Origin of the sequence: Thermus thermamylovorans (genome assembly GCF_004307015.1) — a bacterium.
Lineage (GTDB): Bacteria > Deinococcota > Deinococci > Deinococcales > Thermaceae > Thermus > Thermus thermamylovorans.
This window is the reverse complement of the sequence record NZ_SIJL01000012.1, coordinates 1-52099: the sequence shown is the minus strand read 5'-3', so window position 1 is coordinate 52099 and position 52099 is coordinate 1. Positions and strand designations below refer to the sequence as shown.

At 69.2% G+C, this 52099-nt stretch carries 47 protein-coding genes and 1 pseudogene; 14 read left to right on the top strand and 34 right to left on the bottom strand.

Translation table 11 applies throughout. The annotated features are described in order from the left end of the window. Nucleotides 1-662: pseudogene (locus ETP66_RS09495) on the top strand (transcription antiterminator BglG); the annotation flags it as partial. 45 nt (nt 663-707) lie between these two features. Here ETP66_RS09495 and ETP66_RS09490 read toward each other — a convergent pair. The 9 genes from ETP66_RS09490 to sppA all read right to left on the bottom strand — a co-directional run bounded on the left by ETP66_RS09490 (nt 708) and on the right by sppA (nt 14491). Further along, nucleotides 708-3974, bottom strand: a complete 3267-nt coding sequence (locus tag ETP66_RS09490; RefSeq protein ID WP_130842394.1) for a DUF499 family protein — start codon at nt 3972-3974, stop codon at nt 708-710. Nucleotides 3975-4029: 55 nt separating this feature from the next. Then, nucleotides 4030-4581 carry a helix-turn-helix domain-containing protein gene (locus tag ETP66_RS09485; RefSeq protein ID WP_130842393.1) on the bottom strand — a complete coding sequence of 184 codons (552 nt, stop codon included), beginning with the start codon at nt 4579-4581 and terminating at the stop codon, nt 4030-4032. Between the two features lie 4 nt (nt 4582-4585). After that, nucleotides 4586-5011 (bottom strand): helix-turn-helix domain-containing protein, encoded by a 426-nt coding sequence (locus ETP66_RS09480; protein ID WP_130842392.1) that lies wholly within the window; start codon nt 5009-5011, stop codon nt 4586-4588. A 2-nt stretch (nt 5012-5013) separates the two neighbouring features. Beyond that, nucleotides 5014-5376: a type II toxin-antitoxin system RelE/ParE family toxin gene (locus tag ETP66_RS09475; RefSeq protein WP_130842391.1), complete on the bottom strand. Its 363-nt coding sequence runs from the start codon at nt 5374-5376 to the stop codon at nt 5014-5016. Nucleotides 5377-5418: 42 nt separating this feature from the next. Continuing rightward, the gene (locus tag ETP66_RS09470) at nt 5419-8253 is read right to left on the bottom strand and encodes a DUF1156 domain-containing protein (RefSeq protein WP_130842390.1); all 2835 of its coding nucleotides are present in this window, start codon (nt 8251-8253) and stop codon (nt 5419-5421) included. A 3-nt stretch (nt 8254-8256) separates the two neighbouring features. Then, on the bottom strand, nt 8257-9408 hold the full coding sequence (locus ETP66_RS09465) for a Fic family protein (protein ID WP_130842389.1): 1152 nt from the start codon (nt 9406-9408) through the stop codon (nt 8257-8259). A 62-nt stretch (nt 9409-9470) separates the two neighbouring features. Next, nucleotides 9471-12863 carry a helicase-related protein gene (locus ETP66_RS09460; RefSeq protein WP_130842388.1) on the bottom strand — a complete coding sequence of 1131 codons (3393 nt, stop codon included), beginning with the start codon at nt 12861-12863 and terminating at the stop codon, nt 9471-9473. A gap of 264 nt (nt 12864-13127) precedes the next feature. Continuing rightward, a complete protein-coding gene (locus ETP66_RS09455) occupies nt 13128-13559 on the bottom strand; it encodes an RDD family protein (protein ID WP_130842387.1) in 432 nt (143 codons plus the stop codon). After that, entirely contained in the window at nt 13553-14491 is a 939-nt protein-coding gene (sppA, locus tag ETP66_RS09450) for a signal peptide peptidase SppA (RefSeq protein WP_130842386.1), read from the bottom strand. The genes ETP66_RS09455 and sppA overlap by 7 nt, the downstream gene beginning before the upstream one ends. Before the next feature lie 208 nt (nt 14492-14699). Here sppA and ETP66_RS09445 point away from each other — a divergent pair, with 208 nt between their 5' ends. Both ETP66_RS09445 and ETP66_RS09440 read left to right on the top strand, forming a co-directional pair. Next, on the top strand, nt 14700-15761 hold the full coding sequence (locus ETP66_RS09445) for a class I SAM-dependent rRNA methyltransferase (protein ID WP_236630207.1): 1062 nt from the start codon (nt 14700-14702) through the stop codon (nt 15759-15761). 40 nt (nt 15762-15801) lie between these two features. Beyond that, on the top strand, nt 15802-16935 hold the full coding sequence (locus ETP66_RS09440) for a citrate synthase/methylcitrate synthase (RefSeq protein ID WP_130842385.1): 1134 nt from the start codon (nt 15802-15804) through the stop codon (nt 16933-16935). 130 nt (nt 16936-17065) lie between these two features. On the opposite strand, the gene ETP66_RS09435 is transcribed toward ETP66_RS09440, so the two are convergent. From ETP66_RS09435 to era, 3 genes are read right to left on the bottom strand one after another with little or no spacing between them, the layout of a single operon-like run. Next, on the bottom strand, nt 17066-17875 hold the full coding sequence (locus tag ETP66_RS09435; RefSeq protein ID WP_130842384.1) for a HesA/MoeB/ThiF family protein: 810 nt from the start codon (nt 17873-17875) through the stop codon (nt 17066-17068). A 2-nt stretch (nt 17876-17877) separates the two neighbouring features. Next, the gene (locus tag ETP66_RS09430; protein ID WP_130842383.1) at nt 17878-18759 is read right to left on the bottom strand and encodes an acyltransferase; all 882 of its coding nucleotides are present in this window, start codon (nt 18757-18759) and stop codon (nt 17878-17880) included. 48 nt (nt 18760-18807) lie between these two features. After that, the gene (era, locus tag ETP66_RS09425) at nt 18808-19701 is read right to left on the bottom strand and encodes a GTPase Era (RefSeq protein WP_130842382.1); all 894 of its coding nucleotides are present in this window, start codon (nt 19699-19701) and stop codon (nt 18808-18810) included. An 83-nt stretch (nt 19702-19784) separates the two neighbouring features. Between era and dprA the strand changes: the two genes are divergently transcribed. Further along, nucleotides 19785-20786 carry a DNA-processing protein DprA gene (gene dprA / locus ETP66_RS09420; RefSeq protein WP_130842381.1) on the top strand — a complete coding sequence of 334 codons (1002 nt, stop codon included), beginning with the start codon at nt 19785-19787 and terminating at the stop codon, nt 20784-20786. 46 nt (nt 20787-20832) lie between these two features. On the opposite strand, the gene ETP66_RS09415 is transcribed toward dprA, so the two are convergent. Continuing rightward, on the bottom strand, nt 20833-21741 hold the full coding sequence (locus tag ETP66_RS09415) for a manganese catalase family protein (RefSeq protein WP_130842380.1): 909 nt from the start codon (nt 21739-21741) through the stop codon (nt 20833-20835). A gap of 103 nt (nt 21742-21844) precedes the next feature. On the opposite strand from ETP66_RS09415, the gene ETP66_RS09410 reads away from it, so the two are divergent. Genes ETP66_RS09410 through ETP66_RS09395 form a run of 4 tightly spaced genes read left to right on the top strand, consistent with a single transcriptional unit; the run spans nt 21845 to nt 24160 of the window. After that, nucleotides 21845-22789, top strand: coding sequence for a hydrogen peroxide-inducible genes activator (locus ETP66_RS09410; protein ID WP_130842379.1), 945 nt, complete (start codon nt 21845-21847; stop codon nt 22787-22789). Continuing rightward, on the top strand, nt 22776-23723 hold the full coding sequence (locus ETP66_RS09405) for a branched-chain amino acid transaminase (RefSeq protein ID WP_130842378.1): 948 nt from the start codon (nt 22776-22778) through the stop codon (nt 23721-23723). The genes ETP66_RS09410 and ETP66_RS09405 overlap by 14 nt, the downstream gene beginning before the upstream one ends. 33 nt (nt 23724-23756) lie before the next feature. After that, nucleotides 23757-23918 (top strand): hypothetical protein, encoded by a 162-nt coding sequence (locus ETP66_RS09400; RefSeq protein WP_236630205.1) that lies wholly within the window; start codon nt 23757-23759, stop codon nt 23916-23918. A gap of 2 nt (nt 23919-23920) precedes the next feature. Then, nucleotides 23921-24160, top strand: coding sequence for a hypothetical protein (locus tag ETP66_RS09395; protein WP_130842376.1), 240 nt, complete (start codon nt 23921-23923; stop codon nt 24158-24160). Here the strand turns inward: ETP66_RS09395 and trmH are convergent. The 5 genes from trmH to dcd are packed head-to-tail and all read right to left on the bottom strand — an operon-like array spanning nt 24150 to nt 27559. Beyond that, nucleotides 24150-24725, bottom strand: coding sequence for a tRNA (guanosine(18)-2'-O)-methyltransferase TrmH (trmH, locus tag ETP66_RS09390; RefSeq protein WP_130842375.1), 576 nt, complete (start codon nt 24723-24725; stop codon nt 24150-24152). The two genes, ETP66_RS09395 and trmH, sit on opposite strands and share 11 nt — an antisense overlap. Beyond that, complete coding sequence (hisG, locus tag ETP66_RS09385) at nt 24709-25332, bottom strand: ATP phosphoribosyltransferase (protein ID WP_130842374.1); 624 nt, start codon at nt 25330-25332, stop codon at nt 24709-24711. Before hisG ends, trmH begins: the two co-directional genes overlap by 17 nt. Continuing rightward, the gene (locus ETP66_RS09380) at nt 25329-26408 is read right to left on the bottom strand and encodes an ATP phosphoribosyltransferase regulatory subunit (RefSeq protein WP_130842373.1); all 1080 of its coding nucleotides are present in this window, start codon (nt 26406-26408) and stop codon (nt 25329-25331) included. Before ETP66_RS09380 ends, hisG begins: the two co-directional genes overlap by 4 nt. Then, entirely contained in the window at nt 26405-27010 is a 606-nt protein-coding gene (locus tag ETP66_RS09375) for a peptidylprolyl isomerase (protein WP_130842372.1), read from the bottom strand. Before ETP66_RS09375 ends, ETP66_RS09380 begins: the two co-directional genes overlap by 4 nt. Nucleotides 27011-27013: 3 nt before the next feature. Next, on the bottom strand, nt 27014-27559 hold the full coding sequence (gene dcd, locus ETP66_RS09370; protein ID WP_130842371.1) for a dCTP deaminase: 546 nt from the start codon (nt 27557-27559) through the stop codon (nt 27014-27016). Nucleotides 27560-27589: 30 nt separating this feature from the next. On the opposite strand from dcd, the gene ETP66_RS09365 reads away from it, so the two are divergent. After that, nucleotides 27590-28462, top strand: coding sequence for a putative Ig domain-containing protein (locus ETP66_RS09365; RefSeq protein ID WP_130842370.1), 873 nt, complete (start codon nt 27590-27592; stop codon nt 28460-28462). Between the two features lie 20 nt (nt 28463-28482). Here ETP66_RS09365 and der read toward each other — a convergent pair whose 3' ends face one another. Continuing rightward, nucleotides 28483-29781: a ribosome biogenesis GTPase Der gene (der, locus tag ETP66_RS09360; protein WP_130842369.1), complete on the bottom strand. Its 1299-nt coding sequence runs from the start codon at nt 29779-29781 to the stop codon at nt 28483-28485. Nucleotides 29782-29860: 79 nt separating this feature from the next. Here der and ETP66_RS09355 point away from each other — a divergent pair, with 79 nt between their 5' ends. Then, nucleotides 29861-30436 carry a lysophospholipid acyltransferase family protein gene (locus tag ETP66_RS09355; RefSeq protein WP_130842368.1) on the top strand — a complete coding sequence of 192 codons (576 nt, stop codon included), beginning with the start codon at nt 29861-29863 and terminating at the stop codon, nt 30434-30436. Here ETP66_RS09355 and ETP66_RS09350 read toward each other — a convergent pair. After that, nucleotides 30426-30791, bottom strand: a complete 366-nt coding sequence (locus tag ETP66_RS09350; protein ID WP_130842367.1) for a 4'-phosphopantetheinyl transferase superfamily protein — start codon at nt 30789-30791, stop codon at nt 30426-30428. The genes ETP66_RS09355 and ETP66_RS09350 overlap by 11 nt on opposite strands. A gap of 109 nt (nt 30792-30900) precedes the next feature. On the opposite strand from ETP66_RS09350, the gene rsmF reads away from it, so the two are divergent. Then, entirely contained in the window at nt 30901-32268 is a 1368-nt protein-coding gene (gene rsmF, locus ETP66_RS09345) for a 16S rRNA (cytosine(1407)-C(5))-methyltransferase RsmF (protein WP_130842366.1), read from the top strand. Here rsmF and ETP66_RS09340 read toward each other — a convergent pair. The 12 genes from ETP66_RS09340 to ETP66_RS09285 all read right to left on the bottom strand — a co-directional run bounded on the left by ETP66_RS09340 (nt 32265) and on the right by ETP66_RS09285 (nt 44465). Beyond that, nucleotides 32265-33314, bottom strand: coding sequence for a 3-dehydroquinate synthase (locus tag ETP66_RS09340; protein WP_130842365.1), 1050 nt, complete (start codon nt 33312-33314; stop codon nt 32265-32267). The genes rsmF and ETP66_RS09340 overlap by 4 nt on opposite strands. Then, complete coding sequence (locus ETP66_RS09335; RefSeq protein WP_130842364.1) at nt 33292-33846, bottom strand: shikimate kinase; 555 nt, start codon at nt 33844-33846, stop codon at nt 33292-33294. Before ETP66_RS09335 ends, ETP66_RS09340 begins: the two co-directional genes overlap by 23 nt. A 15-nt stretch (nt 33847-33861) precedes the next feature. Continuing rightward, complete coding sequence (gene aroC / locus ETP66_RS09330) at nt 33862-35013, bottom strand: chorismate synthase (protein WP_130842363.1); 1152 nt, start codon at nt 35011-35013, stop codon at nt 33862-33864. Nucleotides 35014-35042: 29 nt separating this feature from the next. After that, on the bottom strand, nt 35043-35699 hold the full coding sequence (locus tag ETP66_RS09325) for a DUF1640 domain-containing protein (protein ID WP_130842362.1): 657 nt from the start codon (nt 35697-35699) through the stop codon (nt 35043-35045). 62 nt (nt 35700-35761) lie between these two features. Beyond that, nucleotides 35762-38017, bottom strand: coding sequence for a secretin N-terminal domain-containing protein (locus ETP66_RS09320; RefSeq protein WP_130842361.1), 2256 nt, complete (start codon nt 38015-38017; stop codon nt 35762-35764). A 23-nt stretch (nt 38018-38040) separates the two neighbouring features. Next, a complete protein-coding gene (locus ETP66_RS09315; protein WP_130842360.1) occupies nt 38041-38928 on the bottom strand; it encodes a competence protein in 888 nt (295 codons plus the stop codon). Then, a complete protein-coding gene (locus tag ETP66_RS09310; RefSeq protein ID WP_130842397.1) occupies nt 38925-39494 on the bottom strand; it encodes a type IV pilus inner membrane component PilO in 570 nt (189 codons plus the stop codon). The genes ETP66_RS09315 and ETP66_RS09310 overlap by 4 nt, the downstream gene beginning before the upstream one ends. Beyond that, nucleotides 39484-40107, bottom strand: a complete 624-nt coding sequence (locus ETP66_RS09305) for a flagellar protein FliT (protein WP_130842359.1) — start codon at nt 40105-40107, stop codon at nt 39484-39486. The genes ETP66_RS09310 and ETP66_RS09305 overlap by 11 nt, the downstream gene beginning before the upstream one ends. Continuing rightward, nucleotides 40100-41233: a type IV pilus assembly protein PilM gene (gene pilM, locus ETP66_RS09300; protein ID WP_130842358.1), complete on the bottom strand. Its 1134-nt coding sequence runs from the start codon at nt 41231-41233 to the stop codon at nt 40100-40102. Before pilM ends, ETP66_RS09305 begins: the two co-directional genes overlap by 8 nt. A 180-nt stretch (nt 41234-41413) precedes the next feature. Continuing rightward, nucleotides 41414-42418, bottom strand: a complete 1005-nt coding sequence (locus tag ETP66_RS09295) for a homoisocitrate dehydrogenase (protein WP_130842357.1) — start codon at nt 42416-42418, stop codon at nt 41414-41416. Nucleotides 42419-42504: 86 nt separating this feature from the next. Further along, the gene (locus ETP66_RS09290) at nt 42505-42999 is read right to left on the bottom strand and encodes a DUF5317 domain-containing protein (RefSeq protein WP_236630211.1); all 495 of its coding nucleotides are present in this window, start codon (nt 42997-42999) and stop codon (nt 42505-42507) included. A gap of 50 nt (nt 43000-43049) precedes the next feature. After that, nucleotides 43050-44465, bottom strand: coding sequence for an HD-GYP domain-containing protein (locus ETP66_RS09285; protein WP_130842356.1), 1416 nt, complete (start codon nt 44463-44465; stop codon nt 43050-43052). Between the two features lie 674 nt (nt 44466-45139). Between ETP66_RS09285 and guaB the strand changes: the two genes are divergently transcribed. Next, nucleotides 45140-46624: an IMP dehydrogenase gene (gene guaB, locus ETP66_RS09280; protein ID WP_130842355.1), complete on the top strand. Its 1485-nt coding sequence runs from the start codon at nt 45140-45142 to the stop codon at nt 46622-46624. 8 nt (nt 46625-46632) lie between these two features. Here the strand turns inward: guaB and ETP66_RS09275 are convergent, their stop codons facing one another. Next, nucleotides 46633-46863 (bottom strand): hypothetical protein, encoded by a 231-nt coding sequence (locus ETP66_RS09275; protein ID WP_130842354.1) that lies wholly within the window; start codon nt 46861-46863, stop codon nt 46633-46635. A gap of 39 nt (nt 46864-46902) precedes the next feature. Between ETP66_RS09275 and ETP66_RS09270 the strand changes: the two genes are divergently transcribed. Together ETP66_RS09270 and ETP66_RS09265 are read left to right on the top strand one after the other, a co-directional pair. Beyond that, complete coding sequence (locus tag ETP66_RS09270) at nt 46903-47361, top strand: hypothetical protein (protein WP_130842353.1); 459 nt, start codon at nt 46903-46905, stop codon at nt 47359-47361. A 112-nt stretch (nt 47362-47473) separates the two neighbouring features. Further along, nucleotides 47474-51952 (top strand): glutamate synthase-related protein, encoded by a 4479-nt coding sequence (locus ETP66_RS09265; protein WP_130842352.1) that lies wholly within the window; start codon nt 47474-47476, stop codon nt 51950-51952. A gap of 39 nt (nt 51953-51991) precedes the next feature. On the opposite strand, the gene ETP66_RS09260 is transcribed toward ETP66_RS09265, so the two are convergent. After that, complete coding sequence (locus ETP66_RS09260; protein WP_269089310.1) at nt 51992-52099, bottom strand: LuxR C-terminal-related transcriptional regulator; 108 nt, start codon at nt 52097-52099, stop codon at nt 51992-51994.

Below are 52099 nucleotides of genomic sequence, written 5' to 3'. Positions count from 1 at the left end.
CACATAAATCCTTACACGACCCCATCGAAGGTACCCCTATCCCAGAAGATATAGAGGTTGCTTTTGAGGAGGGCGAATCAGTACGCTTTCGGTTAGAGCACAAGGCTTTCGCAGTGAGATTTTCGCACTCTATTTGGAGGGTGGGAGAGGACCTTGAGGTCCGCTATATTGGCTTTGATCCAGCTCAGTACCCCTTGCGCTTCCTGCTGTCAGAAAGCGGCGAGGTTGGGCAAACCCTCCAGGAGTTGACCGAGAGGGTAAACGAGGTGGGGGTTTCTCCCACGGATGCCCTCGTTGTTGAGGTGAGGATCGACGGGCGTAGAGGAGAGTGGCGGAGGATTGGGCTTCTGCCCCTGAAAGTGGACGTGCTCTTGGAGGGCTGGGTAGCACCTGAGGGCGCTTTCATACGCATCCGCCCCCCAGGTTTGCGGGTGGGCGTTAGGGTTTTCGCGGGAGGGCGCCTGGTGCAGGAAAAAGAGGTTGAGACTGAACCTCAGGGCACCTTGGTGGCCCTTCCTGGACTGGTTCCCCTGCGCATCGAAGCCTGCTACGGGGACAAGGTGTTTTATTTGAACCTGCCTCCTCGAGGATGGGCCGGGGAGTGGTGGAGGCTTGGCCTGGGGTGGGGTGCTTTCTTAAGGGGGTGCACCTCCGCTGAATAGCGGATGGCTCTTGGATATTGCCAGGGCAAGAGCTCCTGAAGGCGCTCAAGCTTCCTCGAGCCCGTACTCCGCCTTGAGGGCGTTGCTGTTTTCCCGAAGGGCGCGGACGAGGTCCTCCGGGAAGCCCTCTTCCGCTTCCGCTTGCACCTCGAGGACCACCCGTACCCGCACGCCGGGCTCTTTGGCCAGCTGAAGCACGATCTCTTTAGCCAGAAGGTCGGCCTCCCGGAGGAGGTCGGTGGGGGGAAGCTCCTTTTTCAGGTAGAACCGCCGAGGCTTGGGCTGGGGCGGGGGAGGGGGTGGGGGAAGGGGTCCTGTGTGAGAGGGAGTCGGCTCCAACGTTGAGGGCCTAGGGGGCTGGCGCTCCTCCTCCTCCGCTTTGGCCTTTTCCGCCAATTCCTTTGCCAGGAGGAACCCCGCCAGGCTAGGGGTAAACCCCCCTTCGCGCCAAAGCACCCCCTTGGGCCGTCCCTCCTCGAGGCGCTCCGCATACCCGAAAAGCCCTTCCTCCACCCCTTTGCGAACGGAGGCCAGGAGAACCTCCTCGCCCTTCAACCGGGGCAGGTAGGGGTAGGTGCAGAAGGCTTCCCAGAGCCAGCCCAAGGGTAAGACCCCCTGGGGCTCTAAGGCGGTAAAGAAGCTGTACCCCTCCAGGGTGTCCTTCAGGAAGCGGGGATGCCACTCCGTGTAGGCTAGGCTTTCGTTTTTGGCCTTGCTGGCGGCCCGCTCCAGAGGCTTACCGCTTCCCAGGAGGCGGAGGGTCTGGAGCTCCAGCTCGGGGGCCCGGGGGTCGGGCTGGTGGAAGCTGAGGAGGTAGCGGTAGCCTTCCTCCAGGCGGGTGTTCAGGATGGCCTCCGCCTCAGCCAGGCGGGATGCCACCTGCCTCCTGTCCATCTCCCCCAGGTTCAAGCTGGGGGCGTCCTCCAGGATGGACTTCCAGGCCAGAAAGCTCCTTGCGGCCTCCTCCAAGTCCGGCCAGGAGGTGGCGTCCGCCGCCAGGAAGAGGAGGGTGTTGCGGTAGCGCCTTGGGGCCTGTCCCCGCCTTTCCAGGATCTCCCTTGCCAGGCGCTCGGCCTCCGACCCCTCCCTGGTGTGAGAAACCCAAGGGGGCAGGATTACCAGGCGCAAGGCGGGCTCGTCGGGCACGTCCCCGCTCCCCTCGGGAACGGCGTGAACGGCGGCGAAAAGGCTTGGGCGCTCCTTGGCCCAGGCGCGGAGGCGCCCCACCAGCTCCTGGCGCACCCTGCCCTCGTCCAAGGCCGCGGCCCGGTCCTGGGCCATGCGGTTGAGGCTGGGCCGGGTCTCGAACCAGTAGCGGTCCCCCTCGGCGTGGAAGTAGGTGAGCTGGTCGCTGAGGGCTTTGAGGGCGTCGGCCACGAAGGAGGGGTTTTCCCCTGGCTGGACCACCCCCAGGCGCACCCGGATGCCCTCCACGCCCCTGGGCCTTCCGATGGGGGCGGCGGCGGCAGGGGCGGTGGCCATGAAGACAGCCCGGGCGGTGCGCCGGGCCATCTGGTAGCGCCCCAGGTTGGGCCGCGCCTGGTCCAGGAGGAAGGCCTTGGCGTTGGGTCCGTCCACGTCCGTGTCCAGCACCTGGGCGAAGCCCTCGTGGAAGCGGGAAAGGTGGCGGGTAAGCTCGTACCGAGGCCCTCCGGCATCCAGGGGCAGGCTCCCAGGAAGGATCATGAGGGAAGCGTCCCCCCGGCTCCACAGGGTGTGGACCACGGCGGCCATGAGGCGGAGTACCCCCCGGGTGCGCTGGAACCCCTCGAGGGCGGCCCAGTCCCCGTAGAGGCGGTCGAAGAGCTCCGGGTGGATGGGGTAGGCCAGCTTGAGGCGGCGCTCGTAGTCGGCCTCGGCGGTTTCTGCGGGGAACTCCCCTCTGTGCTCCCGGTAAAGGCGCATGAAGGCCTGCACCACGGCGTCCCGGTCCCGGAAGCTTTCCGCAGAGAGGGGCAGGAAGAGCCTGCGGCGCACAATCTCGTAGGACTCGTCCTGGGTGGCGGGCTGCCAGACGCTTTCCAGGCGGCCAAAGACGTTCTGAAGGCGGAGGAGGGCTTCCCGCCCACCCCCTCCTCCTACCTCGGCGTCGGAGGCGGGGAGGGAAGCCACCACCAGGGCTCGAGGGCTACGCTTGGCCGCCTCGGTGAGGGCCTGGGCGAAGGTGAGGTTTTGGTCGAAGGTGCCGGAGGGGAGGTCTTCCTCCCCGTGGAGGTTGCGCAGGTAGGCCACCCACTCATCGATGAGGACCAGGGCGGGGGCGAAGCGGTCGAAAAGCTCCTTGAGGGTGTCGGAGCCTGGGGCCACGCCCCGGAGATCCCCCTCCTCCACCAGGCGGTACCCCTCCACCCCGCCCAGCTGGTAGGCCATCTCCCCCCAGAGGGTGTGGACCACCACCCCTTCCGGCTTGGGGCGGCGCTTGGCGGGGTCCAGGGCGGTGCCCACCAGCACTGCCCGCCGGGCCTTGGGGGCCTGGGTGAGGCCCGCTTCCTTCAGCACCTCCTCCAGGCCCGGCACCTCGTGGGGGTCCAGCCCCCCGCCGAAGAGGTGGTAGAGGGCCAGCATGGAGTGGGTCTTGCCCCCACCGAAGGCCGTCTGGAGCTCCACCACGGGGTCGCCCCCGGCTCCGGAAAGCCGCCTCAAGGCGTTCAGCAGGAGGCGCCTCAGCCCCCCAGTGAGGTGGGTGCGGCGGTAGAACTCCAGGGGGTCGCCGTACTCGGGGCCCGCCTCTCCTCGAAGGACCTGGGCCAGATCGGCGGCGAACTCGGCCTCGCTGAAGCGGCCCGAGGCCACGTCCGGGTGGGGGGTGGCCACCTCCCGCCAGGGCTTGAGGCCGGAGGGGGTGGGGATCTGGGGAAGCTTGGCCGCTCGCTCCACCTCCCGCTTGGCCTCTTCCTCAAAGCGGCGGCGCAGAAGCTCCCGGGCCAGGCGCCCGGTCTCCTGGGCCTCTTCCGCGGCCACCATCTCCAGGAGGCGGGTCATGGTGTCCAGGGCCCGGTGGGCGTCCTCGAGGGTGAAGGCGTTCTGGTGGGCGTGGCGGTTGCGCACCTCCAAAAGCTCCTTCACCAGGGTGCGCCCCCACTGGCCCAGCTTCTCGTCAAAGACCTCGTGCCAGCGGTAGTCCATGAGCTTGAGGAGGGCCTGGGCGTCGGGGTCTTGCAGCTTGCCCCGGTCCCCCCTCACCGCCTCGAGGGCCTGCTCCAGCCACGCTTCCCCGTATACCCGGCGGTACTCCCGCTCTACAAAGGGGCGGAGGCCGACCTTCAAGAGGTCTAGGCCCCGCCCCACCATCTCCCGGTTGCTGAGCGCCATATTCCTAAGGATACGCGGCTGGGGTCCCAGGACCCGGCCAAATGGCCATGAGTGCCTATAGCTTTAGGGCGGGGAGCACCAGCCGGGGCAGGCCCATCTGGGCGGTGAGGAGGTCCACGTAGACCCTGAGGTAGGGCCAGAGGTTGAGGTGCAGGTTCCGCTCCCGGAAGACCCGGAAGAGGGCCTCGTCGGGGAAGGTGGAACTCCGGTAGCGGGCGGCTAGGCGCAGGTGGACGAAGCCGAAGCTCCCCTCTTCGTCCTGGAACTCCAGCCTGAACTCCAGGCCAGCCTGGAAGCCCTCCTCGGTCCTCGTGGGGCCGAAAGCGGAAAGCCCACCCGGGGCAGGGCCAAAGCGCTTTTTGCCCTGCGGAGGACGCTCCAGCTTGGCGTGGACCTCGAGGAGCTCCACCCCCAGGATCTCCAGGCCGGCGATGAAGTTGGCGTAGGCCTCCGGGGAGGGTTCCCCGTCCCCCTTGGTGGAGAGGAGCCCAGCCCGGCGCAGGGTGTTGTAGACCCGTTGGTAGGTGAGGCCAAGCTCCTTGGCGATGGCGGAGACGCTTTTGCCTTCCTGGTAAAGCCTGCGGATGGTAGCGGATTTGCTCTCCATTGCCCTAGGCGACTTCCTCGAGGAGGTGCTTCTCCCTTCGCGTTAGGGTGGCCCAGGTTTCCGCTACGGGCTCCCAGCCCTTGGCCGCGGGCTCAGCTATGGGCTCGTCCGCGCCCACGTGGTAGCGGGCCAGGACCTCGCCCTCCTCGTCGGTGAACTCCAGGCGCAGGGAAAGCCCCAGGGCCTGGGCGTAGCGGGCCAGCCCCTCGAGGGTCATGGAAAGCCCGGCGGAGGTTTCCATCTGGCTGATGCGGCTCCGGGACACCCCCAGGCGCGCGGCCACCTCCTTCTGGGAAAGCTTCCTGAGCTCCCGCAGGTAGTGCAGAAGCCAGGAAAGCTCCTCGTCCAGAACCTCACGGTATAGACGAGCGCTCTCGGGGTCCTTCAGGGACTCCTGGAAGTAGTCGCGGAAGTCCATGTGCCGGCCCATAATCAGTTCACCTTTCCCTTCTTCATGGCCTTGTAGGCTTGGACGGCCAGATTGAGGAGCTTAGGGTCCGGGCGGTTTTGGTCCTTGACCTCTCCTGCCGCCACGATAAAGAGAAGCTCTCCCTGGCGCCAGTAGTAGAGGCGGATACCCGTGCGGTGGCGGAGCTCCCAGATGGGCGCCTCCAGGTAGGCAAGCGGCTGGGCCAGAGGGGGGCGGAGGTCTGGGCCTTGCTCCTCCAGCGTGCGCAGGAGGCGCAGGGCGAAGGCGTGGAGCTTGGGGTTGTGGCGTTTGAGGTTTTCCAGCCAGTCCTGCACCTGCGAGCGCCCTTTGGCATCCACGTAGAACTCCACCCGGTAGCGCCCCACCTCACACCCCCATGGTATACCTGCTCGCAAGGTTAGTCAACGCTAACCTCCAAAAAGCTCCCCCTGCACCGCCCGCCGGGCTTTGCGGGCCTCCACGCTGAGGTGGCCGTAGCTTCCCGCCAAGAGGTTAAAGTCCTGGGCGTCCGCCAAGCGGCCCTTGCGCTCGGCCAGCCCGTAGAGGCGGTAGGCCAGGGCTCTGGCCCCTTCCGCCAGGGCCTCGGGGGTGCGGGCCAGGAGGCTGGTGGCGGCGGCTTCCCCCTGCTCCTTGAGGGCTTTGATGAGGTGGTGGGCTACCTCCCAGGCGGAGAGGCGGCGGTCCTGGGCAGGGTCCCAGCCCGCGGGGTACTCCTCGGGGCGGAGAAGGCGGACCTTTCCCCCTTTGGCCCGCAGGATGCCCCCCTCCTCGACGGCGGCCACGGAGATGTTCTTGGCCTTGGCCAGGGTTTCTGCGTCCCCGTAGGGGCCTTCGCCGTAGCCGTACTGGTCGTACCAGGCGATGGCGAAGCGGGTGGGAGCGTCCAGCTCCGCCTCCTCCTCGGCCAGGAACTCGTCCAGAACCTGGTTGATGAGGGCCAGGGCCTCCCGCACGGGGATGGCGCGGCCATCCGGCTCCAGCACCGCCCCGAAGCGGCTGTAGACGGCCATGCCGGGGCCGATGGCGCTTTGGGCCAGGTCCACGGGGGGAATGCTCCCCTGGGTGAGCTGGCGCAAGGCCAGGGGAAGCTCCCGCCTGAGGGCCCGGAGGAAGTCCTGGCGGGTGGCGGTGGGGGCGTCCTCTGGCCGGGGGCGGCAGACCAGGACGATGGAGGAGGCCAGGGCGTTGGAGTCCAACCCACGAGGGCGGTTAGTACGCTCCGTGCGCATGGGCCAGGTGGCGGTGATCTGGAAGCCCGCGTCCACCAGGCCCTGGAGGAAGGTTTCCCAGCCGGTGGAGGCCACCTTGGGGGCTTCGTCCTCCCCCTCCTCCCCGTCCTCTGCTTCCTGTTGCTTGAAGGCGTAGTAGAGGGAAAGGGGGTAATCCGGGTGAGCCTTGGCCCGGAGGTTGTGGAACACCTGGCGCATACCCTCCTCAAAGCGGCGCTTGGCCGCTTCCCTGCCCCCTTGGCGGTAGGGGTCGGCCACCAGCTCCTCGGCCTTGGGGGTGAGGAGGGTGCGGAAGAGGGCGGGGTAGGTGTCCCCCAGGACCTTGCGGAGCCAGACGTAGAAGAAGTCGGAGAGATCGGCATAGGGAACGTTGTCGTAGTAGGGCGGGTCGGTGGAGAGGAGGGGTGGGGTGGGGACCCCGTTCACCGAGTCCAGGGCGTTGGCCTGACGGGCCTGGCCCTCGGGGTAGGCAGGGAGGGCTTCCAGAGCTTCGGCTACCCACTCCACAGCGTCCATAAAGTTGCGTGTGGAGCCTGAGAAGGGATTTATCTCAGAAAAATCCCAAACCATTGGAAGAGCCTGACGCCCGAAAGCGCCGGCGACTTTGTCGCCGGCGCTTTGCCATCTTGATAGAGTGTTGTTGCTCTCAGCGAGTCGGTCTAGGGCAAAGGATAAGTACACCCCCGCCGCCTCCGCGTAGGCCCTGGCCCCCCTTCCCCCTTCCGCCAGGGGGAGGCTGTCGTCGGGGAGGCCCGCCTCGAGGGCGTCCCGGTAGACCTGCTCTCGCGCCTCCGCCACCAGGTCGGTGAAGGTGGTGAGGGCCACCAGCTGGCGGGGGGTGAAGAGGTCGGAAAAGCTTTCCAAGCCGTAGACCCAGGGGGTCATGTGCCGGCTATTCTTCGTGAACTCGATGTCTGGCTTCCACCATGGCACTGCCCCCTTGGCCACCTCCTCATGTTCCAGGGTGGGGGCGTGGTAGTTCCTCCCCCCCGGCCCCTCGGTCACCACGGCCATGAGCCTGGCCCCCAGGCGGCCCGCCTTCCCCTCCCTGCGCACGTGGTCCAGGGAGATGGGGGCCCCGCACACCAGGCACCGCCCGCCCCGCCGGTTCACGGTGCCCTCCACGGGGGGCTCCTTTCCCCGCTCCACCCGGAAGTGGACCCGCCCTTCCTGCACCTCGGGCACCACGAAGACTTCTTTGCCCTTCTTTTTGGAAAGCCAGAAGGAACGCACCAGGGGGGCTTCGGCCCGGCAGGCGGGGTTGGGGCAGGCCACGGTGCGGGCCCAAAGCCAGGCGATGATCCGCTCCCCCTTGAGGTCGGGGTAGAGGTGGCCGATGCGCCTCAGGGCCTCCTCCCGCATCCAGGCCCCGTAGTGGCGCACGTCCTGGGCCAGGCCCTTGGCCCGGGGAAAGCGGTCCGTGGCCTGGGCCTTGGCCCGGTAGCCCGGGTTCACCGGTGGCTGTCCGGCGAAGCGGGCGGGGATCTCCACCAGCGCCTTGTTGATGAGGACGGCTACCGGGTTCAGGTCAGAGGCGTAGGCCTTCAGGCCCAGGCGCTGGGCCTCGAGGGGGATGGTGCCCCCTCCGGCGAAGGGGTCCAGGACGGGCGGGGCCTTCTCCAGAAGGGCTTCGATGCGCTCCTCGTCCTTAGGGGAAGCGGGGGGTGCTTCCCCCAGGGCGCGGGCCAGGCTTCTGGCGATCTCGTAGCGGGCCTCCCGGATGACCCCGTTTTCCCCCTCGGCCCCCTCGGGGTCTTTGACCAGGTCCCAGTCCACCAAGCGCTCCATGAGGTCGAAGAGCCTTTGGCGCTCCCGCCTGGCCTCCTCCTCGGGCAGGTACTCCCCAGGGTCGTCCACTAGGCTAGCGAAGAGGACCGCCCGGGCCGAGGCCAGGGGCCGCCTGGCCCACCACAGGTGCAGGGTGGAGGGGTGGCCGTGGCGGATGGACTTCTCCCTGGATGCCTCCCGGTTGATGGCCTCGAGGGGTAGGGCGACTTCGATGAGCTTCCTCATGGGCTAGACCTCCAGGATCTCCAAAATCGCCGTGGCGGCAAAGGGGCGGTTGCGCCGGCTTTGGCCCATGGGCTCCAGGATCCCGTCCTGGACCAGGCGGTTCACCAGGCGGTTGGCCCAGGCGTGGGTGACCCCCAGGCGCTCCCGCACCCAGGGGACGGTGAGGAGGGGTTGCTGGAAGAGGAGGTCCACCAGGGCCAGAAGGTGGGCGCTACCCCCTTCCCGTTGGTACCGCTCCCGCCAGGTCTGCCGTAGCTCGACCAGGTTCTGGGCTTTGCGCACCGCATCCTCGGCCTCGGTCTGCACCCCCTGGAGGAAGAAGGCCAGCCAGGCCTCCCAGGCCCCTTTCTGGCTCACCTCGAGGAGGAGGTCATAGTAGGTGTTCCGGTGCCGCTCAAAGTAGGCGGAAAGGTAGAGGGCCGGTTCGGGAAGAAGCTTCCTTTCCAGGAGCATGAGGGTGATGAGCAGACGGCCTATGCGTCCGTTGCCGTCCAGGAAGGGGTGGATGGCCTCGAACTGGTAGTGGGTGAGGGCGATTTCCACCAGGGGAGGTAGGCCGTGGTCCTGGTGCCAGAAGCGCTCCAGAGCGTCCAGGGCTTCCCTCATGGCCTGAGGGGGCGGGGGCACGTAGCGGGCTTCCGCCAGGGAGCTTCCCGGTGGGCCAATCCAGTTCTGCCCCCGCCGGAACTCCCCCGGGGCGCGGCTTTGCCCCCGTACCCCCTGGAGGAGCACCGCGTGCATCTCCCTTAGGACCCGCAAGGAAAGGGGAAGCTCCCGCAAGAGCTCCCGCCCCTGCTCCAGGGCGCGGATGTAGTTGAGCACCTCCTTGGCGTCCTCCCGGGTTTCCCCTAGGGGGAAGAGGGGGGCTTGGGCCTCGAGGGCGTACACCTCCACCAGGCCCGCCTGGGTGCCCTCGATGCGGGAGGAGAGGACCGCCTCCTTGTGCACAAAGGGTTGGATGAAGAGGTAAGGGTTGGGCAGGGTGCGCAGGAGGCCGGCCAGCTCCCCCAGGCTTCCCCGAGCCCTGTCCAGGAGGCCCACGAGCCTGAGGGTCCAGGGGAGGGAAGGGGGCAGGGGCTCGGGGACAAAGGCATAGGCGCCGCCTATGTCCACAAGCCTTCCGGGAGCCTGGGGGGAGAAGTCCTCTGGACGCATGGGGTTTATGATACAGGGGCCCCCCTTTGGTATCACAAGCCCGTGGGTGTGGTACGGCTGTATCACAAGGCCACCACCTGCACCGCTTTGGCCAGGAGCTTTTTCAGGCTATAGTTCACGCTGGTGGCTCCGAAATCCGGCTCCTGCTCGAAGGGGGTGGGGATGTAATGGACCCTGAGGGCCCGCTTCCCGTCCGTTTCCACCACCGCCAGGAACCAGGAGGTGGGCTTGTTGAGGGCGGTGAGGATCTGGGTGCGGGAAAGGGTTACCACCTCCGAGCCCGGACCCTTGCCCTTGACCTCAATGAAGCGGAGGGTGCCCTGGGGGGTGCGGGACTCCACGTCGTAGCCGGGCCAGCCAGGGGGCATCTCCTGGGGCTCGTGCCCTAGGCGGCGCTCCGTCAGGAGGACCGCCTCCACCGCCAGCCGCTCCAGGCGCTCTTGGGCTTCCGCCTCGGGGGGCGTTGCCTTTGGGTCCAGGGGGGGCACCACCAGGACGGCTTGGGAGAGGCGGGGCGGGAGGGACTGGAGGTGCCGGGCCGCCTCCAGCTCCTGCTCCCGCCGCTTTAGACGCTCCTTGAGCTCGTCCGCCCTCCGGCGGGCGGCCTCTGCCCGGCCCGAGGCCCCCACCTTCCCCGCCTTGGCCCGCTCCGCCTCCTTAGCGGCCAGGCTGTCCCAGTGGTAAATCTCCGAAAGAAGCCGCTCCCGCACCGCCCGAAGGGTGCGGTCCACCTCTGCCTCGCGGAAGCGGCGCACCTCCTCGAGGTGCTCCCTGGCCAGCCTGGTGGCGGCGTAAGCCTCCGCCCGGGCCAGAAGCCCCGCCGCATCCCAGCCAGCCCAAAGCCGCAGGGCCTCGGCCCGCTCCTCCTCCGTGGCTGGGCGCAGGTCCAGGTAGGGGGCGGGCCCCTCCGCCCGCACCTCCCCCTCGGGGCTTAGGCTCACGTAGAGGAAGCGGCGGGAAACGGGGCCAAGGGCGTCCTGCACCTCGTGCTCCAGGGCCAGGAGGAGGCGGGGGGCCGTGGCCTCCTCGTCCACCAGGACCGTGCCCCGTTCCAGGTAGCCCCCCCACTCCCGGAGGACCGCCTCCAGGACCCCCTCCAAAAGGGGGTGCCCCGGCACCAGGAAGTCGGCCACGGGCTTCCCGGGGAGGCTTACCCGGTCCTTGTGGAAGGTGACCCGGGTGTAGCTCCGCAGGACGCCTGGCCTGGCCTCGCGCACCTTGGCGGGCACGAAGCTCACCTCCATCCGCCCCGCCTCCCGGGGGTGGACGGTGCCCCCCAGGGCCTCCAGGGCCTTTTGGAAGAAGCTTCCCAGGTAGTGGGGCTGGAGCCTCCGGGCCTCGGCCCGCTCCATGTCCAGGCGCAGCTCTTCCAGGCGTTTGGGGTCCAGGACCTCGGGGGCCAGGGCGTTTTGCAAAAGCCCTTCCAGCCTCTTCCGGTCCACCGCCCCCTCCACCTGGCGGAAGAGGCGGGCCCGCACCTCGGGGTCCTCCCCGTAGCGGATGGCCTCGAGGAGGAGTTCTCTAAGGGGCCTTTCCTGGAAAAGCCTGCCCAGCACGTCAAACACCCGCCCTCCCAGAGCTTGGCTGGCCTCCTCCAGCTTCTGGAGGAGGCGCAGGTAGACCTCCCCCTCCCGGGTGTTCTCCGCCACCAGGTTCCACATGTGGCAGACCTCCGTCTGGCCGATGCGGTGGATGCGGCCGAAGCGCTGCTCCAGCCTAGCGGGGTTCCAGGGGAGGTCGTAGTTGATGAGGAGGTGGGCCTGTTGCAGGTTCACCCCCTCCCCGGCGGCGTCCGTGGCCACCAGGATGAGGGCTTCCCGGTCCTGGGTGAAGCGGGCCTGGCGCAGGCGGCGCTCCTCCCGGGAAAGCCCCCCGTGGAGGCTCACCACCTGCTCGGGCCGCCCCAGGTAGGCCTGGAGGCGGCCTTCCAGGTAGTCCAGGGTGTCCTTGTGCTCGGTGAAGATGATGAGCTTCCGTCCGCGGATGCGCTCGTCCTCCAGAAGGGCCTGAAGCTCCTGCCACTTCCGGTCCTGCTGGCCCCGGAGGAGGGTCTTGGCCTGGGCCTCGAGGTGCCTTAGGGTGGCGATCTCCGCCTCCAGCTCCTTCAGGGTGCGGGCGGCGGTAGCCTGGTCCAGGACCTCCGGGGCGGCCTCCAGCTCCTCGTCGGGGAACTCCTCCCTCTCCTCGATGTCCTCCTCCTCCAGGGTGGGGAAGGCCAGGGTCAGGCCCCGGCGCACCTCCTCCCGGCGGGCCTCGAGGCGCTTCCGCCGCCTTTCCAGGGAGCGGTGGATGGCCAAGGGGCTGCTGGCCAGCCGCCTCTGCAGGAGGGTGAGGGCGAAGCCCACGGTGCGCCTCTGCCCCTCCTCTAGGGCCTCGGCCCGGTTCATTTCCTCCCGCACATAGGCGGTCACCGCCTCGTAAAGGGCCATCTCCTTGGGGGAGAGGCGGTAGGCCACGGTGTAGGCCCGGCGCTCGGGGAAGAGGGGGGTGCCGTCAAAGCGCACCAGGTCCTCCTTCTGCCGTCGGAGCCACAGGCCTTGGGCGTCGGGCGGGGGGCTTCCCGGCCGGGGCTTGCCCAGGAAGCGGTCGGGGTCCAGGAGGGCCAGGAAGAGGCGGAAGTCCTCCTCCTTCCCCCGGTGGGGGGTGGCGGTGAGGAGGAGAAGGTGCTTGGTCCGCTGGGAAAGCTCCTGCCCCAGGCGGTAGCGGCGGGTGGCCCTCACCTCCTGGCCGTAGTAGGTGGCGGCCATCTTGTGGGCCTCGTCCACCACCACCAGGTCCCAGTCCACCTCGAGGGCTTTGGCCGCTACCTCGGGGAAGCGGGCCAGGCCGTCCAGGCGGGCGATCCAGAGAGGGTGTTCCCGGAAGGGGCTGCCCTGGGCGGTTTCCAAGGTGAAGCGGGAGAAGACCCGGAAGTCCAGGCGGAACTTCTCCCGAAGCTCCTCCTGCCACTGGAGGACCAGGGCCCCAGGAGCCACCACCAGGCACCGCTCCAGGGCCCCCCGGAGGGCCATCTCCCGGATGTAGAGCCCGGCCATGATGGTCTTGCCCGCCCCAGGGTCGTCGGCCAGGAGGAAGCGCAGGGGGTTTTTAGGGATGAGGTGGCCGTAGACAGCCTCGATCTGGTGGGGCAAGGGCTCCACCAGGGAGGCGTGCACCGCCATCATGGGATCGAAGAGGTAGGCTAAGCGGATGCGCTTGGCCTCGGCGGCTAGGCGGAAGAGGTCCCCTGGGGCATCGAGGGGGAAGCGGGAAGCTTCTTCCACCCTTAGCCCCGCCAGGTCCTCGGGGTATAGGAGCGCCTCGCCCAAGCGGCCCTGGGGGTCGCGGTAGGTCACCTGCAGAGCCTCCCCCAAAGGGCGCACGTACTCCACCGTTACGCTTCCCCCAGGCAGGAGGCCCTGGAGCCGAACCCCTGGGCGCACCCGCTCGGGGGTCAGGGGAGCCTCGAGGGCCATAAGAACAGCTTAGGGCAAGAAGATGGGTCCATCGGGCAAATACGGACGGGGCATTTCGCGGAAGAGGACCAGAAAGCGGGGGGCTATTTGGGGGGCTATTGGAGCCGGAAGCAGGGGGATACCCCCGTACTATACCGGAAGAAAGTAATCATGAATAAGGGCTATCCCGGAGCTACCCGAATGGGTACGGAGGTACCTTTTGGGCCTGATAAGCGTGAGGTCGGTGGTTCAAGTCCACCATCGCCCACCAAGGGGCCCCGGAGCTTAGGCTCCGGGGCTCGGTTTTTCCTCCTGGCCCACCCGGACCACCAGAGTGTCGGCGATGAGGTCGTGCCAGGTCTGGCGCCTGGGGTGGAAGAGGGCCCAGAGGTAGCCGAGGAGGAGGGGAAGGGCGGAGAGGGTCTTTCCGGGGACCTCGCGGACGAAGGCGGTGAGCCAGTCCACCGGGCGGCCGTCGGGGCGCACCACCTTGAGGCCCAGGGCCATCTTCCCCGGGGTAGCCCCGTAAAGGGCGGTGAAGGCCACGTAGTAGGCCCAGCCCGGCACCACCTGGAAGAGGAAGTCCTGCAGGGGGGTGGTGGACCCCACCAGGGGGTTGATCCCCGCCAGGGCCATGAGGAGGAAGGTGACGGGAACGAGGATGAGGCTGTCCACCAAGGCCGCCACCAGCCGGCGCCAGGGGCTGGCGATCACCATAGCCCCCCTCCCAGGAAGCGGTACTCCAGGCGGAGGCGGCTTTCCCGCAGGGCCCGGAAGGCGCCCTCCAGCTCCGGGGAGCCCAGGCCCCAGAAGGGGCCCTCCCCCAGGAGGTCTTGCAGCAGGTTCCTGGGCCTCTGGTAGCGCACCAGGCGGAACTCGGCCAGGCCAGCCAGTTCGGCGGCCCTCCGGGCGGCCTCCTCCAGGTACCCCTCCCCGTCCGCCAGGCCCAGGGCCACCGCCTGCCGGCCCGAGTAGATGCGCCCGTCGGCAAGCCCCCGCACCTCCTCCAAGGAGAGGTTCCGCCCCGCGGCCACCCGCTCCACGAAGAGCTCGTAGGCCTCCTGGAGGTACCGCTGGAGGATCTCCCGCTCCTCGGGGGTGAGGGGCTTGAGCCCGGAGGCCAGGTCCTTGAGGTCCCCCTCCTTCAGCACCTCCACCCGGACGCCCACCCGCTCCAGGAGCCCCCCCACCTCGGGGATCACGGCGATAACCCCGATGGAGCCGGTGAGGGCGGTGGGGGGGGTGAGGATCTCCCGGGCGGCGGTGGCCACATAGTAGCCCCCGCTGGCGGCCACGGTGCCGAAGACGGCCACCAGGGGCTTCTCCTCGGATAGGGCCCGGAGGGCCCGGTGGATGGCCTCGGTCTCGGTGACGCCGCCTCCCGGGCTGTCCACCCGGAGGACCACGGCTCGGGCCCGGGGGTCTTCCCCGGCCTGGCGCACCTGGGAGAGGAAGGCCTCCAAGGACCTGCCCGTGGGGATGGGCCCTGTGAGCTCCAGGAGGACCACCTTCTCCCCCCGGCCGAAGAGGGTGGCCTCCCGCCAGGGGCGGGCGGCCTCCTCCGGCCGGGTGAGGCGGCCCAGGCCCACCACCGCCAGGGCGACCACCAGGAGGAAGAGGAGAAGCGCCAGCCAGCGCTTGCGGTTCATGGCCTAAGGCTACCACGGTTCCGCCAGGTAGGGGTCAGGGGTAAGCTGGGCCTGTGCTGCGGGTGGTGGTCGGGCCGGGAAAGGAGCGGAAGCTGAGGAACTTCTACCCCAGCCTCTACCGGGACGAGATCCTCGAGGCCCCGGCGGAANGAACTTCTACCCCAGCCTCTACCGGGACGAGATCCTCGAGGCCCCGGCGGAAGCGGGCGTGGCCGAAGCGGTGGCCGCGGACGGGAACTTCCTGGCGGTGGGCTACTTTGACCCCCTTTCCCGGGTGCCCTTCCGCGCCTACCGCTTCGACCCCGGGCCCCTGGACCGCCGCTTCTTCCGGGAGCGTTTTGAGCGGGCCTTGAGAAAGCGGGCGGGGCTTGGGCCCAGCTACCGCCTGGTCCACGGGGAGGCGGACGGGCTTCCCGGGCTGGTGGTGGACCGCTTCGGGGAGGTTTTGGTCCTCCAGGTGCGCACCCGGGGGATGGAGGCCTTGAGGGAGGTGTGGTTCCCGGCCCTTTTGGAAGCGGTGGGGCCCAAGGGGGTCTACGAGCGGAGCGATGTGGAGGCCAGGCGGCAGGAGGGGCTTCCCGGGCGGGTGGGGGTGGTGTGGGGGGAGGTGCCCCCCGTCTTGGAGGTGGAGGAGGATGGCCTCCGCTTTCCCATCCCCCTGGCCCTGGCCCAGAAAACGGGGTTCTACCTGGACCAGCGGGAAAACCGCCGGCTCTTTGAGTCCATGGTGCGCCCGGGGGAGCGGGTTTTGGACGTCTACAGCTACGTGGGGGCCTTCGCCCTAAGGGCCGCCCGCAAGGGGGCCTACGCCCTGGCGGTGGACAAGGACCTCGAGGCCCTGGCCGTCTTGGACCGGGTGGCCCTGAGGCAGGGTCTCCGGGTGGACATCCGCCAGGGGGAGGCCTTGGCGGTGCTGCGGGGCCTGGAGGGCTCCTTCCACCACGTCCTCCTGGACCCCCCCACCCTGGTGAAGCGCCCGGAGGAGCTCGCCCCCATGAAGCGGCACCTGGTGGACCTCCTCCGGGAGGCCCTGCGCCTCCTCGCCCCCCAGGGGTACCTCTGGCTTTCCGCCTGCAGCTACTACCTGAAGGCGGAGGACCTCCTGGAGGTGGCCCGCCGGGCGGCCGCCGACCGGGGGGTGCGCCTTAGGGTCCACGCCCTCACCTTCCAGCCCAAGGACCATCCCTGGAGCCTGCACGTGCCGGAAAGCCTCTACCTCAAGACCCTCGTCCTGCAGGAGGACGCCCTCCGGGGTCCGGCCCCTGTATGATGGGGGGGAAGCACCGCGAGGTGCGGAAAAGGAGGCAGGGATGGAAGTGGCACGGGGTTTGGAAGGCGTCCTCTTCACGGAAAGCCGCATGTGCTTCATCGACGGGGAGGCGGGCAAGCTCTACTACTATGGCATCCCCATCCAGGAGCTGGCGGAGCGGAGCACCTTCGAGGAGACCACCTTTCTCCTGCTGCACGGCAGACTGCCCAACCGAGATGAACTGGAGTCATTTCAGAAAGATCTGGCCCGGCGGCGGGTTCTGCCCGACCACCTCCTGGACTGCTTCCATCACTATCCCACCTCCGCCCACCCCATGAGCTTTCTGCGCACCGCCGTTTCCCAGCTGGGGATGCTGGACCCCACGGAGGGGGACATCTCCCAGGAGGCCCTTTACGAGAAGGGCCTAGACCTCATCGCCAAGTTCGCCACCATCGTGGCCGCCAACAAGCGCCTCCGGGAGGGCAAAGAGCCCCTTCCGCCGCGGGAGGACCTCTCCCACGCGGCCAACTTCCTCTACATGGCAAGCGGCGTGGAGCCCTCCAAGGAGCAGGAGCGCCTCATGGACGCCGCCCTCATCCTGCACGCGGAGCACGGCTTCAACGCCAGCACCTTCACCGCCATCGCCGCCTTCTCCACGGAGACCGACCTCTACTCGGCCATCACCGCCGCCGTGGCCTCCCTTAAAGGCCCCCGCCACGGAGGGGCCAACGAGGCGGTGATGCGGATGATCGAGGAGATCGGCACCCCCGAGAGGGCCCGGGAGTGGGTGCAGGAGAAGCTGGCCAAGAAGGAGCGCATCATGGGCATGGGCCACCGGGTCTACAAGGCTTTCGACCCCCGGGCCGGGGTGCTGGAGCGCCTGGCCCGGCGGGTGGCCGAGGCCCACGGCCACTCCCGGGAGTACCGCATCCTGAAGATCGTGGAGGAGGAGGCGGGGAGGGTCCTGAACCCCCGGGGCATCTACCCCAACGTGGACTTCTACTCCGGGGTGGTCTACTCCGACCTGGGCTTCGGCCTGGAGTTCTTCACCCCCATCTTCGCCGTGGCCCGCATCTCCGGGTGGGTGGGCCACCTCCTGGAGTACCAGGCCTTGGACAACCGCCTCCTGCGCCCCGACGCCAGGTACATCGGGGAGCTGGACGCGCCCTACGTGCCCCTGGAGGCCCGGGCTTAGGAGGGCGCTGAAGACAAGCCGGGGGCCTTGCCCCCGGGTTTTCCCCTCGAGGCCCCCTTCTTCCCGCTATGCCGCGCTCCCTACAGGCCCAAGGGGCTTGCCGAGCCCTCTACCTGGCAAGGCGGCGGCATCAAAGGCCACAAAAGGCCTCGTAGTCGATGAGTTCCCGCTGGGTGGGGTGGTCCCCACAGACCGGGCAGGCCGGATTGCGGCGCAAGGCGAGCTTGCGGAACTGGCCTTCCAGAGCGTCGTAGAGGAGCAGGGATCCGGCCAGGGGTTTCCCGATCCCCAAAAGCACCTTGAGGGCCTCCGCCGCCATGAGGCTTCCCACCACCCCCGGCAAGACCCCATAGACCCCGGCCTCAGCGCAGGAGGGGACGCTGCCCGGAGGAGGGGGCTTGGGGAAGAGGCAGCGGTAGCAGGGGCCCATCTCCCCTTCGGGGGTAGGGTGGTGGAAGACCGCCGCCTGGCCGTCGAACTGGTAGATGGCCCCGTAGACCAAAGGTTTTCCCAGGAGGACGCAGGCGTCGTTCACCAGGTAGCGGGTGGGGAAGTTGTCGGAGGCGTCCACCACCAGGTCGTAGGGCCTCAGGACCTCCAGGGCGTTTTCCGAGGTGAGGCGCAGAGGGTAGGCCTCCACCTCTACCAGGGGGTTTAGGGCCAGAAGGCGCTCCTTGGCCACCAGGGCCTTGGGCCGGCCCACGTCCTCCGTGGCGTAGAGCACCTGGCGGTGGAGGTTGGAAAGCTCCACCCGGTCCATCTCCACGATGCCCACCCGCCCCACCCCGGCGGCCACCAGGTACTGGAGGACCGGCACCCCCAGGCCCCCGGCCCCCACCACCGCCACGGAGGCGTGCTTGAGCCTCTCTTGGCCTTCAGGCCCCACCTGGGGCAGGATCATCTGGCGGTGGTAGCGGTCCAGCTCCTCCCTGGTCCACATGCCTAGGCCTCCCGGGTGCCGAAGCCTGGGGGCAAAAAGTCGGGGTAGTCGGGGTTGCCCTTGCGGTCGGGGGCCCTGGGGATCAGGTCCGAGGGGTGGGGTTCCCCCTTGCGGCAGTAGGGGCAGTCGTGGCGGACCTTGTAGCGCACGGGGCGGGCGGGAACCCCCAGGGCGATGGCGTGGGGGGGCACGTCCTTGGTGACGATGGCCCCGGTGCCCACCATGGCGTCGTCCCCGATGCGCACCCCGGCCAGGACCGTGGCGTGGTAGGTGATGCGCACCCCGCTCCCGATGACCGTCTCCTTGAGGGTGACGTCGGGGGAGGCCAGGACGTGGTGGGTGTGGCTGTAGACGTTCACGTAGTCGGAAAGGGAGGTGCGGTCCCCGATCTTTATGCCCCCGATATCGTCCAGGAGCACGTAGCGGTGGACCACCACGTCGTCGCCCAGCTCCAGGTTATAGCCCACGGAAAACTCCACGTTCTGGAAAAACTTGGGGTTCTTTCCCACCCGCTTGAAGATGAAGGGGGCCAGGGCGCGGCGGATGGCCACCCCGGAGTGCACGGACTGGCCGATGGGGGTGAGGTCCAGGACCTTCCAGAACCAGAGGAGGGGCTTGACCTTCTGGAACTTCTCGGGGTCCGTGGCGGCGTAGTACTCCGCCTCAAAGGTGATGCCCTGGGGGTCCAGGCCTAAGGCGGCCAGGGGGTTTAGCTCCAGGAGCTCCCCGTAGGGCCGGCCGTAGAGGAGGCGGGCGAGCTCCTCCCGCACCAGGGCGTTCCGGTCCACGCCAGGGTCGGCAAGCCGCTCCACCAGGTATCCCACGAAGCGGTCCAGGGCTTTCTGGTGCAGCGGGGCGATGGCTTGGGGCAGGAGCCAGGGCATACCGTCATCCTAAGGGCAAGGAGGGCAAAGGGTGGAGCCCGCCCTCACCTAAGGGCGGTAGCCCAGCTCCCTTAAGGCCTCCTTATCCTTGCGCCAATCGGGGTAGACCTTGACCTCGAGGTCCAGGTAGATCTGCCGGTTCAGGAAGACCTCCAGCTGCTTCCGGGCCGCCTGGCCGATCTCCTTGATCTTTCTGCCCCCCTCACCGATGACGATGGCCTTCTGCGAGGGCCGCTCCACGTAGAGGAGGGCTTTGATGTACAGGAGGCCGTTTTCCCGTTCCGCCACCTCCTCCGTCTTCACCGCCACCGCGTAGGGCACCTCGTGCCAAAGGCGCTTCATGGCCTCCTCCCGGACGATCTCCGCCGCCCACTCTCCGAAGTCCTGGTCGCTTTTGGCGAAGCCCTCGGGGTAGTAGAAGGGTCCTTCGGGGAGAAGGGCCAGAAGCTCCGCCTTGAGCCCCGCCACCTGGCGCTCGTCCAGGGCGGAGAGCATGCGGGCCTCGGCCTCGGGCAGGAGGGCGTGGTAGGCCCTCAGGGCCTCCTCGGGGTACCTGGCGGCGTCCAGCTTGTTGCCCACCAGGAGGATGGGCACCTTCCCCACCAGGGGTTTCAGGGCCTTGGCCACCAGCCCGTCCTCCGGAGTGGGGGGGTGGCGGAGGTCCACCACCCAGACCACAGCGTTCACATCGGCAAGGGCCTCGTAGACCTCCTGGTCCATGAACTCCCCCAGGGCGTCCATGGGCTGGTGCAGGCCCGGGGTGTCCACGAAGACGATCTGGCGGTTCCCCTCGGTGAGGATGCCCCTAAGGCGCTTCCTTGTGGTCTGGGGCTTGGGGCTTATCGGGGCCACCTTCACCCCCAGGAGGTTGTTGAGCAGGGTGGACTTGCCCACGTTGGGCTTGCCCACGATGGCCACGAATCCGGAGTAGGTCTTTTCCATGGTCTTTAGGTGATCCCGGCCCCCTCGGATTTGCCCGGAGGCAAGGGGCTGGACCTTCCGGGCCTTCCAGTATACTCCACCCCGTGGACCCTTTGGCCCTAGCCCTTCTGCCGGGCGTCGGTCCCAAGCGGCTTTTGGAGCTTCTGGCGGCGGAGGATCCCCTGGTGGCGTTGAGGGAGCGTTTTCCCCAGGCTGCGGCTGGGCTTTCCCAGGCTGAGGAGCGGGCCCGGGGGGAACGGGAGCGGGCGGAGGCTTTGGGGGTGCGGCTTTTGGGTCTCTGGGAGGAAGGGTTTCCCGAAGGGCTTAGGCGGCTTCCCCAGCCGCCCACCCACCTCTACCTGAAAGGGGAGCTGCCGGAAGAAGGGAAGGCGGTGGCCCTGGTGGGTACCCGGCGGGCCTCCCCTTGGGCGCTGGCCTTCGCCCGGAGGCTGGCCCGGGAGCTGGCGGGGGCGGGGCTTGGCGTGGTCTCGGGCCTGGCCCGGGGGATCGACCGGGAAGCCCACCTGGGGGCCCTGGAGGGGGGCGGGCGCACCCTGGGGGTCTTGGGGAGCGCCCTGGACCGGGTGTACCCCCCGGAGCACCAGGCTCTGGCGGAGCGCATGGACCTCCTTTCCGAGTTCCCCTTCGGCACCGAGCCCAGGGCCGAGTTCTTCCCCCGAAGAAACCGCCTCATCGCCGGCCTGGTGCGGGCGGTGGTGGTGGTGGAGGCCCCCCTGGCCTCCGGGGCCCTCATTACCGCCCGCTACGCCCTGGAGCTGGGCAAGGAGGTCTTGGCGGTGCCGGGCCGTCCCACGGACGCGAACTCCTTGGGGGCCAACCGCCTCATCCAGGACGGGGCCTACCCGGTGCTTTCCGCGGAGGACGCCCTCTCCTACCTGGGGTTTTCCGGGAGGCCCAAGGAGGCGGTGGCGCTTTCCGGGGAGGAGGAAAGGCTGTACGCCCTCCTCCGCCAAGGGGAAGCCCTCCCCGAGGACCTGGCCCAAGCCCTGGGGCTTCCCCCGGAGCGGGTGCTTTCCCTCCTCACCCTCTTGGAGCTCAAGGGCCTGGCCCAGGCCCTGCCCGGGGGCAGGTATGGGGCGACATAACCCCGGCCGGGCCTTAAGGCCCGGCCGGGAAGGCATAGGGGATGGCCTACTTGGCCTTGTCGTAGAGCTTCTTGGCGATCTCGTAGAGCTCGCCTGGGTGGAACTCGGGGGCGAACTCCGCGGCGTCGTGGCCCGCGTCGAAGACCGGGCCGCCCGCAGGGGGCCCGTCCACCACCACCACCTCGCTCCCGTCCTCGGGGGAGGCACCCCGCCAGAGGAGGCCCAGGTCCCCGTAGTCCTGGGCGCTGAAGCGGTAGAGGTTCCGGTGGAAGCCCAAGTCCAGGAACTTCTTGGCCTCGGGGATCCGGCTGTTGTCGATCCTGGGGATGGGGAGCATCTTGGTCATCTCTACCCCGGTGAGGCTCTCCAGGGCCTTGCCGTAGGCGGCGGCGTGCACCCCGCCCCGCACCAGGAGGTAGCCGATCATCTCCCGGGCCACGGGGTTAGCGGTCATCTCGTAGACCCTTAACTTGTGGGTGCGGGCGGCCACCTCCAGGAAGAAGTTGTGGAGTAGGTCCAGGATGAGGTTGCCGCTGGTGAAGACGTACTCCCCGTGCCAGTGCTCCCCCATGGCCCCCATGACCAGGCTGTTGGCCCCGCCGGCGATGAAGTGGGCGGCGTTGCGGGTGTCCTTGGCGAAGCCCAGGGGGGCGGCCACGGGGTCCACGCCCTCCTCCAGGTCCTTCCCCGGGTTCTTGGCCAGGAGGCTGTTGATGGTGGCCGCCACCAGCTCGATGTGCCCGAGCTCCTCGGTGGCGATGTTGGCGATGAGGTCGTAGTAGGGCTTTAGCGCCTTCTTCCCCCGGAAGTTGAAGGACTGGTACATGTAGTTCATCAGGGTGGACATCTCCCCAAACCGCCCCCCCAGGAGGGCCTGCACCGCGGCGGCGGCGTTGGGGTCCTGCTCCTTGGGCATGGGGAGTTCGATCTGCAGGCGGTCGATTCTCAGGAACATCCTTCTCACCTCCTGCCCGGCCCAAGCCGGGCACCTCCCACCCTAGGCCAGGGGCGGCAATAAGTCCAATAGATTCGGCTCTGGGCTAAAATAACTTAGAGTTATGACCTTGGATCAGCTGCGCTACCTGGTGGCCCTGGCGGAGGAGGGAAACTTCACCCGGGCGGCGGCGCGGGTCTACCTAACCCAGCCCGCCCTCAGCGTGCAGATCCGCAAGCTGGAGGGGGAGCTTGGGGTAAGGCTCTTTGACCGCAGGAAGGGGGAGCCTACGGAGGCGGGGCGGGCGGCGGTGGCCCAGGCCCGGAGGGTCCTGGAGGAGGTGGAGCGCCTGCGGGCCCTGGCCTCGGGGGAGGCGGGTCTTTTCCGGGGGCCTTTCCGAGTGGGGGTCATTCCCACCCTGGCCCCTTACCTCCTGCCCCGGCTTCTGCCCCGCGTGGCCGCCCGCTACCCCGACCTCGAGGTCTCCGTGCGGGAGGAGCTCACCCCGGGCCTCCTCCAGGGTCTGCTGGAGGGTCGGCTGGACGCGGGGCTCGTGGGCACGGAGGAACGGGTGCCGGGCCTCGTGGGCCTCCCCCTCTTCTCCGAACAGTTCCTGGCCTACGTCTCCCCGGGCCACCCCCTCTACGCCCGGGAAAGCCTCCACCCCCTGGAGATCCCCCTGGAGGACACCTGGGTGCTCTCCGAGGGGCACTGCTTCCGGGACCAGGTCCTTTCCGTCTGCCGCCCCAGCCTGGGGAGGCGCAAGGTGGAGTTCCAGAGCGGGGACCTGGAGACCCTCGTCCTCCTGGTGGAGGAGGTGGGGGGGCTCACCCTCCTCCCCGAGGTGGCCCTCTGGACCCTGCCCCGGGCCAAGTGGGCCCACCTGAGGCCCCTGAGCCCCCCGGGGGCGGGGCGCACGGTTTACCTCCTCCTGCGGGAGGGAAGCCTCAAGGCTCCCCTGGCCCGGGCCCTGGGGGATGAGGCCCGGGGGGTCTTCCGCGCCTTGCGGGAGGCGGCCCCGGGGGGCGGGGTTATGATGGGGGCGGAGGTTGGCCATGACCAAGCCTGAGGCCAAGGGCGGCGACGTGCAGATCAAGGCCGGGCTCATCTGGTTGAACGGGAAGCTCGTTCCCCAGGAGGAGGCCAAGACCAGCGTCCTGAGCCACGCCCTCCACTACGGCACCAGCGTCTTTGAGGGCATCCGCGCCTACGAAACCCCCAAGGGCCCCGCCATCTTCCGCCTCAAGGAGCACGTCCGGCGCCTTTTCCACTCCGCCAAGGTCCTGCGCATGGAGATCCCCTTCACCCCCGAGGAGGTGGAGGAGGCCATCCGGGAGGTGGTGCGCCAAAACGGGTACAAAAGCTGCTACATCCGCCCCCTGGCCTGGATGGGGGCCAGGGCCCTGGGGGTGAACCCCCTGCCCAACAACCCCGCGGAGGTGATGGTGGCCGCCTGGGAGTGGGGGGCCTACCTGGGGGAGGAGGCGGTGCGCAGGGGGGCCAGGCTCGTCACCAGCTCCTGGGCCCGCTTCCCCGCCAACGTCCTGCCGGGCAAGGCCAAGGTAGGGGGAAATTACGTGAATAGCGCTCTGGCCAAGATGGAGGCGGTGGCCGCCGGGGCGGACGAGGCCCTCCTCCTGGACGAGGAGGGGTATGTGGCCGAGGGCAGCGGGGAGAACCTTTTCTTCGTGCGGGACGGGGTGGTCTATGCCCTCGAGCACTCGGTGAACCTGGAGGGGATTACCCGGGATTCCGTGATCCGCATCGCCAAGGACCTGGGCTACGAGGTCCAGGTGGTGCGGGCCACCCGCGACCAGCTCTACATGGCGGACGAGGTCTTCATGACCGGCACCGCCGCCGAGGTGACCCCGGTTTCCATGATCGACTGGCGGCCCATCGGCCAGGGCACCGCCGGGCCCATCACCCTGAGGCTACGGGAGGTCTACCTGGAGGCCGCCAAGGGCCTGCGGCCCGAGTATGAGGGCTGGCTCACCTACGTGTAGGCCTCCGTGGGAAACCGCCGCTTGAAGAAGGCCGTGGCCAGCTACCAGGCCCGCATCCGGGCGCATCAGGCCAAGATCGAAGCGGAGCTTGCAAGACCCTCGCCCCGGTGGGAGCTCATCCGCTACTGGGAAAAGGAGATCGCCGCTTACCAGGGCAGGGCGGCCCGGTTGTTGCGTAGAATGGGAAAGGAGTAGCCATGCCCAGGCCGGGATTGCGCAAGGAGGTCCGCAGGGAGCGCTTGCGGGAGGTACGGGAAGTGCTTCTGGAGGAGCTGGACCGGGCGGCGGAGGAGTTTCGCACCCTCTGGAGGAGGGCCAAGGCGAGCCCTGAGGACGAGGAGCTTCTGGGAGAGCTCCAGGTCTTGGTTTCCGTTTTGGCGGTGAAGGCCAAGGCCTTGGAGGAGCTTTTGGAAGAGGAGGCCCTCCTCACTTCCTGAGCCAGTCTTCCAGCACCTTCTGGTAAAGCTCGGGGTCCAGGCGGGGCTTCTCGTAAAGCCCCGCCTTTAGCCTTTGCCTTTGGGCCTCAAAGAGGATCACCGCCGCGGCCACGGAGACGTTCAGGCTCTGGACCATGCCGAACATGGGCACCTGGATGGCGCCGTCGGCCAGGGCCAGGGCCTCCTCCGAGACCCCCCACTTCTCCGCCCCCAGGAGGAGGGCGGTGGGCCCGGTGTAGTCCACCTCCCGGAAGTCTTGGGCATCCTCCCACAGGGCGGTGGCGTAGATCCGAAAACCCAGCTCCCTCAAGTGACCGATGGCCGTTTGGATGTCGGAGTGCACCCGCAGGTAAACCCATTTGTGGCTTCCCCCGCTGGTCTCGTTGAAGGTGGGCACGCCCCCTGTGGGGTTCACCGCGTGGGCCTCGAGGACCCCCACCGCATCGCAGCTCCGGAGGATGGCCGAGAGGTTGTGGGGCTTGTGCACGTTCTCCAGGAGGACGGTGAGGTCGGGCTGCCGCCTCCTTAAGACCTCCTCGATCCGGCGCCTACGGGCCTCCGTCACGGCCTCTCAGCTTAGCGATGAGGGGCTTCAAAAGCCAGCGCTTGAGCTTCAGGGCCTGCCGGTTCACGATGAGCCGGGCGGTGGAGTGGGCCAGGACCTCCACCTCCACGAGGCCCGCCGCCCTGAGGGTGGCCCCGGTCTGCACCACGTCCACCACCGCGTCCGCCAGGCCGGTGACCGCGGCCAGCTCGATGTTCCCCGAAAGCTCCACCACGTCCGCCACCCAGCCCCGCTCTTTGAGGAGGCGGGCGGTGAAGAGGGGGTACTTGGTGGCGATGCGGCGGATGGGGGAGGTGTCCCCGGGGCGCCTTATGAGGGAAAGCCGGCAGGCGCCGAAGCCCAGGTCCACGGGCTCGAAGAGGTCCCGACCCGAGTCCAGGAGGATGTCCTTGCCCACCACCCCCAGCTCGGCGATCCCCAGGTCCACGTAGACGGGCACGTCCTGGTTGCGGAGCTCCAGGAGGGCGATCCCCCCTTCCTTCCCGTGGAGGAGGGCCCGCTCGCCCTCCACGGGGGGCAGGTCCAGCCCCGCCCCCTTCAGGGCCCCGTAGGCCTCCTGGAACATCCGCCCCTTGGGCAGGGCCACGGTGAGGAGGTAGCGCCTCACTCCACCCTCCAGAGCCTTTCCCCCTGGGCCAGGTAGGGGATGCCCCGCCTCCTGGCGTAGCCCAGGGGGTCTTCCCCGTGGAAAAGCTCCACCCGCCTCTCCCCGGCCAGGCGGCGAAGGGCTTTCAGGTCCAGGGCTAGAACCTCGGGGGCCTCCTCCTTCTGGGGCGGCCTCAGGGCCTCCAGGGCCCGTTCCACCCCCAGGGCGAAGCCCGCCGCCCGGGGCAGAAGCGCCCCGTCGTACCGCCCCCCGCCCAGGAGGGGCAGGCCGAACCCCGGGGTGTAGGCGCGGAAGAAGATGCCGGAGTAGTACTCGTAGCGCCGGGCCAGGCCCAGGTCCAGGAGGACGGGCCTCTCCAGGAGCGCCAAGGTCGTTTCCAGGTCCTCCAGGGCCTTGCGCGCCCTGGGGGGAAGGGGAAGGCCCTTGGCCTCGGCCAGCACCTCCGCCTCCCCGTAGAGGTCGGGGAGGGCCAGGAGGGTTTTCCGGGCCTCCTCGGTCAGGGGGTGGCGGGCGAGGAGCTCGCTGAGCTCGGGCAGGTTCTTGCGGTGGATGGCCCGTTGCGCCTCCTTTTGTGCCTCTTCGGGAAGGCCCGAGGCCTTGAGCACCTCCCCCACCAGGCTGGGCAGGCCCACCTCCACCACCCCCTCCAGGCCCAGGGCCTCGAGGGCGGCGAAGGCCAGGTGCAAGACCTCCGCGTCCGCCAAAGGCCCCGTGGCCCCGATGAGCTCCAGGCCCACCTGGGTGTACTCCCGTAAGCGCCCGAGCTCCGCGTCCCCTTCCCTAAGCCATAGGGCCCCCGCGTACTGGAAGCGGCGGACCCCTTCCCCCAGGTGGGGCCTTAAGAGCTTGGCCAGGAGGGTGGTGAACTCGCTCCTTAGGGCCAGTACTTCCCCCGTTCGGTCCACCAGCTTGAAGGCCCTTTGCGCCAGGGGGTGGGCGGGGTCGTAGCTCTCCAGGGCGGGAAGCTCCACGGGCTCGTAGCCGTGGCGCAGGAAAAGCTCCCTTAGCCTCCCCAGGAGCTCGGCCTTGAGCCGGGCCTCCGGGGGGAGGAGGAAGCGGGTGCCTTCGGGGATCATTCCTTGACCAGGATCTCCACGCTGAGGATCTTGTCCCGCTCCCCGGTGGCCCCCGGGCCCTCCGTGGGCCTTAGGCGCCTTACCGCCTCCATCCCCCGCACCACCCGCGCGAAGAGGGTGTACTGCCCCGTGAGGTGGGGGGTGGGGCCTAAGGTGATGAAGAACTGGCTCCCGTTGGAGTTGGGGTCCTGGGTGCGAGCCATGCCCACCATCCCCTCCCGGTCGAAGGCCAGCCCCGGGGCGATCTCCAGCCCGAAGGTGTAGCCCGGGCCTCCGGTGCCGGTGCCCGTGGGGTCCCCGGTCTGGGCCACGAAGCCGGGGATCACCCGGTGCCACACTACCCCCTCGAAGTAGCGGTGGAGGGCCAGGAAGACGAAGGAGTTCACCGTGTTGGGGGCCGCCTCCTCCAGGAGGTCCAGGAGGATCTCCCCCTGGGTGGTCCGGATGCGGGCGTAGTAGTCCCTGCCCGGTTCCAGGACCACCTCCGGGGCCCGGAAGGAGCGCACCGGGGTTTCCGCAAGGTAGGGAAGGGGCTTCATGCTCTCACCTCTGCAGGCGCCGAGGAGGACCAAGAGGCCGAGGAGAAGCGCGCGCACCCCTATAGCCTACACCCGGGGCAGGGTGATGCCCCTTTGCCCCTGGTACTTGCCCCGGCGGTCCCGGTAGGTGACCTCGGGCCTGGGGCCTTCCAGGAAGACGATCTGCACGATCCCCTCCCCCGCGTAGACCTTGGCCGGGAGAGGGGTGGTGTTGGAGATCTCCAGGGTGACGTGCCCCTCCCAGCCCGGCTCCAGGGGGGTCACGTTGGCCACGATGCCGCACCGGGCGTAGGTGCTCTTGCCCAGGGCGATGGCGATGACGTTTTCCGGGATGCGGAGGTACTCCACGCTCCGGGTGAGGGCGAAGGAGTTGGGGGGGATGATGACCTCTTCGCCCTGGTACTCCACGAAGCTCCTTTCGTCGAAGTTCTTGGGGTCCACCACGGTGGAGAAGACGTTGGTGAAGATCTTCCACTCGGGGGCGGCCCGGAGGTCGTAGCCGAAGCTGGAAAGCCCGTAGCTGATCACCCCCTCCCTGACCAGGCGCTCCTCGAAGGGCTCGATCATGCCCTTTTGGGCCATCTCCCGGATCCACCAGTCCGGCTTAATCATGCCTTCAACTATACCCGCTAGACTGGCCCTATGCGGAAGCCCTGGTCCCTCCTCTTACTGCCCCTCCTCGCCGCCTGCGGCACCCAGGACCCCACGGGGGCGGGGATGGAGCCCCTGCGCCTCACCAGCACCAGCCTTCCCCCCGCCTACCTGGGGGAAAGCTACAGTGCAGCCTTCAGCGCCGAAGGCGGCGTGCGGCCCTACACCTTCCGCCTCGAGGGGAGGCTTCCCCAGGGCCTCGCCTTCCAGGGGGGGCGGATCGCTGGGGTACCCAGGGAGAGGGGCCAGTTCCCCCTCACCCTCACCGTGGAGGACGGGGCCAAGAACAGCCGCGTCCAGCGGCTCACCCTCACCGTCAGCGACCCGCCCCCACCCCGGCTCACCCTGGTAGCCCCCCCGGCCCAGGTGGAGGGCCCCTTCCTCCTCCTGGGGCGGGTGGAGGTGCGGGAGGCCTTGGGCTTCCAGCTGGAGCTCCGCCTCGTGGACCTGGTCCCCGACCTGGGGAGCCTGCGGGCGGCGAGCCCCGTCCACCTCCTGGACTACGACCCCACCACCGGCCTCCTCCGCCTGGACCTGGCCTTCCCCAGGCCGGTGCGGGACCAGGAGGCCTTCCGCCTCCTTCTCACCCCCCAAAGGCCCCTCGTCCCCCGGTTCACCCCCCGGGTGGTCCTCTACGACCGGGAAGGGAGGCCTCTGGGGGAGCCCCTGCCCCGGGGGCGGCCCTTCGCCGACCTCCTCGGCCTGGCCCAGGCCTGGGGCCGGGAGGGCCGGGAACTGCGGGAGGACCTGAACGGGGACGGCCGGGTGGACCGGGCCGACCTGGAGCTCCTGGCCCGGGGGTACTTCCCCAGCGCCCAGCCCCCGCCCCTCCTGCCCCCCCAGGGGGAGGACCGTTCCCCCTGAGGCGGGGCCGGAAGGTGGCCCTATCCCTCCTCCCGCCGCCCGCGGAAGACCAGGCGGAAGGGCACTTCCTTTAGGCCCAGGTCCTCGCCGATGCGGTTTTTGAGGTAGTTCTCAAAGGACCGGGTGACGAACTCCGGGTGGTTCACGAAGAGGACGAAGGTGGGCGGGGCCACCTCCGGCTGGGTGGCGTAAAGGAGCTTCAGGGGCTTGCCCTTGAAGTTGGGGAGCTGGACCCTGGCCGTCCACACGGAAAGCCAGCGGTTGAGCTCAGCGGTGGGGATGCGGGTGTGGTTGAGTTCGTAAAGCCGCGCCGCCTCGGTGAGGAGCCTGTCCAGGTTTTGCCTGGTGAGGGCCGAGGTGAACACCCGGGGCAGGTGCTCCAGGTGGGCGAGCTTCGCCTTGAGCTCCCGCCGCACCTTGGGGGCCTCTTCCTTAGCCACCCGGTCCCACTTGCTGACGGCGAGCAGTACCGGCTTGCCCGCCCCCAGGGCGTGGTTGGCCAGCTTCAGCTCCCGGTCCCCCACCTGGAAGGGGTCCACCACCAGGAGGACCACGTCCGCCTCCTCGATGGCCCTTAGGCTCCGCCTTATGGCCAGCTCCTCCACCAGGGTCTCGGGGCGCTTGCGGATGCCTGCGGTGTCCACCAGGACGAAGTCCTGGCCGCGGAAGGAGAAGCGCACGTCGATGGCGTCCCGGGTGGTGCCGGGCTCCTCGGAGACGATCACCCGCTCCTCCCCCAGGAGGGCGTTGAGGAGGCTGCTCTTCCCCGCGTTGGGCCGCCCTACCAGGGCCAGCCGGATGGCCGCCACCTCGGGCCCGGACTCGATGTGCCGCACGGGGAGCTTCTCCCAGATGGCCTCCAGGAGGTCCTCCAGCCCCCGGGCATGGGCGCTGGAGGTGGGGATGGGGTCGCCGAAGCCCAGGGCGTAGAGGGGACCCAGGTAGGGCTCGTGCCCGGGATCGTCCACCTTGGTGGCCACCAGGACCACGGGCTTGCCCTTTTTGCGCAGGTACTCCGCCACCTCGAGGTCCGCCTGGGTGAGCTCGGCGCGGCCGTCCACGGCGAAGAGGACCACCTCCGCGTCCTCCAGGGCCCGGTCCACCTTCTCCCGGATCTTCCCCTCCCACCTATCTCCGGACCAGAGCCCCCCGGTGTCCACCAGGAGGAAGCGGCCCCGGTCCGTTTCCACCACCCCCTCCTTGAGGTCGCGGGTGACCCCGGGCACGTCGGCCACCACCGCGCTCCTTTTCCCAAGAAGGCGGTTGAAGAGGCTGGACTTGCCCACGTTGGGCCGGCCCACGATCACGACCCTGTGCATCCTCACCCCAGCAAAGCGGGGTGGGCTGGCCCCACCCCGGCTTCCCCCAGTGTACCACAGGGGGTATACTGGCGGGGTTATGCGCGCCCTCGCAGGCTGGGTTCTTCGCGGGCTGGGCTGGCGGTACCACATGCCGCCTCCCCCCAGTAAGAAGTACGTGCTCGTCGGGGCCCCCCATACCTCCAACTGGGACTTCGCGGTGGGGTTACTGGCCCTTTGGGCCCTGGGCATCCGCGCCCGGTGGCTGGGCAAGAAGGAGCTCTTCCGCCCCCCCTTGGGCTGGCTCCTCCGTCTCCTGGGGGGTATTCCCGTGGACCGCTCCCGCAGGAACAACCTGGTGGAAGGGGTGGCGGCCATCTTTCAGCGGGAGGAGGAGATCGCCATCCTCATCACCCCCGAGGGCACCCGAGGAAAGGCCCCCTACTGGCGCACGGGGTTTTACTACATGGCCCTGGGGGCCGGGGTGCCCATCGCCCTGGGCTACGCCGACTTCCGGCGCAAGGAGGTGGGCATCGGGGGCTACCTCTGGCCCACGGGGGACTTAAGGCGGGACTTTGCCGCCATCCGCGCCTTCTACGGGGACAAGGTGGGGCTCAGGCCGGAAAAGCAAGGACCCGTCCGCTTGCGGGAAGAGGTGGAGGAGGCTAGGGCCTGAGCTCCAGGACCACCACCGCCAGGGCGTGGCCCCGCTCGTGGCTGAGGGAGAGGTGGGCCCAAAGCCCCCTCGCCCGCATCTGCTCCTCCACCCGGGGGGCAAAGCGGAGGAAGGGCCTTCTCCCCGCCATCCCCACCCAGACCTCCTTCCAGGAGAGGCTCTCCGGCCAGCACTTCTGGAAGGCCTCCTTGGCGGCCAGGCGGGCGGCGAGGCTGGGGGCCGGGTCCTGGTGGCGGAGGGCGTAGGCCACCTCCTCCTCCACAAACAGGCGCTGCAGAACCCTCTCCCCGCGGCGGGCGAGGAGCCTGCGCACCCGGGCGATCTCCACCAGGTCGGCGCCCAGGGCCAGGATCATGGCGCCGCCTCCTTCACGGGGCCATTCTAAGCCCCCGCCGCGGCGGGGGCCACAAGGCCACGGACCCCCTCCCTTGAGGCCCGGCCCTTTCCCGTGCTAGGGTGCTCGGGTGCTGCCCAAGGCCTTCCTCACCCGCATGGCGGCCCTTTTGGGGGAGGAGTTCCCGGCCTTCCTCAAAGCCCTCACGGAAGGGGAGCGGGCCTTTGGCCTGAGGGTGAACACCCTGAAGCTTTCCCCGGAAGCCTTCTTGCGCCTTTCCCCCTGGCCCCTGGAGCCCATCCCCTGGTGCGAGGAGGGCTTCCACTACCCCCCCGAGGCCCGGCCCGGCCCCCACCCCTTCTTCTACGCCGGGCTCTACTACATCCAGGAGCCCAGCGCCCAGGCGGTGGGAGCCCTCCTGGACCCCAAGCCCGGGGAGCGGGTTTTGGACCTGGCCGCCGCCCCCGGGGGGAAGACCACCCACCTCGCCGCCCGCATGGGGGGGCAGGGGCTTTTGCTCGCCAACGAGGTGGACGGCAAGCGGGTGCGGGGCCTGTTGGAGAACGTGGAGCGCTGGGGGACCCCCATAGGGGTGCTCCAGGCCCCGCCCCGGGCCCTGGCGGAAGCCTTCGGCCCCTATTTCCACCGGGTGCTCCTGGATGCCCCCTGCTCCGGGGAGGGGATGTTCCGCAAGGACCCCGAGGCCGTTCGCCACTGGGGCCCCAAGGCTCCGGAGAGGGCCAGCGGGGTGCAGAAGGCCCTCCTGGCCCAGGCCGCCCGCCTGGTGGGGCCCGGAGGGGTCCTGGTCTACGCCACCTGCACCTTTGCCCCCGAGGAGAACGAGGGGGTGGTGGCCCACTTCCTCAAGGCCCACCCGGAGTTCCACCTGGAGGAGGCCCGCTTTCACCCCCTCTTTGCCCCCGGGGTGCCGGAGTGGGGGGACGGGAACCCCGAGCTCAGGAAGACCGCCCGCCTCTGGCCCCACCGCCTCCGCGGGGAAGGGCACTTCCTGGCCCGGTTCCGCCGGGAGGGGGGGGTGTGGGGCACGCCCCCCAAGGAGCGGGTGCCCCCCTTGGGCCTCGAGGCCAGAAGGGCCCTCGCCGCCTTCCTGGAAGGGGCGGGGCTCGGCCTGGAGGGCCCCGTCTTGGAGCGGGCCGGCCACCTCTACCTCCTGCCGGAGGGGATGCCCTCCCTCTCAGGCCTCAAGGCCCCTGCCCCTGGGCTCTACCTGGGCCGGGTGCAAAAGGGCCGCTTCCGCCCGGGCAAGGCCCTGGCCCTGGCCTTCGGGGCGGGCCTGCCCTGGCCCAGGCTCCCCCAGGTTTCCCTGCCGCCGGAAGACCCCCGGGCCCTGGCCTTCGCCACGGGGGAGGGGGTGGGGTGGGAGGGGGAGGACCTGCCCCTGGCCCTGGCGGTCTTGAAAACCCCCCTCGGGGAGTTCCCCCTGGACTTCGCCAAGGCCAAGGGGGGGGTCCTGCGGCCCGTGGGCCTGGGGCTTTAGGGGGGGGCGAGCCCCGCCGCCTCCAGCTCGGCCTGCCACGCCCCGTAGGCTTCCCGGAGGAGGGCTTCCGGCAGGGGGCGGACCTCGAGGCGCCCTGGGGCCAAGGGCACCACCCAGTGGAGGCGTTCCGAGACCTTCTTCTTGTCCCGGGCCAGGTAAGGGAGGAGGTCCTCCCAGGCCAGCCGGGGCAAGGGGGGCGGGGCCAGCCAGCGGAGGAGGCCCTGGACCAGGGGGACCAGGTCCTCCCCCCCCAGGGCCCGGCCCAACAGGGCGGCGTAGAGGAGGCCGTAGGCCACCGCCGCCCCGTGGGGAAGGGCGTGGTGGGTGGCCGCTTCCAGGGCGTGGGCCAGGGTGTGGCCCAGGTTCAAAAGCCGGCGTTCCCCCCGTTCCAGGGGGTCCCGCTCGGTGACGCCCACCTTCACCGCCACCGCCCGGGCCAGGTAGGCCTCCAGCCGGGGGCTTTCCGGGGTGAGGTCTTCCACCCACAGGAGGTCCTCGTCCCCGGAGATGAGCCCGTGCTTGAAGGCCTCCACCAGCCCCTCCTTGAAGGCCAAGGGGGGAAGGGTCCGGAGAGTCCGTAGCTCCGCGTAAACCCCTTGGGGGAAGTGGAAGGCCCCCACCAGGTTCTTCCCCTGGGGGAGGTTGAGGCCGGTCTTGCCCCCCACGCCGGCGTCCACCACGCTCAGCGTGGTGGTGGGGAAGGCAAGGTAGGGCACGCCCCTGAGGTAGGTGGCGGCCACAAATCCCCCCAGGTCGGTGAGGGTCCCCCCGCCCACCACCAGCAGGGTGGCGTTCCGGGGTAAGCCCCCTTCCGCCAGGAAGGAGAGGACCTGGCCGTAGACCTCCAAGGTCTTCACCCCTTCCCCCCCTTCCAGTCCCAGGCGGTGGGGTGCCCCCAGGGCCTCCGCCACCTCCAGGGCGAAGCCCTCCACCTTGCGGTCGTAGAGGAGGGCCTTGGGGCCTTTGGGCGCCCCCACCTGGGCCAGCACCCCTTCCCCGATAAGGATGGGGTAGGGGATGGGTTTACGGACGCTTAGCCTCTGCATGGCTCCAGAGCTTCTCCAGGATCTCCTCCACCACCTCCTCCACCCGTCTTCCATCCGTGGACACGTGCACGTGGGCTTCCCGGTAGATGGCTTCCCGGGCTTCCAGGAGGGTCCTTATGCGCTCCAGGGGGTTTTCCACCTGGAGGAGGGGACGCTCCCCCGGCCTGCGGGTGGCCCGCTCCAGGATGGTCTTTGGGCTAGCCCAGAGGGCCACCACGGGGCCCCTGGCGAGGAGCAGGGCCCGGTTTTCCGGGTCCACGAAGGTGCCCCCGCCCAGGGAGAGGACCAGGAAGTCCTTGGCGATGAGTTCCCGCACCGCCTCCTTTTCCATGCGCCGGAAGGCCTCCTCCCCCAGGTGGCGGAAGACGTCGGGGATGGAGAGGCCGGTGCGGCGCTCGATGTAGCGGTCCAGGTCGATGAAGTGGAGCAGGAGGGCCCGAGCAAGCTCCCTCCCGATGCGGCTTTTCCCCACCCCCATGAAGCCGGTGAGGCTCACGAAGGTGGCGGGGCGGGGCACCTCGAGGCGGGTCATGGGGTCATCCTACGCCTAGTAGGCGAGGGCGCGGACCCGGTAGCGCTCCACCCGCTCCTGGAGTTCCTCGAGGGTGTCCCCTCCGAACTTCTCCAGGTAGGCCTGGGCCAGGACGATGGCGGAAAGGGCGCAGAGGATGACGCTGGCCGCGGGGACGGCGGTGGTGTCCGAGCGCTCCCGGGCAGCGTCTTTGGCCTCGTGGCTCACCACGTCCACGGTGGGGAGGGGCCGCATGAGGGTGGCGATGGGCTTGAGGGCGGCCCGCACCACCAGCTCTTCTCCCGTGGTCATCCCCCCCTCCAGCCCTCCGGCCCGGTTGGTCTTGCGGTAAAAGCCCCCTTCGGGGCTCCAGTAGATGGCGTCGTGCACCTCGGAGCCCCGGCGCATGGCGTTCTCGAAGGCGGGGCCGATCTCCACCCCCTTGACCGCGGGGATGGAGAGGGCCATCTGGGCCAGGCGGCCATCCAGCTTCCGGTCCCAGTGGACGTGGCTCCCCAGGCCCGGCACCAGGCCGCGGAAGCGGGCCTCGATCACCCCCCCCAGGGTGTCCCCTTCCGCCTTGGCCTGGTCGATGCGGCGGATGGCCTCGGCCTCGGCCTCGGGGTCGGTCATGCGCAGGGGGCTTTCCTCAATGCGGGGGACCAGGTCCCAGGAGAAGGGCACCCGGGCCCACACCCCCGCCATCCCCGGCACGTACCCCACCCCCTCCACCCCCAGGAGGGCGAGGAGCTTCAGGGCCACCGCCCCCACCGCCACCCGCATGGCGGTCTCCCGGGCGCTGGCCCTTTCTAGCACGTCCCGGAGGTCCTTGTGCCCGTACTTGATCCCCCCGGCGAGGTCCGCGTGGCCGGGGCGGGGGGCGGTGAGGGCCCTTTTCCTGGGCTCATTTCCCGGGGCCGGGTCCATGACCTCCACCCAGTTCCGGTGGTCGGCGTTCCGGATGGCCAGGGCCACCGGGGCCCCGGTGGTGCGCCCGGCCCTGACGCCGGCGCGGAACTCCACCCGGTCGGTTTCGATCACCATGCGGCGGCCCCGCCCGTAACCCTTCTGGCGCCGCTCCAGCCAGGGGTTGATGTCCTCCTCGGTGAGGGGTAGCCCCGCGGGCAGCCCTTCGATGATGGCGAGGAGCTCGGGCCCGTGGGACTCGCCTGCGGTCAGGAACCTCATGGGCCCATTGTAGGCCAGTTTTCCGGGGATTACCGCAGAAAGGTGAGCAGGGCCAGGACGGCGGCCAGGGCGGTGAGGTAAACCATCATGCGGTTGAAGGCGGCGCCGATGTCTCCCTTCAGCTCCTGGCGCAGGGCGGAGAGCTCGCCCTTCAGCTCCTGGCGCAGGCCGGCCATCTGCTGGGCCTGTTTGGCCTCCAGGGCGGAGAGCTCGCCCTTCAGCTCCTGGCGCAGGCCGGCCATCTGCTGGGCCTGTTTGGCCTCCAGGGCGGAGAGCTCGCCCTTCAGCTCCTGGCGCAGGCCGGCCATCTGCTGGGCCTGTTTGGCCTCCAGGGCGGAGAGCTCGCCCTTCAGCTCCTGGCGCAGGCCGGCCATCTGCTGGGCCTGTTTGGCCTCCAGGGCGGAGAGCTCGCCCTTCAGCTCCTGGCGCAGGCCGGCCATCTGCTGGGCCTGTTTGGCCTCCAGGGCGGAGAGCTCGCCCTTCAACTCCTGGCGCAGGCGGGCCATCTCCTGGGCGAGCTTGCCCTCGAGGGCCTTCACTTCCTCCTTCAGCTCCTGCCGCAGGAGGTCCATGCGGCTTTCCAGGGAGGTCATGCGGTTCTCCAGGGCGGTCATGCGCCCGGGAAGGGTGGCCATGACCCCCTCCACGATGCCCTCCAGCTTGTACAGCCGTTCCTCAGCGGTCATCTGGGCTTAGGATAGCACGGGCCCCTGGCCCCCAAGGGGAGGCCCCGGGCCGCGAGGGGTACCTAGCGGCTTGCGGTTTCCCTGAGGATGTCGGCGGTGATCACCACCAGAAGCTCCCGGTCCACGTTCTCCGCCGTGCGCTGCTTGAAGAGCTCCCCGATCAGGGGGATGTCCATGAGGAGGGGCACCCCCTGCTGCACCTGGGTGGTCTCCTGGGCGGTGAGCCCCCCCAGGATCACCGTCTGCCCGTCCTGCACCCGCAGGGTGGTGGTCACCACCTGCTTGGTGAAGCGGTCCACGTCCCCGTCCACGGGGTTGCGCTGCACGTTGCCGGAGACCTCGGCCTGGATCCTGAGGAGGATCTGCCCGTCGGCGGTGACCTGGGGGGTGACCTCCACGATGATGCCGATGTCGAAGGGTACCCTTTCCACCCGGTCCCCCACCACCCGGCGGATGAGGAAGGTCTCCCCGGACTGCAGGCGGGCGGTCTGGTTGTTGAGGACGGTCTGGTTCACGTCCCTTAGGGCCCGGGAAAGCCCCTGGCGCTGGAGGGCCTCGAGGGTGGCCAGGATGTTCAGGGCGGCGAGGCTACGGGTGCTGTCGAAGATGAGGGAAAGCCCGGTGTCCAAGATGCTGGCCACCACGTTTCCCCCGGCGATGGTGTTCCACTTGAGGCCCAGGTTTTGGGTCACGTTGGCCTGCACCTCCTGGATCCGCACCCGTAAGGCCACCTGGGGCACCGGCTGGTCCAGCCGGGGGATGAGGCCCTCCACCAGGCTCAAGTCCTCCTGGGTGCCGGTGACGATCAGGGTGTTGGTGCGCTCGTCAGCCACCACCGTGGCCGGGCGCACCCGGGGTGCGCCCTGGCCCTCGGCCTGGGGCTGGCGGGCCAGGAGGGCCTCCTGAAGCACCTTGGCGAGGTCGGCGGCCTTGGCGTTGGAGAGCTGGTAGGCCCGCTGGAACACGGGCGGGCCCTGCTCGGGGGCCCGGTCGATCTGGGCGAGGAGGCTTTCCACCTCGGCGAGCTGCCTTTCCGTGCCCCGCACGGAGAGGACGGGCTGCCCCGGCACGGTCTGCACCACGATCCCCGGCACCTCCCGGGCCAGGAAGGGGGCCACCCGCTCAGCGTCGGCGAAGCGCAGGGGGAAAAGCCGCCGTACCGCGGCCTCCTGTGGGGGAGGGGCCACCTGGGGGGGGACGTCCGCCGCCCTAAGGATTTCGCCGAAAAGGGCGTGGTCCGCCTCGGTAGCCTCTAGGAGGAGGGCCCGGGGGTTTCCTGGGACGCTTTCCAGACGGCTTTCGGGGAGCTCCCGTTCCAAAAGGGGCCGCAGGCGCTCCTGGGCCTCGGCGAAGGTGAGGTTTTGCAGGGCGTAGACCCGGCGCACGCGTACGGGGGTTTTGGGGACGTCGGCGGTTTGGAGGAGGGCCTCCAGGCGGGCGTGGTCCTCCAGGGTAGCGAGGACCAGGGCCCGTTTGGGGTCGGTGGGGAGGACGCCGATCTGGGCCCCGGGCACCTGGGCCTGGAGAAAGGCCAGGAGTTCGGGGAAGGTGGCGTGGTTGAGGGCGTAAAGCCGCTCCACCCGGGGCCTGGGCTCCACCAGGGGAGGGAGGGGGCGGAAGTCGATCCCTGCCCGCCGGAGGATGTCGGAGAAGCGGGTGTGCTGCTCGCCCGTGGCCAGGACGGAGAGGATGGCCCTGAGCCTTCCCCCCTCCTCCACCACGATCCAGTTCACGCTAAGGCCCGCGGCCTCTCGGGAGAGGAAGGGGAGGAGGTCGTTTTGCACCCAGGCCTTAGCCCCGTCGATGTTGACCACGGTACGGGGCTGGCCCTGGGGGTCGGTTTCCGTGCGCCGGTAGGTGATCTCGGGGATGCCCACGATGTAGGGCCTGCGCTCCGCCGCGCCCACCCGGCTCGGGGCGTCCACCAGGGCGGTGATCACCTGGGTGGGGGCCACCACCACCACATCGGGGGGCAGGAAGAGGTAGTCCAGCCCAAACTGGGTGCCGTAGGTGGCGAAGAGGAGGTCCCAGACCTCACGGAAGGGCTTGCCCTGGAAGTCCAGCTTCACGTTGGGCAGGGGAGGCTCGGCCCGGGCGGGGTCGCCCGTGGGGTCGTAGGCCCGGTAGATGAGGGGCTGGAGGCCCACGCTCCGGGCCAGGGCCTCGAGGACCACGTCCAGGGGGAGGGTGAGGCCCGCCCGCACCTGGCTCTCCGAGACCTTGAGGTCGACCCTGGCCTCAAAACGGGGGTCCTGGGGGAGGCTTCCCGCCAGGGCGGTGAGGCTGAGGGCCACCAGGGCCCATGCCAGGGACTTCATAAGGGTTTTCCTAATAAAGCGCCTCATTGGCCACCTCCAGCTTCCAGAGCTAGGGGGATCTCCAGGGTTTCCTCTCTCATGGACAAGACCACGCGGTCGCCTTCGATGCGGCGGATCACGGCCTCACTCCCGGGGATAGGGCTGCCCGTGGGCAGGACCAGGTAGCCCTCCTTGCTCTCCAGGATGGCCACGCTCACCGGGCCCAGCAGGGTGCCCGAAAGCCTCAAGCCTCTTTCCTCCACCAAGGCCTCCAGGGCGGATCTGGGCTGAGGGGTGACGGTGGGCGGCCCCACCTCGGCCTCTCCGGGCAAGGGAGTTTCCACCAGGAAAGGGGGAGGGACCAGGCTCACCGGCACCTCCACCTGCCCGGGGGGCGCTTCCGCCTGGGGGGTCGGGGAGAGGACCTTGGGGGCGGGCAGGGCCCCGGCGGTGCCAGGGAGGGGCCGGGGGGCTGGAGCGGTGCCCGGAGCGGGCAGGGGGGTTCCTGGGGTCACCCGCACGGGGGGGCCTGGGGGCAAGGGTTGGGAAGGGGGAGCAGGAACCGGGGCCGGGGGAGCCACCTCCGCCACCAGGGGCACGAAGGGGTTGGGGGGGGCCTCCCGGGCGGGCCGGGGGACGGGCAGGGCCATGGGGGCGGCGGCCGGGGTGGGGGAGGCGGCCGCCTCCTGGCGGGGCTCCGGGGGCCCGGCCTCAGGGGTTTCCCCCAAGGGGGGAATGGGGGGGGCCTCGATGGCCCGGGGGACCTCTTCCACGATCGGGGGAGGGGGCTCGGCCGCCACCTGGGCGGGCAGGTAGAAGCCCGCGTACCACAGGGTGACGGCGCTTACCAGGAGGAGGGCCGCCAGGAGGAGCTTGGTGGACTGGGGAAGGTTGCGCCAGCCGGTGGCGAGGCGCTCCAGGGCTTCCTTCACCGCTCACCTCCCTCGAGGTCCCGGGCCAGCACGTAGAAGGTCAGCGTCAGGCTGGTGGCCAGGGACGGGTTCGCCTCCTGTCCTTGGACGCTCAGGTTGAGGCCGGAAAGGGTGCTGAAGCGGGAGAGGCCCTCCAGGCGCTGGAGGTAGGCGTAGGTTTCCGGGAAGGGGGCCTCGAGGGAGAGGGCCAGGTTCACCGCCCGCACCTCCGGCACCGGGGCCGAGGTGGGGGAACGGGTGAAGGAGCGCACCGTGACCCCGCTCCTCACCGCCTCGCCCAGGACCTCCGAGAGCAGCGCGGAAAGCTGCTCCTCCCGGGGCAGGGCCCGGAGGAAGGCCTGGCGCTCCGCCTGCAGCTCGGCGATGGCCGCCCGGAGCTCCGGCAGGGCCCGCTGCGCCTGCCGGCCCCGGTCCCGCTCGGGGATGAGGCGGGCGATCTCCTGGCGCACCAGATCGGTTTCCTGCCTTAAGGGGACGATGAGGAAGAAGTACCAGAGGAGAGCCACCGCCAGGGTGAGGGCGATGGCGATGAGGGCCCACTCCCTTTGCCCCAGCCTAGCGAGCACTTTCCTCACCCCCCACCGCGCCCACCCGGGCGCTGAAGGTGTAAAGCCCCCTTCCCGGGTCCAGGGAGGCTCCCTGGAACTCGATGCCGAACCGGGGGGAGGTCTCGAAGGCCTGGATGAAGCGCACCAGGGCTCCTTGGCTCAGGGCCTCCCCTTGCAGGGTGAACTCCACCCGCACCCTCTTGCCGTCAAAGCTTCCCCCCTGGGCCAGGGCCGCTCCCTCCTCGGGGGTGAGGGCCCGGGTGCCCACGGAACGCAGGGCCACGGGGAAGCGGCCCCCCTCCCGGGGGATCTGGTTGATGAAGGCGGCCAGGTAGTCGGACCAGGGGACGAAGTTCCGCCTCAGGCCTTCCCGGATGTTGAGGAGGGCCTCGAGGGCCCGCCTCTCCTGCTGCAGGCGGTTCTGCTCGGCGATGAAGGGCCTCAGGGCTTCCACCTCCGCCCTCAGGGCATCCCGCTCCTGCTTGGCTAGGGAAAGCTCGGTGTAGGCGGTGTAGTGGAGGAATCCCAGGGTAAGGAGGGCCACCAGGGCGAAGGCCAGGGCAGCCAGGCGCCACCAGCCCGGTTCAATGCGGCGGCGCAGGTTTTTGGGCAGGAGGTTCAGCCTAATCAAGGGGACTCACCCCCCTCAGGGCCAGGCCCACGGGCACCACCAGTTCCGGGCCCATATCCTTGAGGTTTTCCAGGTCGAAGCGCTTGGGGTCCACCTGGATGCCCTCCCAGGGGTCTGGGGTGGTGAAGTTCACCCCCAGGGTGTCGGTGAGGAGGCCGGCCAGGCCCCGGAGGCGGCTTCCCCCGCCGTAGAGGTAGCCCACCTCCGGCTGGACGTCCCCCAACTGCACCCGGAAGAACTCCAGGCTGCGCCGGATCTCTTGGGTGAGGTCCACCAGGACCGGGCGGATGGCGTCGTAAATGCGGGCGGGGCTGTAGCGCTCCCGTTCGGCGTCGAAGTCCAAAAGGAGCTCCTCGTCCTCGGTGGGGATGGTAGCCAGGCCGTAGGTGCGCTTGACCTCCTCCGCGGTGAGGAAGTCCAGGCCGAAGCTCTTGCCGATGGCCTCGGTGAAGTCCTTGCCCGACAGGGTTAGCACCCGGACCGCCAGGGGGCGGTTCCCTTTGGTTAGGACCAGGCTGGTGCTTTCGGCCCCGATCTCGATGGCCACCGCCACCCCCTCGGGGTCCCGGGCCAGCCCTTCCTCCAGGGGGTAGAGGCCGGCGAAGGGCTTCACGTCCAGCACCACCGGGGTAAGGCCCGCGCCCCTCAGGGCCTCGATCAGGGCAGCCACGGCCTCCTGCCGGGCCGCCGCCACCATCACCTCCACCTGCTCCCCTTCGGCCACCTCGGCCAGGGGGTCCAGGGGGGCGAAGTCCAGGACCACCTCGTCAATGGGGAAGGGAATGTACCGCTCCGCCTCCCAGCGCACCGCCTCCTCCATCTCCTTGGGGGGCATCTTGGGCACCTGGAGGGTGCGGAGGATCACGCTGGGGTTGGGGACGGCGGTCACCACGTAGCGCCTGCGGGTGCGGGCTTCGGCCAGAAGGGCGCGGATCTCCTGGGCCAGGGCCCCGGGCTCGGTGATGACCCCTTCCACCACGGTGCCCGGAGGGACAGGGCGGCTGGCGAAGGCCCTGAGGGCTGGGGGATGGCCGGAAAGCTCCACCAGCTTCAGGCTGGCGGCCCCGATCTCCAGCCCCAGGGCTTCCACGCGGGGTTTGAATAACCTGCTGAAACCCGAAAACACGGTGCCTCCTTTGGCTTGACGCGGCGGGGCGAACCTACGGTCATACGAAAACCTGCCTGCAGTTTACATCACCTGGGTCGCAATGGGGAAGGGGTCTGGGAGCATAATACAGGCGGGCCCTGCCCAAGGGAAAGCCAGCCCCCGCTCCCAGGGGGGGAATGGGGAATGAGGATGCGGGGGCTAGGGGCCTTTCAGGGTTGCAACCACCGCATTGGTGAAGGCCTCCGTGGTGGCGTCCCCGCCCAGGTCCGGGGTGCGGGGCCCCCTCTCCAGCACCGAGTCCACCGCCTTTTCCACCCTCCTGGCCGCCTCCTTTTCCCCCAGGTAGTCCAGCATCATGGCTGAGGAGAGGATGGCGGCGGTGGGATTGGCGATGCCCTTGCCGGCGATGTCGGGAGCGGAGCCGTGGACGGGCTCGAAGACCGCGGTGGCGTCCCCGATGTTGGCGGAAGGGGCCAGGCCCAGGCCCCCCACGAGCCCGGCGGTAAGGTCGGAGAGGATGTCCCCCAGGAGGTTAGTGGTGACGATCACATCAAAGCGCTCGGGCCGCATGACGAGCTGCATGGCGCAGTTGTCCACGATGATGTCCTGCACGTTCACCAGGGGGTAGTCCTTGGCCACTTCCCGCACCGTGTCCAGGAAGAGGCCCTGGGTTACGGGAAGAACGTTGGCCTTGTGGGCGATGTGGAGCGTCTTGCGGGGTCGGCTTTCTGCCAGTTTCAGGGCCACGCGTCCGATGCGCTCGCTGGCCTTCTTGGAGATGACCGCGTCGGCGATGGCCACGTCCAGGTAGCGCCGCTCCTGCTCCACGTAAAGCCCCTCGGTGTTCTCCCGCACGATGACGAGGTCCACCCCGCCCCGGCTTCCGGGGACGGGGCGGCTCTTGGCGGGGCGCACGTTGGCGTAGAGGTCCAGCCTGCGGCGCAGGTAGCGGATGGCCCCGAAGAAGCCGGGTACCTTGCGGGTGGGGCTGGTGGCCGCCCCGAAGAGGGTGGCGTGGCAGGAGAGGATCCTCTCCACGGTTTCCTCCGGGACGGAGGTCCCTCTTCGCTCGAAGGTCTCCCAGCCCGCTTCGGCCTCCACGAACTCCAGGGGAACCCCCGTGGCTTCCAGGACCTTCCGGGCCGCGGGCACCACCTCGTGGCCGATGCCGTCCCCCTCGATCAAGCAGATGCGGTACGCCATCTTCCCTCCAGCTCAGGGGCATGGCCCCCTCTGGAATATACCCCGGCGCGGGGCAGCCCCATCCCGGCTCCCTGGAGGGGGTGGGGTCAGGCCCGCCAGGCCAGGAGGAGGAGGATCAGGAGGAGAAAGGCCAGGACCCGAAGGGCCTGTTGCCGCCGGGAAAGGCGCCTCCCCCCCGCCCTCAGGGCCCCCTCCACCACCACCCCGGCGATCCCCGCCAGGATGAAGAGGTCCCCCGGGCTCACCGCCTTGCGCAAGGGGGGTAGGGCGATCACGTCCCCCAGGAAGGGGAGGCGGGTGTTCTCGTCCAGGAGGGTGTGCACCGCGTCCCGGCGTTCCTTTAGGATCTCCTCCCACCCCTCGAGCCCCGCCCGCTCCAGGGCGGCCAGGCTCACGGGCATATGCCCCCCGTTGGCGAAGATGACCAGGGTGTTCAGGAAAAGCCCCCCGAGGACCAGGTAGAGGCTCCTTAGGTGCCGGTTCTGGTAAAGCCCGTACCCCACCAGGAGGAGGACCAGGGTCCTGGCCAAAGGCCCGGCCCAGTCCGGCTGGAAGAGGCCCCGGTAGGTGCCAAAGGCCAGCCCCCCCTCGGCCAGGGCGGCCAGGAGGAAGGCCCAGGGGGCCCTTAGCTCTATGCCTCCGAGGTCCCTTGCCCTGGCTCCGAGGGCGAGGGCGAGGCCGAGGCCGAAGAGGGCTGCGGCGAGGTAGAGCGTAATACCGATCCCTCCTTTGCCGCCAGGTAGGCGTGGCGGTCGCGCCACAGGGGGTCCTGCCGCCAGAGCTCGCTGAAGAGGCGCACCAGCCGGGGGTCAAACTGCAGGCCGGAGAGGTCGCGCATCTCCTGGAGGGCCTCCTCCGGGGTCTTGGCCTTGCGGTAGGGGCGGCCTGCGGTCATGGCCTCGTAGGCGTCGGCCAGGGCCACGATGCGGGCCTCCTCGGGGATCTCGTGCCCGGCGAGGCCGTCCGGGTACCCCCGGCCGTCCCAGCGCTCGTGGTGGTGGCGGATCACGTTGTAGACCAAGGGGCCGAAGGCCACCTTCTCCGCGGGCTTCAGGAGCTGGACGCCCAAGGTGGTGTGGCTCTGCACCAGGGCCAGCTCCTCCGGGGTGAGGGCGTCCGGCTTGAGGAGCACGGCCTCGGGGATGCCGATCTTGCCGATGTCGTGCAGGCGGGCCGCCCGGTAGATCTCCATGGCCTTGGCCTCGTCCCCGTAGCGGGCCCGGGCCAGGTCCTTGGCGATGTCCGCCACGCGCTCGGAGTGCATGCGGGTTTCCGGCTCCTTGGCCTCCAGGGCGTGCATCAACACCTCCAGGGTGGCGTCAAAGGCCTGCTCCAGGCGCACCTTCTCGTCCCAGTAGAAGCGGCTGTAGTAGAGGGGAACCAGGAAGAAGAGGACCGTCCACCCCCCCCAGCCCCCGAGGAGGGGGGTCTCGTAGGCCCGGGCCAGGAGGAGGGCTAGAGGAGAGAGGAGGAGGTAGCTGGAGGTGAGCCAGCCAATGTTCTTTTTCCATATCTCCCGCAAGGGGGTACCGTTGGCTAAATGAATGATGAGGGTGATCAGACCCGCGTTAACAAGGAAAAATGCCACCGCTCCCAGGCCTACGCCTACCCCGGCGCTCAGGTTGAGCGTCCCCAGGTAGAGGGGGTTGTTCTGGAAAAACTGCCAGACCAGGGCGGCGGCCAGGGTGGCCAGGGCGTCCTGGGAGCGGTTGAAGAGCTGCTTGTACCAGAGGTTGTCGCTCGGCTGGAAAAGAAAAACCACCAGAGGGGCGAGCCAGGGGGGTGTGAGGACCACCAGGGCCAGGGCGAAGAGGAAGAGGTGGCTCATGCTGGCGCTTAGGGGCAGGCGGATCTCCACCCGCACGCTCCAGAAGACCAGGGCCGCCCAGAAGAGGAGGTCAAACCAGCCCAGCCCGGGCGGGGGAAGGTGGAACCCGTGGCGGGCGATGAGGTAGCCCTCCAGCAGCAAAAAGCTGGCAAAGACCGCCAGGGTAAAAGCCAGCACCCGGGGCGGGGGGAGTTCCAGGCGGCGGAGCTTTTGGAGCATACGGCCCTTAGGATAGCACAAGGTCCCCTGGAAAAGGGGACCCCAAACGAAAAAACGGCCAGCGCGTGGCCGTTTTTACTTCCAGTGCAAGCTCGCTCCAGCCGCCAGCCCCAGAGCCACCAGGGAGCCGAGAAGCGCCAGAACCTTAGCGATCAGCTTCTTCATCTTCATCCCTCCTTTTCCTCCGCCTCCGGGGGTTCGGCCCCGTTTGCTTGGTTTTCACTCTAGGAGGCACGGGTAAAACTGTCAAGAGGGGAAGAATAGGTATGAACACGAGTAAAACTGCCCATCGGGTCACAAAAAGCTGGACTCGTTCAGATTACTATCACCCAGCCTAGCACACCTCCGGCCAGCTGGGTAGGGGCTCGCTCTGGCAGGGGGCTTCCGGGCTCAGGGGAACAGGCTACGAAAGGCAAAGCCCCGCAGGGCGAAGGGGCCCTGCGGGGCTTACCCAATGCGCCTGCTGGAAATGCAACCCTGAATACACCGGCAATACCTTGTGCGAATCTTGAGATGCCTAAATGCTCTACCCCGAATGCAGGCCCGGAATACCGGCGGTCCGAATCAGGTTCCCACCCCCTCTACCGGTAGTTTAGCAAAAACGGGCCCATCGGCCACCCCCAAGGTCCCCGCCCCCCTGGACCCGCGGGCGGGCAAGGGGTAGCCTGGAAGACATGTACGAGGGGAAGATCCTCTACGAGGGCCTCACCTTTGACGACGTCCTCCTCCTGCCCGGCTACTCCGAGGTCCTGCCCAGGGAGGTTGCCGTCCAGACCCGGCTCAGCAAACGGCTTACCCTCAACATCCCCATCCTCTCCGCGGCCATGGACACGGTGACCGAGGCGGAGATGGCCATCGCCATGGCACGGGAGGGGGGGCTGGGGGTCATTCACAAGAACCTCTCCATAGAGGCCCAGGCGGCCATGGTGCGCAGGGTGAAGCGCTCCGAGGCGGGTATGGTCCAGGACCCCGTGACCCTACCCCCTACGGCCACCCTGGAAGACGCCGAGCGCCTCATGCGGGAGTACCGCATCGGGGGGCTTCCCGTGGTGGACCTCTACGGGAAGCTCCTGGGCCTGGTGACCAACCGCGACCTGCGCTTCGAGCGGGACCTGAAGCGCCCCGTTACCGAGGTCATGACCCCCTTGGAGCGCCTCATCACCGCCCCCCCCGGCACCACCCTGGAGGTGGCCGAGGAGATCCTCAGGCGGCACAAGGTGGAGAAGCTCCCCCTGGTGGACGAGGCGGGGCGGCTTAGGGGGCTCCTTACCCTGAAGGACATCGTGAAGCGGAAGCAGTACCCCCATGCGGCCAAGGACGCCCTGGGCCGGCTCCTGGTGGGGGCGGCGGTGGGGGCGGGGAAGGACCTCCCCGAGCGGGCCCAGGCCCTGGTGGAGGCCGGGGTGGACACCCTGGTCCTGGACTCGGCCCACGGCCACTCCAAGGGGATCCTCGAGGCCCTGGGCTACCTGAAGGAAACCTTCGCCGAAAAGGTGGAGGTCATCGCCGGGAACGTGGCCACCCGGGAGGGGGCCAGGGCCCTGGCGGAGCGGGGGGCGGACGCGGTGAAGGTGGGCATCGGCCCCGGCTCCATCTGCACCACCCGGGTGGTGACCGGGGTGGGGGTGCCGCAGATCTCGGCCATCCTCGAGGCGGTGGCGGGGGTGGCGGACCTGGACGTGCCGGTCATCGCCGACGGGGGGGTGAAGTACACCGGGGACGTGGCCAAGGCCCTGGCCGCCGGGGCCCACGCGGTGATGCTGGGAAGCCTGCTGGCGGGGACCGACGAGGCCCCGGGGGAGGAGGTCCTGAAGGACGGGCGGCGGTACAAGCTCTACCGGGGGATGGGCTCCTTGGGGGCCATGCGGCAGGGCTCCGCCGAGCGCTACTTCCAGGACCCGGGCCGGGGGGGGGAGACCGAGGCCAAAAAGCTTGTCCCTGAGGGGATCGAGGGCATGGTGCCCTACAAGGGGCCGGTGGCCGATGTCCTCTACCAGATCGTGGGGGGCCTGAGGAGCGCCATGGGCTACGTGGGGGCAAGGGATGTGGAGGAGTTCCGCCGAAAGGCCCGCTTCGTGCGCATGACCATGGCGGGCCTCATCGAAAGCCACCCCCACGACGTGGTGGTGGTCAAGGAGGCCCCCAACTACTCCCGCTGAGGCCCCCCTCACTCGCCGAATAGCCTTTGGAAGGCCTCCCCGCTCCCCCTCTTGCGGGCGGGGCGGTAGGTGCCCTCCTTCTCCTCCAGCCTCCCCTCCCGCACCAGGGCTTCCAGCGTGTCCTGAAGCTCCTTTTTGGAGAAGGCCTCCCCCTCCTCGTCCAGGTAGCGCTGGATGTCCTTCATGGTGGCGAAGCCCAGGGCCTCCACCGCCCGCAAGACCCAGCCCTTCCGGTCCATGCCACCATCCTACCCCGCCTCCCGTGGCATCCTGGGGCCGTGGACCCTTACCGGGAGTACCAGGACTACGTGGTGGCCTCGAGGCTCCTGGTGGCCTCGGGGCTTTCCCGGGAGATCCTTTCCTTGAGCCAGTACGCCAGGCTCCGCCTGAGGCGCCTGGAGCTGGCCCAGGCGGGGCGCTTCGCCGCCCTGGAGGCCCTGGACGAGCGGCTGCGTTTTGGGGTCTGGAGCAACCCCTTAAGGCTCAAGGAGTTTCTGCGCCGCACGGCCCAAGCCCCTCACTGGGCCTCCCCCTTGGCCTTTGAGGGCCTCCTCTTCCCCGAGGAGCGGGCCCGCCTCCGCTACCCGGGGCAGGCGGGGGAGTACTACCTGGGCTGGCTCAGGCTTCCCCACCTCCTCATGGCTCCCCGGGCCTTCGAGGAGGCCCTCAAGGAGCAGGAGGCCCGCGCGGAGGCCCTGCCCCTCTTCCTCAACGCCTTCCACCGGGTGCCGGGATAAGTGCCCTCCTTCCCAAGCTCCTTGACCCCCTCCCGGATGCCCTGTATAATCCAGGGAACGACGTGCATTTCTTTGCCGCAACGAGACCCAGCGCCCAAAAGGAGCCCCCAAGATGACCTGGAAGGAAGCCTACCCGGACATCCCCCTAGGCCAGGACGCCTGCGGCATCATCGCCATGGCGGAGAAAAGCGGCAAGCCCTCCCACCGCATCGTGCGGAGGACCCTGGAAAGCCTTTACCGCATGGCCCACCGGGCGGGGGCCATCCGAGGCGAGGGAGATGGGACCGGGATCCAAACCGACATCCCCCGGGAGCTGTGGGCCCGCTTCCTGGAGGAGGCGGGGCTGGAGCCCGAGCTGGCCTTCAACCCCCGCTTCTTCGTGGGCCACTTCTTCCTGCCCAAGGGGGAGGTCGCCCGGGTGGAGGAGTTCTACGCCCTCCTCAAGCAGGAGGGGCAGCGCTTTGGGGTGCGGCCCGTCCACCTCCGCCTGGGGGAGGTGGTGAGCGAGGTCCTGGGCCCGGTGGGCCGCCGCACGGAGCCCCTCTTCCTCCAGGTGGCGGGGCTCAGCCCCGATGGGGATGCGCCCCTTTGGGAGCTGGGCCTGAGGCTCGAGGCCCAGTTCCCCCTCCACGTGGTCTCCCTTTCCACCCACAGCGTGGTTTACAAGGTGCGGGGGGCGGCGGAGCTTTTGAAGCGCTACTACCCCGAGCTCTCCCGGCCCGAGTTCAAGAGCGCCATCGCCCTGGGGCACAACCGCTACTCCACCAACACCCTCTCCACCTTCGAGCAGGTGCAGCCTTTCGGCCTTCTGGGCCACAACGGGGAGATCAACACCATCGAGCGCCTCCGGCGGGAGCTGGACTTCCTGGGCATCCCCCGCACCGGGGGCTCGGACTCCCAGGACCTGAACCGCATGCTGGAGGGGCTCATCTACCGCTTTGGCCTCACCCTTCCCGAGGCCATGGACCTGGTCTTCCCCCCGGTGCTGGGGGAGGTGAAGGGCTTAGCCCCCGAACTTCAGGACCTCTACCTGGCCCTGAGACAGCGCTTTGGCCCCCTGGCCCAGGGCCCCGCGGCCATCGTGAGCCGCCACCGGGACGAGGCGGTCTTCGCCACGGACGCCATGGGCCTCCGTCCCCTCTGGCAGTTCGAGACCCCCTACGAGATCGTCTTCTCCTCCGAAAGGGGGGTCTTCAGCGCCGAGGAGTTCGTCACCGAACCCAAGCCCCTGGCCCCCGGGGAAAAGGTCCACCTGCGCCTCACCCCGGAAGGGGCCAGGGTGCTGCCCTTCGACCGGCACCAGCGCCTGGTGCTGGAGCGGATCGCCGCCCGCGTCCCCGTGGAGGGGTACCGGATCCACCTTGCGGGGCCCATCCGCCAGGCCCCGCCCCCCGTGGCCGGGGGGAGCGGGGTGGAGGTGGAGGAAAAGCCTGCCCCGCCTCCTTTGGGCCTGGAGCGGGCCTATGGCTGGGACCGCTGGGACGCCGCCTACCTCGAGGCCCTGGCCAAGACCGGGAACGAGCCCATCGGCTCCCTGGGCTACGACGGCCCCCTGGCCGCCTTGAACCCGGAGAAGCCCAACCTCGCCGAGTTCTTCAAGGAAACCGTGGCGGTGGTGACCAACCCCGCCATCGACCGCGAAAGGGAGATCGAGCACTTCTCCACCCGCACCCTCTTGGGCCGCCGCCCCCTGCCCGACGGGCGGGGCGGGGGAAGGGTGGAGGAGCTTCTTTTGCCCATCGTCTTGGAGGAGGACCAGGGCCTTGCGGAAAGCTTCGGCACCCTGACCCTGGGCGAGGTGAAATCCCGCTTCAAGACCGCCACCCTCGTGCCCCAGTTCGCTGTGGAGGAGGGGCTTCTTCTCGGGCTTAAGCGCCTGGAGGAGGAGGCGGTTAAGGCGGTGGAGGCGGGGGCGGAGGTCCTCATCCTCTCCGACCGGGAGGCCTTCCAGGGAGGCATCTGGATCGACATCGGCCTGGCGGTGGCCGCGGTGAACCGGGCCCTCCTGAAGCGGGACGGGGAGGGCGTCGCCCTCAGGCGGCGTACCTCCCTCCTGGTCCACTCCGGGGGCGTGCGCAACCTGCACGACCTGGCCTTCCTCCTGGGCCTGGGGGCGGAGGCGGTGGCTCCCTGGCTTTTGGAGGAAAAGGCCCGGGCCCTGGAGGGGAGGAAGGGGGTGGCGGGCGCCCTGGAAGCCCTGCGCAAGGGCCTGGAGAAGGTCATCTCCACCATGGGCATCCACGAGCTAAGGGGCTACGGGCGGATCTTCAGCGCCCTCGGCCTCAAGCCGGAGCTGGCCGAGCTCTTCGGCACCCGGAACTTCCTGGGCTCGGAGGAGGGGGGCTACGGCTTTTTGGAGCTGGAGCGCACCCTCCTGGAACGGGAAGGCTTCCTGCGGGCGGAAAAGGTCCTCCCCGCCAAGGACTTCCGCTTCAACCCCCGGATCTACAAGGCGGCCCAGGAGGTGGCCAGCGGCCAGGCCCCCTACGCCCACTTCCAGGAGAAGGTGCGCTCCCTGGAACGGGAAAGCCCCGTGGCGGCCAGGCAGCTTCTGGAGGTGCGCTTCCCGGAAAGGAGCGAGGTGGCCCCGGAGGAGGTGGACCTCTCCGTGGGGGGGCACTCCCTGCCCTTCCTCATCAGCGCCATGAGCTTCGGTTCGCAGGGGGAAGCCTCCTTCCGCGCCTACGTGGAGGCGGCCAAGCGCCTCAACATGCTCTGCATCAACGGGGAGGGCGGGGAGATCCCCGACATGCTGGGCCGGTACACCCACTGGCGGGGGCAGCAGGTGGCCAGCGGCCGCTTCGGGGTGCACGCCTACATGCTGAACTCCGCCAGCGTCATCGAGATCAAGATCGGCCAGGGGGCCAAGCCGGGGGAGGGGGGGCACCTGCCGGGCAAAAAGGTTTCCCCCAAGGTGGCCGCCGCCCGCAACGCCGTCCCCGGGGTGGACCTCATCAGCCCCTCCAACAACCACGACCTCTACTCCATCGAGGACCTGGCCCAGCTCATCGAGGAGCTGAAGACCGTGAACCCCAAGGCCCTGGTGGCGGTGAAAGTGCCCGTCATCCCCGGCATCGGCACCATCGCCGTGGGCATCGCCAAGGCGGGGGCGGACGTCATCACCCTCTCGGGGTTTGAGGGGGGGACGGGGGCGGCCAGGCTCCACGCCCTCAAGTACGCGGGGCTTCCCGTGGAGCTCGGGGTGCGCCGGGCCCACCGGGCCCTGGTGCGGGCGGGGCTTCGCGACCGGGTGGAGCTCTGGGCGGATGGCGGCCTCAAGACCGCCTACGACGTGCTGCGCATGGTCCTCCTGGGGGCGGACCGGGTGGGCATGGCCACCATGGCCATGGTGGCCATCGGTTGCACCATCTGCCGGGGCTGCCAGCTGGACACCTGTCACGTGGGCATCACCACCCAGATCGAGACCCTGGAGGAGGCCCTGGCCCACGGCCTCAAGCGCTTCGTGCCCCAGGATCTGGACCGGGCGGTGGAGCACCTCACCCGCTTCTTTGAGGCCAAGGGGGAAGCCCTGAGGGAGCTGGTGGCCGCCTTGGGGGCCCGCTCGCTACGGGAGCTCAGGGGCCGGGTGGACCTTCTCTACCAGCGGGACCACCTGGAGGAGCTGGACCTTTCCTACTTCTTCCTGCCCGTGGAGGAGCCCGAGTGGCTTAAGGACACCTCGGCCCACGTCCTCCGCAAGCCCTTGAACCAGCTCACCCGCACCATCACCGAGGTGGTGATGGGGGCTTATGGGGAGGGAAGCCGCAAGCTGGTCTTCCAGGAGGGCCCGGTGAACTCCACCGACCGCGCCCTGGGGGCCCACCTGGCAGGGGAGATTGCCCGGAGGAGGCTTTACGGCAAGGGCTTTGACGCCGAGGTGGAGCTCCGCTTTGATGCGGGGAGCGTGGCCGGGAATGGCCTGGCGGCCTTTAACCTCGAGGGCATGAAGGTGGTGGTGGAAGGGGGTGCCCAGGACGGGGTGGCCAAGAGCGCCTTCGGGGGCACGGTGGCCATCCTCAAGGGCCGGAACCCCTACGGGGCCTACGTGGATGGCTCCGTGGGCAAGAGCTTCGCCTACGGGGCCATAGGGGGTCTCCTCATCGTGGAGGGGGTGGCCGATAGCCGCTTCTGCATCCGGCTTTCCGGGGCGGATGTGATCCTGGGCGGCGAACCGGAAAGGCCCCTGAGGGACGAGCTCGGCAACCTGGCGGCCCGGGCGCAGGCCAAGGGTTTCGCCTTCGAGTACATGACCCGGGGGCGGGCCCTGGTCCTGGGGGACCCTGGCCCTTGGATCTGCTCGGGCATGACCGGGGGACGGGTCTACCTCCGGCACTGGCCGGAGATGGGCCTTACCGAGGAGGCTCTGAAGCGCCGCCTGGCCAAGGGGGCCAGGGTGGCGGTGAAGCCCCTGGACCTCAGGGGCGTGGAGGACGTGCGGGAACTCCTTTCCGCCTACATAAGGGTGCTCCGGGAGGCCAAGCGGGAGGAGAAGGCCGCCCGCCTGGAGAAGCTCCTCCTGGACCCCGCCCAGCACTTCCGCATGGTGGAGCCCGTGAACCAGCAGGTGGAGCAGGGGGTGAGCACGGAGTAGGGGTACCCCGCCCTGGGCGGGGTGGGGGCCTCGAGGCCTTTACACAAGCTTCTCCTCTACCGCCCAGCGTACCAGCTCGGCCCGGCTTCGCAGGCCGAGCTTTTCCGCCGCCCGTTCCCGGTAGGTGGCCACGGTCTTTTCCGAGAT

Excerpts from the sequence above, each read along its gene's own strand:
- ETP66_RS09455 (WP_130842387.1), bottom strand. The coding sequence starts at position 13,559 with ATGGTGATCGCCAGCCCCTGGCGCCGGCTGGTGGCGGCCTTGGTGGAC.
- ETP66_RS09295 (WP_130842357.1), bottom strand. The coding sequence starts at position 42,418 with ATGGCGTACCGCATCTGCTTGATCGAGGGGGACGGCATCGGCCACGAG.
- ETP66_RS09285 (WP_130842356.1), bottom strand. The coding sequence starts at position 44,465 with ATGCTCCAAAAGCTCCGCCGCCTGGAACTCCCCCCGCCCCGGGTGCTG.
- ETP66_RS09485 (WP_130842393.1), bottom strand. The coding sequence starts at position 4,581 with ATGGAGAGCAAATCCGCTACCATCCGCAGGCTTTACCAGGAAGGCAAA.
- dcd (WP_130842371.1), bottom strand. The coding sequence starts at position 27,559 with ATGATTAAGCCGGACTGGTGGATCCGGGAGATGGCCCAAAAGGGCATG.
- ETP66_RS09275 (WP_130842354.1), bottom strand. The coding sequence starts at position 46,863 with ATGGACCGGAAGGGCTGGGTCTTGCGGGCGGTGGAGGCCCTGGGCTTC.
- ETP66_RS09405 (WP_130842378.1), top strand. The coding sequence starts at position 22,776 with ATGACCAAGCCTGAGGCCAAGGGCGGCGACGTGCAGATCAAGGCCGGG.
- ETP66_RS09465 (WP_130842389.1), bottom strand. The coding sequence starts at position 9,408 with ATGCGTCCAGAGGACTTCTCCCCCCAGGCTCCCGGAAGGCTTGTGGAC.
- ETP66_RS09395 (WP_130842376.1), top strand. The coding sequence starts at position 23,921 with ATGCCCAGGCCGGGATTGCGCAAGGAGGTCCGCAGGGAGCGCTTGCGG.
- ETP66_RS09265 (WP_130842352.1), top strand. The coding sequence starts at position 47,474 with ATGACCTGGAAGGAAGCCTACCCGGACATCCCCCTAGGCCAGGACGCC.
- ETP66_RS09320 (WP_130842361.1), bottom strand. The coding sequence starts at position 38,017 with ATGAAGTCCCTGGCATGGGCCCTGGTGGCCCTCAGCCTCACCGCCCTG.
- guaB (WP_130842355.1), top strand. The coding sequence starts at position 45,140 with ATGTACGAGGGGAAGATCCTCTACGAGGGCCTCACCTTTGACGACGTC.
- aroC (WP_130842363.1), bottom strand. The coding sequence starts at position 35,013 with ATGAGGTTCCTGACCGCAGGCGAGTCCCACGGGCCCGAGCTCCTCGCC.
- ETP66_RS09490 (WP_130842394.1), bottom strand. The coding sequence starts at position 3,974 with ATGGCGCTCAGCAACCGGGAGATGGTGGGGCGGGGCCTAGACCTCTTG.
- ETP66_RS09365 (WP_130842370.1), top strand. The coding sequence starts at position 27,590 with ATGCGGAAGCCCTGGTCCCTCCTCTTACTGCCCCTCCTCGCCGCCTGC.
- ETP66_RS09435 (WP_130842384.1), bottom strand. The coding sequence starts at position 17,875 with ATGTGGACCAGGGAGGAGCTGGACCGCTACCACCGCCAGATGATCCTG.
- ETP66_RS09410 (WP_130842379.1), top strand. The coding sequence starts at position 21,845 with ATGACCTTGGATCAGCTGCGCTACCTGGTGGCCCTGGCGGAGGAGGGA.
- ETP66_RS09440 (WP_130842385.1), top strand. The coding sequence starts at position 15,802 with ATGGAAGTGGCACGGGGTTTGGAAGGCGTCCTCTTCACGGAAAGCCGC.
- ETP66_RS09460 (WP_130842388.1), bottom strand. The coding sequence starts at position 12,863 with ATGGCCCTCGAGGCTCCCCTGACCCCCGAGCGGGTGCGCCCAGGGGTT.
- der (WP_130842369.1), bottom strand. The coding sequence starts at position 29,781 with ATGCACAGGGTCGTGATCGTGGGCCGGCCCAACGTGGGCAAGTCCAGC.
- ETP66_RS09350 (WP_130842367.1), bottom strand. The coding sequence starts at position 30,791 with ATGATCCTGGCCCTGGGCGCCGACCTGGTGGAGATCGCCCGGGTGCGC.
- era (WP_130842382.1), bottom strand. The coding sequence starts at position 19,701 with ATGGAAAAGACCTACTCCGGATTCGTGGCCATCGTGGGCAAGCCCAAC.
- ETP66_RS09380 (WP_130842373.1), bottom strand. The coding sequence starts at position 26,408 with ATGATCCCCGAAGGCACCCGCTTCCTCCTCCCCCCGGAGGCCCGGCTC.
- sppA (WP_130842386.1), bottom strand. The coding sequence starts at position 14,491 with ATGAACCGCAAGCGCTGGCTGGCGCTTCTCCTCTTCCTCCTGGTGGTC.
- ETP66_RS09355 (WP_130842368.1), top strand. The coding sequence starts at position 29,861 with ATGCGCGCCCTCGCAGGCTGGGTTCTTCGCGGGCTGGGCTGGCGGTAC.
- ETP66_RS09325 (WP_130842362.1), bottom strand. The coding sequence starts at position 35,699 with ATGACCGCTGAGGAACGGCTGTACAAGCTGGAGGGCATCGTGGAGGGG.
- ETP66_RS09430 (WP_130842383.1), bottom strand. The coding sequence starts at position 18,759 with ATGCCCTGGCTCCTGCCCCAAGCCATCGCCCCGCTGCACCAGAAAGCC.
- ETP66_RS09415 (WP_130842380.1), bottom strand. The coding sequence starts at position 21,741 with ATGTTCCTGAGAATCGACCGCCTGCAGATCGAACTCCCCATGCCCAAG.
- ETP66_RS09480 (WP_130842392.1), bottom strand. The coding sequence starts at position 5,011 with ATGGGCCGGCACATGGACTTCCGCGACTACTTCCAGGAGTCCCTGAAG.
- ETP66_RS09335 (WP_130842364.1), bottom strand. The coding sequence starts at position 33,846 with ATGACCCGCCTCGAGGTGCCCCGCCCCGCCACCTTCGTGAGCCTCACC.
- ETP66_RS09470 (WP_130842390.1), bottom strand. The coding sequence starts at position 8,253 with ATGAGGAAGCTCATCGAAGTCGCCCTACCCCTCGAGGCCATCAACCGG.
- ETP66_RS09340 (WP_130842365.1), bottom strand. The coding sequence starts at position 33,314 with ATGCAGAGGCTAAGCGTCCGTAAACCCATCCCCTACCCCATCCTTATC.